Origin of the sequence: Streptomyces sp. DH24, assembly GCF_029813775.1 — a bacterium.
GTDB lineage: Bacteria > Actinomycetota > Actinomycetes > Streptomycetales > Streptomycetaceae > Streptomyces.
On record NZ_JARVKW010000018.1, the window covers coordinates 57,072 to 113,066 of the forward strand.

Sequence of the window (55,995 nt, forward strand, 5' to 3'; positions counted from 1 at the left end):
CACGCCTGAAGATCCGACTCGGTGAAGCCGAGACCCTCCTCGGTGAAGAACGCCTTGCCGTTCTGACGGAGGAACAGGTCGTAGAGGTACATGACGCCGTACATGCCGCTGTCGCCGGCCCGGCCCGTCTTGTCGCGGATCTTCCTCATCGCCGCGTCGAAGTCGTCCCACGTCCAGCCCTGTTCGGGCTTGACGCCGGCACGGGTGTAGACGGGCTTGTCGATGACCAGGGCCATCGAGTTCGAACCGACGGGAATACCAAGGAGTTTGCCGTCGATCTCACCGAACTTCTCCAGGCCCGCGCGGAAGCCGTCGAGCGAGAGATTGCCGGCCTTCACCTGCTCACTGAGATCGAGCAGCACATTCTTCGCATCGTATTTGCGGAGGAATCCGATCGCGTTCTGGAAGACGTCCGGCGGATTTCCCCCGGAGGCCTGCGTGTTGAACTTCTTCCAGAAGTCGCCGTACGGCTGGAAGTCCGTCTTGACCTTGATCTTCGGGTACTTCTTCTCGAAGAGCGCGATGGTCTTGTTGATGCGCTCCGCACGGTCCTCGGCACCCCACCAGGCGTAACGGATCGTCACCGTTCCGTCCCCGGAGCCACTCCCCCCGCCGCAGGCCGTGGCGGTCGCACCCAGTCCCGCGACGGCCAGGGAGGCCCCGGCCGCTTTGAGGACTGTCCGCCTCTCTACATTCCTGTTCTGCTGCATGTGAGCCTCCCCAGCGAGGTTGCGTCCGCCTCATGAATCGTTTCAAGTAAGCGCTTGCCGCCACAAGTTACGGAGGCCCTACGAGCACGTCAATGATTCGGACAGGAATTCATGCCTGGCAAGGGGTGTCCACGACGGCGCCAGCCCTCTTCCAGCCCACCCGCACCACCACAAACCCGCAGGTGACAGCGCTGCGGTCGACCCATCGAACACGGTCCGACCCCGCAAACCGGGCAAGCCGGAAGGTTACGGTTGGATGAAGACGGGCGGGATGCGACGGATTCGGGTCCGCCCGCACAGCAGACGACCCGGCTCACGGTCTTCCGTGAGCCGGGTCGTCGTGCGATCCGGTGGGCGATACTGGGTTCGAACCAGTGACCTCTTCGGTGTGAACGAAGCGCTCTTCCGCTGAGCTAATCGCCCGGGCGCAGGAAGAACATTACCCCATGTCAGGGGGTGCTCGTGACCGGCGCCCGGCGGTCACCGCGCCCCGCGCCGCTCACTGGTTCTCGATCTTCCAGGGCATCTCGAAGCCGAACTTCCAGACGTACACGGCGAGCAGCACGGCCACGATGACCAGGCCCGCCGTCGTCAGGATGATGTTGCGGCGCCGCACCTTGGGGTCGAGCGCGCGCTGCGCCGCCTCGGTGACCTTGCGCTTGGTCCAGCGCAGCACGAGCTGCGCCCAGACGAACTCGGTCGCCCAGATCGCCATGCCGCCGAAGATCACCACCCAGCCGGGGCCGGGCAGCGGCAGCATGATGATGCCGGTCACCACGACCGCCAGGCCGATCACGAAGACGCCGACCTGCCAGCTGATGTGGAGCACGCGGCGCGCCTTCACGAATTCCGGCGCGCGCGACCCGAGGCCCCGCTCCTCGGTCTCCGTGTCGGCGGCCGTGGCGCCCGCTCCGGCCCTGCCGCTCCCGGTCTCGTCCGTTGCCATGGCCACCTCGCCCGGCTCGTTACTCCCCGTATTCATATGGGTAAACCCTACCCGAGGGATTCCGGTCACCGTAATGGACGCCGAACCCGGACGATCTCTCCGCCGGAAGAGTTACGTAAACGCACGCAAAACACTCAGAGGGGTTTACAACGGCACCGTAGGTGGCATGTCGATTTCGCCGACGTGCGAATCCCCGAGCGCACACTGAGCGAAAGGCCCTGGCGCTTATGAACACCACGGTCAGCTGCGAGCTGCACCTGCGCCTCGTTGTGTCGAGCGAGTCCTCCCTGCCTGTCCCCGCAGGCCTGCGGTACGACACGGCCGACCCCTACGCCGTGCACGCCACCTTCCACACCGGAGCCGAGGAGACCGTCGAGTGGGTGTTCGCCCGCGACCTCCTCGCCGAAGGGCTTCACCGTCCCACCGGCACCGGCGACGTCCGTGTCTGGCCGTCTCGCAGTCACGGTCAGGGCGTCGTCTGCATCGCCCTCAGCTCCCCGGAGGGCGAGGCGCTGCTCGAGGCCCCGGCAAGGGCCCTGGAGTCCTTCCTGAAGCGGACCGACGCCGCCGTGCCCCCCGGCACGGAACACCGGCACTTCGATCTCGACCAGGAGCTCTCGCACATCCTGGCGGAAAGCTAGGTCGAGGGCGCACCAGACCGCCCGGCGCCGTCGACTCGGGGTGACGGCTCGGGCCACAACCGCATGCACACACCGGCGCCGTCGCCGCGGACTTCCGCGGTGGCGGCGCCGGTGCGCGTGACGGCCGGAGGACCACGGAGCGTAGCGGCGGGGGCGCCGGTGTGTGCCGTGCCGGGCCGGGCGGGAACGCCGGCGCGGTGGCAGGCGTTGTACTGGCAGCTCGGCCCGCCGGGCCGGTCGTCGGTGACGGCGGTCCGGGCCAAGCCCGGCGACGGGGCCGGTCCGTACGGCGCGCAAGCCACTACCATCGGCCAGCATCGGCGGGCGCCCCGCCCGACCACCAGGCCAGGGAGCGAAACGTGCTGATCACCCACGACACCCGGTGCGCGCTCGACACCGTGGTGGATCTGGTGAACACCGCACCGGAGGACGACACGGCGCCGGACGGGCTGGCGGACGTCGCCGCCCTCGCCGGCTTCGTACGGAACCACCAGATCAGCGATGCCGGGGTGCTCTCGGAGTTCGACCTCTCCGCGGTCCGCAAGGTGCGCGCCCGGTTCGCCTCGGTCTTCGCGGCACCCGACGCCCGGTCGGCGGCCGTGCTGATCAACGAGCTGGTGGCCGCGGCGGGCACCACGCCGCGTCTGACGGACCACGACGGCCACGACTGGCACGTGCACTACTTCGCGCCCGGAGCCTCCGTCGCCGACCATCTGGCCGCCGACTGCGGGATGGCGCTGGCGTTCTTCGTCGTGGCCGGGGAGCAGGAGCGGTTGCGGCGCTGCGAGGCGCCCGACTGCCGGCGGGCCTTCGTCGACCTCTCGCGGAACCGCTCGCGGCGTTACTGCGACAGCCGCACGTGCGGAAACCGGCTGCATGTGGCCGCGTACCGGGCGCGGCGCAAGGAGGCGGCGGGCTGACGTCCGCCGTGGGAGGCGCCGGACACCGTCCGCGCCGTGCTGTCGACGCGGCCCCCGGCGGGTGACGCCGGAGACCGCGGGTACGGCTCAGAGCAGCAGCAGGTCGTGCAGCGAAGCCATGAGCAGCAGACACCCGATCACCGCAAGGAAGATCATCAGCGGTGGCTGGGAAAGGGCGAAAAGGCAACCGCGTGGCTCGTCCTCGGACGGCTGGTGCGGCCCGTTCTCGGACGGCTCGTCGTGCGACGGAGCGGCCTCGCTCTGTGTCGTGTCCAGCATCTCGCGGCGATGATGACGCAGGTGAGGGGTCGCGCGCGAACAAGCCGTCCGGAAAGCACCGGAGTTCACAAGATTGCGCGAGGTCCGGTGCGGCTTGTGATCGTTTGCGGACGCTCGGGCGGTCCACTGTGTCGTTTCAGCCAGGGCCGCGGGCCGTCAAACGCCCGGCGGCGTCAGGTGCCGTCGGATCGCCGTGCCGGGTCGGGCGCTGTCAGATGCCGTGCTTCTTGAGGATGGCCTCGATGTCGCTGAAATCGTCCTCGGAGCGGGGCGCGGACGCCGGCGCGGGCTTCTTGGCCGCCGACCGTGTGCCCTGCCCTAGGGAGGGCGCGGAGGCCGTGGGCGCCACGGCGTCGCGCTGGGCCGCGGCCTCGGCCTCTGCCGCCTTGCGCTCCTTGCGGGTGCCGCCGCGGCGGCGCTCCACCGCGCGCGTGGACGCGAACAGCAGCCAGGCGACGCCGAGCACGCCGAAGCCCGCCCACGCCGTCGGGCTGGGGGCGGTGTCGGCCAGCCAGTCGACGACCCCCGTCATCACCAGGCCGAGCGGAACGAGCGCGTAGCCCGCGACACGGGCCGCCGCCAGGAAACGCCTGCGGTAGGCGGTGATGGCAGCGACGCCCAGGCCGGCCGCGGCGACGGCGGAACAGACGGTCTCGGCAATCATCCGGTCCTCCACGCAGGGCTCGGTCGGGCACTTCGTCCCTTCCATCGTGCACCGTCCGGACCCCGCCGGGCCATGCTCCTGCCGTAGATCAGGGACATCTCGGGGTCGGCTCCTCCGCAGGTGCCGGGCGGACGTACGCCGCGGGCACCGCATCACGTGCCGTCGTGCGTCCTGACCTGCGAGGGCGGATTGGGCCGCGGGCGCCGGGGCTGGAAGACTTGGGGGCATGAGCGACTCCTCCCCCGTCCGCCCCGCCCCGCCCGTCCTCGACGTCTGGTGCGAGCTGCAGTGCCCGGACTGCCGCAGCGCCCTGGCCGACCTGCACGCCCTGCGGGCCCGCTACGGCGAGCGTCTGGAGCTGCGGCTGCGGCACTTCCCGCTGGAGAAGCACAAGCACGCCTTCGCCGCCGCGCAGGCCGCCGAGGAGGCCGCCGAGCAGGGCAAGGGCTGGGAGTACGCCGAGGCCGTGCTGGAGCGGGTCGAGGACCTGGCCCGCCGGGGCGAGTCCGTCCTGGTCGACGTCGCCCGCGAACTCGGCCTGGACGCCGAGGAGTTCGACACCGCGCTGATCGACGGCCGGCACATCCTGATCGTCGACGCCGACCAGGCCGAGGGCAAGGCGATCGGCGTGACGGGCACGCCGACGTACGTCATCGGCGGCGAGCGCCTCGACGGCGGCAAGAGCCAGGAAGGGCTGCGCGAGCGCGTCGAGGAGATCGCGGACCGGCTGCTGGCCGAGCAGGAGGCCTGACCGGCGCCCCGGAACACCGCAGACCGGACCGGCCACCGGCCACCGGCCACCGGCGGGACGGTCACAGCAGCGGTTTGTACATCGCGTACCGCGTCGTCTCGTAGCCCAGGGACTCGTAGAGCCGCTCGGCCGGGGTGTTGCCCGCGAAGACGTTGAGGCCGATGGTCCGTCTGCCGCCCTCGATCGCCTGGGCCTCCGCCAGCAGCAGGAGCGAGCGTCCGTGGCCCTTGCCGCGGTGCGCGGCGTCGGCCTCGACGTCGTAGACGAAGGCGTGGTCGCTGCGCAGCGCCAGCCACAGGGTGCCCACCGCCGTCCCCTCGTGTTCGAGGACGCTGAAAAGCATGTGCTCCGTGCGGTGGCCGTCCGGCAGCAGGGCGGCGTGGTCGCGCTCGGACTTGGCCCGCGCCTCGGCCTCCGGACCGCCGCGCTTCATCCAGCTCCGGGCGTAGTCCTCCCGGCCCTTGGCCAGCCAGGGCCCGAACTCGTCCTCGGTCAGGGGCCGCGCCCGGGTGCCCGCGGGCAGGGCGGGCGGCGTGTCGCCGAGCGCCTTGCGCATGTTGCGGTTGCGGACGACGTAGCCGAGGGCGGTCGCGAGGCGGAGGGCCGCTGCCGGGTCGGCGGGGACCTCGGCCTCGATGCGGCGGCAGCCCCAGCCGCGCGCGACCTCCTCGGCGGCGAGCGCGGCCACGGTGCCCCGGCCGCGCCGCCGGTCCGGTTCCTCGATCCGCAGCTTCATGATGCGGGCCACCGCGTCGCCGAAGACGGGATGGGTCCCGAGGTGTATCGCGCCGACGGGACGGCTGTTCACGCACACCTGGTAGCGGCGTGAACGGGTCCCGTCGGCGTTGTGCTGGAGCGGCTCGGTCGGCCGCAGGGTCGTGGTCATCAGGTGAGTTCTACCCACTGCCGCGCACCGGGTCAGCCGAATTTCCCCGGCCCTCAGGGATCGAGGTCGGCCCCGGCCCGCTCGTCGAAGATGCGCATGGCCTTGGCTGTCACCGGGCCGGGCGCGCCGGGCAGTTCGCGGCCGTCGACGCGGTGCACGGCCTGGACGTCGCGCAGCGTGGAGGTGAGGAAGACCTCGTCGGCCCGCGCCAGGACGTCGAGCGGCAGGTCGGTCTCCTTCGCGCCGGTCCACTCGGCGGTCAGCGCGCGGGTGATGCCCGCGAGGCAGCCGGAGGCGACCGGCGGGGTGTGGATCTCGCCGTCGAGGACGACGAAGACGTTCGACCCGGTGCCCTCGCACAGCTGCCCGACGGTGTTGCCGAACAGCGCCTCGGAGGCGCCCTGTTCGCGGGCGCGGGCGAGGGCGACGACGTTCTCGGCGTACGAGGTCGTCTTCAGGCCGGTCAGCGCGCCGCGTTCGTTGCGCGTCCAGGGGACGGTGATCACGGCCGTGGAGTCGGGGCGCCGGGTGGTCGCGCCGAGGGCGACGACCAGGGTCGGGCCGTGCTCGCCGCGGTCGGAGCCCAGTGGGCCGTGGCCGCCGGTGTAGGTGATGCGCAGCCGGCCGAGCGGCATCGGGTTGGCGTCGAGGACGGCGGCGCAGGCGCGGCGGACCTCGTCGTGGTCCGGGTCGGGCAGGCCGAGGCCGCGCGCGGACCGGGTCAGCCGGTCCAGGTGCCGGGTGAGCGCGAACGGCTTCCCGTCGACCGCCTTCACCGTCTCGAAGATGCCGTCGCCCACGGTCAGCCCGTGGTCGAAGACGGAGACGCGGGCGGACTCGATGTCCCGCAGCCCGCCGTCGAGCCAGATCTTCACGTCAACACGTCCCTTCGCTCACCTCGTACGCTCCCGACGCTACCTTGAGCAGCCGGGACGCCTTCAGCTCGGTCTCCCGCCACTCCCCCTCGGGGTCCGAGCCCCAGGTGATCCCGGCGCCGGTGCCGAACCGCAGCACAGCCGTGTCCGGAGCGGTCCGGTCGATCCAGAAGGTGCGGATGCCGACGGCCAGCTCGGCGGTGCCCCGGTCGGCGTCGACCCAGCCGACGCCGCCGCAGTACGGGCCGCGGGGCGCCGTCTCCAGGGCGTCGATGATCCTGAGGGCACTCGACTTGGGGGCGCCGGTGACGGAGCCGGGCGGGAACGCGGCGGCCAGCAGCTCCGGCCAGCCGGCCCCGGCGCGCAGCTCGCCGCGTACCGTCGACACGAGGTGGACCAGGCCCGGGTGCTTCTCGACCGCGCACAGGTCGGGCACCGAGACGGAGCCGGTGGCGCAGACCCGCCCGATGTCGTTGCGGACCAGGTCCACGATCATCACGTTCTCGGCGTAGTCCTTGTCCAGGAGGTCGGCCTCGGTGCGCCCGGTGCCCTTGATCGGTCCCGACTCGACGATCCGGCCGTCGCGGCGCAGGAACAGCTCGGGCGAGGCGGTGGCGATCTCGACGCCGTGCCCGGGCAGGCGGATCGTTCCGGCGTAGGGGGCCGGGTTGCCGCGCGCCAGCAGCGCGGTCAGGGCGTCCACGTCGGCGTCCGCCGCGACGGGCGCGGAGAGTACCCGGCAGAGGTTCGCCTGGTAGACCTCGCCGGCCGCGATGTGCTCCCGGATCCGCCGTACGCCCGCCGTGTACGCGGCGCGGTCGAGAGAGGACGTCCAGTCACCGGCGGCCGGTCCGCGCCAGGCGCCCGGGACCGGGGCGGGCACGGGCTGTTCCCGGACGTCCCGGAAGCGGGCGCAGGTCAGGCGGCCCTCGAAGTCCGCGCAGACGGCCCAGAAGCCGGTGGAGTCCAGGGCCGCCGGATCACTGGTGACGTCGAGGAGACCGGTGGCGACGCGGTCGCCGAAGCGGGCGAGAGGAGCGAGGTCGAGCACGCGATCGAGTCTATGGCGGGTGTCCGAGGGGTGACCTCGCCGTGACCCGTCGGGGACCCCGTGCAGGTCCGTGAGCAGGAGCGGCGCAGCACGCTGCGCAAACGCGTTTTTGTACTGGCCCGGGAATCCGCTAGAGTTCAACACGTCGCCGGGGCGCGCGAGCGCACCGAAACGACAGGCGGACGTAGCTCAGTTGGTAGAGCGCAACCTTGCCAAGGTTGAGGTCGCGAGTTCGAACCTCGTCGTCCGCTCGAAGGAAGAAGGGGATTCCCGTCCCCTACACTCCTGGTGGAGTGGCCGAGAGGCGAGGCAACGGCCTGCAAAGCCGTCTACACGGGTTCAAATCCCGTCTCCACCTCCAAGGACGATTAGCTCAGCGGGAGAGCGCTTCCCTGACACGGAAGAGGTCACTGGTTCAATCCCAGTATCGTCCACTGGATCTTCGGATCCCCCGCGCGATTAGCTCAGCGGGAGAGCGCTTCCCTGACACGGAAGAGGTCACTGGTTCAATCCCAGTATCGCGCACGCGATTCCCATGATCATCCGCAGGCCGTACGCGGACGATCGTGGTCCCGAGGACGATTAGCTCAGCGGGAGAGCGCTTCCCTGACACGGAAGAGGTCACTGGTTCAATCCCAGTATCGTCCACGCACCGAAGCCCCCCGGTTCTCGCCGGGGGGCTTCTTCGTGGTCCGGTTCAGCTGGAGAACAGCATGTGCCCGAAGCTCTTGTGACGGCGCCCGTGGTGGTGGCCGTGCTGCGGGGCGCCCCACGCGGGAGCGGGCGCCGCCGGGTAGGCCTGCGGCGCCGCCGGGTAGGCCTGTGGCGCCGCCGGGTAGGCCTGTGGCGGCGCCGGGTGGGCCTGTGGCGCGGCCGGGGGCGGCGGCGCGGGCTGGGACCACTGGGACTCCAGCCGGGTCAGCGACTCCAGCTCGCCGTAGTCGAGGAAGATCCCCCGGCACCCACTGCACTGCTCGATCTGGACGCCGTTGCGGTTGTACGTGTGCATCGGGGCACGGCACTTCGGACACTGCATCGTCGGCTCAACTCCTCGCCGGTCGTTCCTGCTTCGCGTATCGCCAGGACAAGACTCCGTCCGGCGGCGGTCGGTTGCACCCTACTTCGCGAAACCTCGTGCCGATTCGGACACGTCGGGCGCCACGGGACCCATGCGCCCGCATGCCGCCAGGACCAGCTCCTCCACCTCGTCCAGGGCGCGGCCGGCCGCGGCGGACTTCACGATCGCCTGGGCGGCGGTCTGCACCGTCAGCGCCCGGGCCGGGACGTCCAGCGCGGGCCAGGGGCCGCCGGACGGAGGGACGGCGGGGCCGCCGGCCGCGCGGTACGCGGTCAGGAACCGGTCCCACTCGTCGGGCGTGAGCAGCCCGCAGGCGTACCAGGCCGCCGGGCGCGCCAGGTCCCAGGCGGGCACGCCGGTGCCCATGTCGTCGACGTCTATGAGCAGCCAGCGGCCGTCGGGGGCGGGGTGCCGGACGAGCTGGCCGAGGTGGAGGTCGCCGTGGCACAGGGTCGTGGTGTCCGGCGCGGGAGCCTCGGCGCGGGCCCAGGCGGGCAGCGTGTCCCAGGCGCGCAGCACGGCGCCGGTGGCGGGGTGCGGCTCGGCCCGGCGGAGGCGTTCGACGGCGTGGGCGGCCTTGAGGGGGCCGCGCATGGGAGGCAGGGCGGCGCCGTCCACGGGGGCGCGGTGCAGCCGGGCGAGCAGGTCACCGGCCGCCTCCCAGGGCGCCGCGTCCGGTTCGTCCGGGTCGACGGGGGTGCCGTACGGCCAGAACGTCACGAGCCTGCCGTGCAGGGCGACCGGCGCCGGCTCGGCGGGGGCGAGCAGGACGTCCGGGAGGCGGGTGGCCAAGGACAGGCGCAGGGCGAGTTCGCGCGGGTCCGCGTCGGGCGCGTGGGCCTTGGCGACGGTTTCCTCGTGCCGTACGACGGTGCCGTCGGGGCGGTCGGCGAGCGTCACGTCCGTGCCGCAGGGGCAGGCGGTGGTCCGCGCGTGGGCGGCGGTTCTGGCTCTGCCGGTCAGCTGGGACACCAGGGTGTGGGCTGTCACGGGGCGAGGGTAGCCGCGCCGGGGGGACGGAGCAGCGGGGGTGACTGTGCGGGCGTGGGCGGCCGGGGTGAGGGCCGGGGGCGGCCGGCGCCGGGGGCGGGTCGGCATCGGCGGGGGTGCCGGAGGCAGGTCGGCGCCGAGGGGACGCCGGGGGCGGGTCGGCGTCGGCGTCGGCGTCGGCGTCGGCGTCGGCGGGAGCGCACAGCAATGCCGGCGCAGCTCCCCAGCTGCGCCGGCATCTGTGCCGTCCGCCGCACCCCCGTCCCCACGGGGTTTCATGGATGGATGTCCCCGCCCGGACCGCTCTTCCGGGCCTGGGGTCGCCGCTCAGCGCCCCAGCATCACACCCACGGACGACGCCTGTGTGGCCACCGTCTCCCAGCCGTCGAAGACGAGCAGGAGCAGGACCGCCAGGGGAAGCGCCATGATCGTCGCCACCAGGGGGTGGCGGCGGCCCTGACGGCGCGTGCGGAAGGCGGCGGCGTAGGCCACTCGCTCCCGCGTGCGGAGCGCTGTCCGCGGTGCCGTGTGGGCCATGGTGTTCTCCTGACCTTTTCGGTTGGCTTCGGTTGGCCTTGTGCTGTTGGTCCTGGCAGCGGCGGGTGTCTGACCTCGGGGGACGAGTGCTGCACCCGCCGCTTGACCTCAAATCTAGGTGCCGGGGCCGTCCGGGACGTCATGCCCTCGTACCGAATGCCGGGCCTCCCGGAGGATGAGCCGCGCCGGGGCGAGTACTCCCCAGGGTGGAGACGCGGTCCCGGGTCTCCGGGTCATCCCGGAGGGGGTGGCCGGTCCGCCCGGTTTCTCCGAACCGTCCACCATGCGGCGGGAGACCCCAAGCGCGTGACTTCTCTCACTTCCGCGACACCTTCGTGTGCTCCCGCGTCAACCTCCCGGTCCGGTCCGGCCCGGCCGCCACCGCCGTTGACCTGCGCGCCGGGGCGTCCGCGCCCCCGGCGGCGGGCGTCGGGCGGTCCCGTGCGGGTCCAATCCCCGTGCCCCGGTGGCCGGTTGGGATCTTGTGCCGCACGCTGACGGCCCGGTCGCGGGCGGCCTGACCCGGCCTCAAGTCACCTGCCGGGCACCGACAATCCGTCGCGGTGAGAGGGCGCGGCCTCTGCGCGTGGGAGGCCGGGGAAACGTAAGCTGTGGCACGTCACAGGACCGGGCAGCGGGGATGAACATGGCGATGATGCGCCTGAGGCGCGAGGACCCGCGCGTCGTCGGCTCGTTCAGGCTTCACCGACGACTGGGCGCGGGCGGGATGGGAGTCGTCTACCTGGGCTCCGACAAGAAGGGGCAGCGGGTCGCGCTGAAGGTCATCCGGCCCGACCTGGCCGAGGACCAGGAGTTCCGCTCCCGCTTCGCCCGTGAGGTCTCGGCGGCACGGCGGATCCGCGGCGGGTGCACGGCACGGCTCGTGGCCGCCGACCTGGACGCGGACCGCCCGTGGTTCGCCACGCAGTACGTGCCCGGACCGTCCCTGCACGACAAGGTCGCCGACGAGGGACCGCTGTGCGCGGCCGACGTCGCCGCCGTCGGGGCCGCCCTGTCGGAGGGCCTGGTCGCCGTGCACGAGGCGGGCGTGGTGCACCGGGACCTGAAGCCGTCCAACATCCTGCTGTCCCCGAAGGGGCCGCGGATCATCGACTTCGGCATCGCCTGGGCGACGGGCGCCTCGACGCTCACCCATGTCGGCACGGCGGTCGGCTCGCCCGGCTTCCTCGCGCCCGAACAGGTGCGCGGCGCGGCCGTCACGCCCGCCACGGACGTCTTCTCGCTGGGCGCCACGCTCGCGTACGCGTCGACGGGCGACTCCCCCTTCGGGCACGGCAGTTCGGAGGTGATGCTGTACCGCGTGGTGCACGAGGAGCCGCACCTGGACGGTGTTCCGGACGCGCTGGCCCCGCTGGTGCGGGCGTGCCTCGCGAAGGACCCCGAGGAACGGCCGAGCACGCTCCAGCTGTCGCTGCGCCTGAAGGAGATCGCCGCCCGTGAGGCGCAGGGTCTGGCCGACGCACGGCCGCCCGCGCCCCGGACCGGCGACGCCGACCGGCCGACCGGGCGACTCCCTGACGGCCCCGCGGAGCGCGGTCGGCGCCGCCCGCAGGGTGGTCAGCGGGCGCACGGCACTCCCCCGCCGCGCGGTGGGACGGCGTCCCGCGGGTCCGGCCCGGTGCGCGGTGCGGCTCCGTCACGGGGCGGCAGCGCCTCACGCGGCGGACCGGCCTCGCGCGGTGGCGGTACGGCGTCCCGGTCCGGGTCCCGGCCCACGCCCACGGGCCGCGGCACGCGTTCGAACAGCGGCAGCCGGCCGGCACCGCGCAGCGGGACCGGTCGTCCCGGGCCGCGCACGACGGGAACCGGGCTGCGGCCAGCCAATCCGCGGCTGCTGCGGCAGCGGCTGTTCGTGTTCGTCGTGGTGACGCTGCTCGTGGCGCTCGGCATCGCCGCGGCCCAGGGCTGCCAGGGCCCGTCGCACGGACTCGGCGGCGACCGCGGTGACGGCCACGGCGGCAGCGCCGCGCCGACTCGGCAGGAGCGGGTCGAACCCGGGTACCGGCCGCCGACGGGACCGCTGATGGCCGACCGGCACGAGACGGTGTTCGAAGAGGGCGCCGCCGACTAGGGCCTGTCGTCAGATTCCCGTCGTCGCCCGAAGGGCGGCCTCGCGGCGTCGGGTACGTGCTCTCGGCGTGCCGGGCGCAGACCCTCGTACCGGACGTACTCGGGTCTGCGCCCGGTGCGGCGAGAGTGCGTGCAGGGCGTCGCGAGGCAGGCGGGAATGTGACGACGGGTCCTGGGGCCGCTCCCCGTCCCGTGCGGCCCCGCGCCCGGCGAGGGCCCGCGCCCGGCGAGGGCCCGCGTGCGGCTGCGGCCAGGGGTTACGCCTGCGGGCGTCCCGCCGTCACCGCGTAGAAGGCGACCGCCGCCGCCGCGCCGACGTTGAGGGAGTCGACGCCGTGCGACATGGGGATGCGGACCCACTCGTCGGCCGCCCGCAGGGCCCGGGCGGACAGGCCCTCGCCCTCGGCGCCGAGCATCAGGGCCACGCGGTCCATCCGGTGCGGGGCCGTCTCGTCGAGGGTCTTCGCCCGTTCGTCCGGGGTGAGCGCGAGCAGCGTGAAGCCGGCCTCGCGGACCGCCGCCAGATCCTTCGGCCAGACGTCCAGGCGGGCGTACGGCACGGAGAAGACCGCGCCCATCGAGACCTTCACGCTGCGCCGGTACAGGGGGTCGGCGCAGTCCGGGGAGAGCAGCACCGCGTCCATGCCGAGGGCCGCGGCCGAGCGGAAGATGGCGCCGATGTTGGTGTGGTCGTTGACCGACTCCATGATCACCACGCGCCGGGCGGTGCGCAGCAGGTCGGACGCCGTGGGCAGCGGCTTGCGCTGCATCGAGGCGAGGGCGCCGCGGTGCACGTGGTAGCCGGTGACGCGTTCGGCGAGCCCCGGGTCGACGGTGTAGACGGGGGCCGGGGTGGCGTCGATGACGTCCCGCATGGCGTCGACCCACTTGGCCGACAGCAGCATCGAGCGCATCGCGTAGCCCGCGTCCAGCGCCCGCCGGATGACCTTCTCGCCCTCGGCGATGAACAGGCCCTCGGCCGGTTCCCGGCGGCGGCGCAGGTCGACGTCGGTCAGGCCCGTGTAGTCGTGCAGACGCGGGTCGTCGGGGGTGTCGACGGTGAGGGGATCGGCCACGGGTGCTGCTGCCTCGTCGGGGTGGTGGGTGGATTGCGGGGAGAGGGCGAGGGGGTCACGCCGACGGGGCGGGGCCCACCTTCACGACCTCGCCGACGACGATGACCGCCGGGGGGCGTACGTCCTCGGCGCGGACCGTCTCCGCGACCGTCGCGAGGGTCGCGTCGACGCGGCGCTGGGCGGCCGTGGTGCCCTCCTGGACGAGGGCGACCGGGGTGTCCGGGGACTTGCCGTGCGCGACGAGGGTCTCGGCGATCCGGCCGATCTTGTCGACGCCCATGAGGATCACGAGGGTGCCCGTGAGCCTCGCCAGCGCCGGCCAGTCGACCAGGGAGCGCTCGTCGTCCGGGGCGACGTGCCCGCTGACCACGGTGAACTCGTGGGCGACGCCCCGGTGCGTGACCGGGATGCCGGCGGCGCCGGGGACCGAGATGGAGCTGGAGATGCCGGGCACGACGGTGTACGGGATTCCCGCCTCGACGAGCGCCTGCGCCTCCTCCATGCCGCGGCCGAACACGAAGGGGTCGCCGCCCTTGAGCCGGACCACCGACTTGCCCTGCTTGGCGTGCTCGATCAGCGCGTTGTTGATGGCCTCCTGGGCCATGAAACGGCCGTACGGGATCTTCGCCGCGTCGATCACCTCGACGTGCGGCGGGAGTTCGGCGAGCAGGTCGCGGGGACCGAGCCGGTCGGCGATGACGACGTCGGCCTCGGCGAGCAGGCGGCGCCCGCGCACGGTGATCAGGTCCGGGTCGCCGGGACCGCCGCCGACCAGGGCGACGCCCGCGGTGCGGGTGCGGTGGTGCGGGGCGACCAGCGTTCCGTCGCGCAGGCCCTCGACGACCGCGTCGCGGATGGCGGCGGTGTGGCGCGGGTCGCGGCCCTTGGCCTCCGTGGTGAGCACGGCGACGGTGACGCCCTCGCTGTGGCCGGTCGCCGGGGTCCAGGCCGTGGCGGCGTCGGCGTCGTCGGAGCGCACGCACCAGACGCGGTGCCGGTCGGCCTCCGCCGACGCGCGGGCGTTCGCCTCGGGGTCGCTGGTGGCGATCAGGGCGTACCAGGCGTCGGCGAGGTCGCCCTCCGCGTAGGGGCGCCGCTCCCAGGTGATCTCGCCGGTGTCCGCCATCGCCTCGACGGACGGGGTGGCGTCCGGCGAGACGAGGAGGACGTCGGCGCCGGCCGCGACCAGGGCGGGCAGGCGGCGCTGGGCGACCTGGCCGCCGCCGAGGACGACCACTCGGCGGCCGGTGAGGCGGAGGCCTACGGGGTAGGCGGGGTGTTCGGCCATGAGGGTGCGGCTCCTGTTGCGGCGGTGCGATGCCCTGACGTGCGGATTTTACGGCGCGGCGCGCCGTGGCCGCTCAGCCGGTCCAGTGGCTGGGCAGCCTCGCCGACCGCGGGTCCGGCTACTTCTCGGTGACCCCCGCCGAGTCGAACGTCGCCACCTCGTGCATCGCCCGGGCCGTGCTCTGCACCAGCGGGAGGGCCAGGAGGGCGCCCGTGCCTTCGCCGAGACGGAGGTCGAGGTCGACCAGGGGGCGCAGGCCCAGCTTGTTCAGGGCCGCGACATGGCCCGGCTCCGCGCTGCGGTGACCGGCGATGCACGCCGCCAGCACCTCCGGGGCGATCGCGCGGGCGACCAGCGCGGCGGCGCCGGCGCTGACGCCGTCCAGGATCACCGGCGTACGCAGGGACGCGCCGCCGAGGAGCAGGCCGACCAGGGCGGCGTGCTCGAAGCCGCCGATCGCGGCGAGGACGCCGATCGGGTCGGCGGGGTCGGGCCGGTGCACTTCGAGGGCGCGGCGCACGACCTCGGTCTTGCGGGCGAGGGTCTCGTCGTTGATGCCGGTGCCCCGGCCGGTGACCTCCGCCGGGTCGGCGCCCGTGAACACGGAGATCAGGGCGGCGGACGCGGTCGTGTTCGCGATGCCCATCTCACCGGTCAGCAGGGCCTTGTTGCCCGCGGCGACCAGGTCGCGGGCGGTCTCGATGCCGACCTCGATGGCCTGCTTGGCCTCTTCGCGGGACATGGCGGGACCGGCGGTCATGTCGGACGTACCGGCGCGGATCTTGCGCGGCAGCAGGCCCGGGGTGGCCGGCAGGTCGGCGACCACGCCGACGTCCACGACGCAGACCTCGGCGCCGACCTGGTTGGCGAAGGCGTTGCAGACGGCGCCGCCGCCGAGGAAGTTGGCGACCATCTGGGCCGTGACCTCCTGCGGCCACGGGGTGACGCCCTGGGCGTGCACGCCGTGGTCGCCGGCGAAGATCGCGACGGCCGCGGGCTCCGGGATCGGCGGCGGGCACTGCCGGGACAGGCCGCACAGCTGCGCGGAGATGATCTCCAGCATGCCGAGCGCGCCGGCCGGCTTCGTCATGCGCTTCTGCCGCTCCCACGCCTCGCCGAGCGCCTTGGCGTCCAGCGGGCGGATCTGCGTGACCGTCTCGGCGAGCAGGTCGTGCGGCTCCTCGCCGGGCAGCGCGCGACGGCCGTACGTCTCCTCGTGCACGACCCAGGACAGCGGGCGGCGCTTGGACCAGCCCGCCTGCATCAGCTCGGGCTCGTCCGGGAACTCGTCGACGTAGCCGACGCAGAGGTAGGCGACGACCTCCAGGTGGTCCGGCAGGCCGAGGGCGCGGACCATCTCGCGCTCGTCGAAGAAGCTGACCCAGCCGACGCCGAGACCCTCGGCGCGGGCGGCGAGCCACAGGTTCTCCACGGCGAGGGCGGAGGAGTACGGTGCCATCTGCGGCTGGGTGTGCCGGCCCAGGGTGTGGCGGCCGCCGCGGGTCGGGTCGGCGGTGACGACGATGTTCACCGGGGTGTCGAGGATGGCCTCGATCTTCAGTTCCTTGAACTGCTTGGCCCGGCCCTTGGGGAGGGACTTGGCGTACGCGTCGCGCTGGCGCATGGCCAGTTCGTGCATCGCGCGCCGGGTGTCGGCGGACCGGATGACCACGAAGTCCCAGGGCTGCGAGTGGCCGACGGACGGCGCGGTGTGGGCGGCCTCCAGCACGCGGAGCAGGACCTCGTGCGGGATGGGGTCGCTGCGGAAGCCGTTGCGGATGTCACGGCGTTCGCGCATGACCTTCAGGACGGCCTCGCGCTCGGCGTCGGCGTAGCCGGGGGCGGCCGGGCCGGTGGACTGCGGTACGTCTGCCACTGCGGCCGCGCCCTCTTCGTCCTGGTCTTCCTGGTCTTCCTGCTCGGCGGCCCGGGTGTCGAGGTCGTCGGCGTGCTGTACGAGTTCGGCGTCGTCCTGCGACGGCCCGGCCTCGCGGGGCGCGGGGACCGCGGGGGCCTCCGGCTGCTGCTCCGTGACACCGACGGCCTCGGCGACCTGGGCGACCTCTGCCGGGATGGTGATCGCCTGCGGCGGGGTCGGGGCGAGGTGCGGGGTGGTCGGCACGGTGCCCTCGACCGGGACGAACAGACCCACGGGCTGGTCCGGGCTCGGCTCCTGGGAGACGGTACCGGGGAGGGGGCCGACGGCGTCGGGCGCGTTGGCGTCGAGGGGGTTGGCTTCCGCCGGGTGGGCGGCGGCCTCGACCGGCTGTGCGCCGGTGGCCTCCGCCGGGTGGGCCGTGGCCTCGACCGGCTGTGCGCCGGCGGCCTCCGCCGGGTGGGCCGTGGCCTCGACCGGCTGTGCGCCGGTGGCCTCCGCCGGGTGGCTGACGTGGGTGAACGCGGGGGCCTGTCGGCCGGCGTGCGCGGCGTCCGCGTACGCGGGCTCGCCGCCGAGGGCGGACTGAGGGCCCTGCGGAGCCTGCGTGTCCTGCGCGGTGTCCGGGGCGTGCGGGGCGGTGGGGTCTGCCGGGTACGCCTCGGCGGGCGAGCCGGCCGTCGCGGGCAGGGGGGCCGGGTGGGGCTCGGGCTGCTGCGGGTCGTGGGCGATCCGCGGGTCCGGGGTCACCTGCACCTCCTGGGGGGACTGCCGGTCCTGCCGCACCTCGCCCTGCGGCACCGACGTGTCGGTCCCGGCGGCGGGGGTGTCCCCGCTGACGGCCACGGTGTCCCCGGCGGGCTGCGCGGCCTGCGCGGGGTCGGCCTCGGCGGCTTCGGGGAAGGGAACGGCTTCGGGACCTGCCGGTGCGGGGACGCCCGCGGCGGGGTGGGGGGTTGCCGGGGTTGCTTCGGCCGCCGGGGCGGGGGTGGCCTCGGTGGGTTCCGGGGTGCCGGGGGCTTCCAGGGTGTCCGGTCCTGCGGAGGCTTCGGGCGTGCTCGGCTGTGCGTACGGGGTGGCTTGTGAGGCCTGCGTGTCGAGGGCCTGGGCGCCGGGGGCTTGCGCCTCAGGGGTCTGCGCCTCCGGGGCCTGCGTTTCGAGTGCCGGGGCAGCCTCGGGGGCGGCAGGTTCCGGGGACGCGGCGGCCTCGGGACCGGTGACGCCCGACTCACCGGTGTGCTCGGGGGCGAGGGCCTCTGCGGCCTGCGCCTGCTCGGGAGCTTCGGTGTCGGACACCGAGGGCTGCTGTGCCACGGGTGCCTGGTCGGAGACGGTGGCCTCGGAGGCGGATGGCTGCTCGGAGGCAGGGACGGCGCCCTCGGACGCGGTGGCTGCGGAAGCGGTGGCTGCGGCTGCAACGGCGGGAGCCTGCTCGGCGGCCGCATCGGACACGGGGCTCTGCTCGGCAGCTGCCGCATCGGCAACCGGGGCCTGCTCAACCACAGGTGCTTCCGCGACCGGAGCCTGCTCAGCGACAAGTGCTTCGGCGACCGGCGCGTGCTCGGCAGGGGCCGCTTCGGTCACCGGTGCCTGCTCGGGAACGGGAACGGCAGCGTCGGGCGCGGGGGCGTCCTCGGGTGCGGTCGGCTCGGGCGCCTGTGCGTTCTCCACCGAAGCGGCCTCGGTCACCTGGGCGGCCTGGGGCGCGGTGGCCTCGGACGGCTGCGCGCCCTCCGGTGCACCGGACTCGGGGGTTGGACCGCCCTGGGGCGCGGTGGCCTCGGACGGCTGCGCGCCCTCCAGTGCACCGGACTCGGGGGCTGGACCGCCCTGGGGCGCGACCGCCTGCGGGTCCTGAGGCAGCGCAGCCTCTCCGGGAGCCTGCGTAGCGTCCGCCGCCGGGGATTCGGCAGTCCGGGCAGCCTCGGTGGCAGGCGCCTCGCCCTCGGCGGGGTCGACCTGCACGGTTTCGGCACCGGCACCGGCGGGAGCCTGAACCGCCTCGGCCTCGCCGCCCTCCACAGCCTGCCCGGCCCCAGCACCTGCTGGAACCCGGCCTGCCTCGGCCCGGCCGTCCTCCACAGCCTCCCCGGCCTCGGCCTGCACCTCTGCCGGGGCCTGCACCGCCTCACCCTGATCGTCTGCGAGGGCCTGGCCGTCTCCGGGGACCGGCCCGGCCTCGGCCTGACCGGCTGCCACGTCCGCCTCGGCCTGGCCCTGGACCTGAGCCTGGGTCTGGGCCTCAGCCTCTCCGAGAGCCTCCGCACCCTCGGACGACGCCTCACCCGCAGGCTGCGCGTTCTCATCCGCGACCGCCTCGTTCGCCGCCACGGCCTCCCCGGGAGCCTCCGTGCCCTCCGGCGAAGCGGCTCCGACAGGCTGCGCGTTCTCACCGGCGGCCGTCTCGGTCGCCGCCGCGCCCTCCGCGGGAGCCTCCGTGTCCTCGGGCGAAGCAGCTCCGGCAGCCGATGCGTTGGCGGCAACGGCCTCGTCGGTGGCCTGCCCGCTCTCGCCCGTCGCCGCTTCGGCAACCTGCGCGTGCCCGACCGGCACCGCTCCCGAAGCCTGCGCCTCGGCGTACGCGACACCCGTCGACGCCTGCGCGGGCGTCGGCGCCGTCGCCTCCGGTCGGGCACCCTGCGTCCCGTGGCCGCGCGTCGCGCGTGTCACCGCCGCCGTGGCCGCGCCCGGATCGGCCGGAACAACCGTTTCGGCAGTCCGGACCTGGGCCTGCCAGGCCGGTGCGTTTTGCGCGGGAACGTCGAGGTACTCCGGGCCCGGCTGGCGCGGCGCGTCCGCGGGGCCGCGGTCGGCGAGGGAGCGGACCGGGCTCGTGGACATGCTAGGGACGGGCGGGCCGAGGTGCAGCGGCCGGCGCGGCGGCGCCGACGCCGAGGCGACCGACGGGACCTGCTGCCCGGTGTCGGGCAGGCGGACGCCGCCGAGGTCGACGAAGCCGCTGTCGCGTCCGGCGGTCTCGTGCGGGCCGGGCTGGTGCACGGCCTCCACGACCGGCTCCGGGGCGGGCGGCGCCACCTCGTTGCCCCAGGGGCTCTGGGCACCCGGCAGCAGCAACTGGTCCTCGTCCTGGGCGGTGGTCTCGGAGAGGTAGGTGTACGAGCCGTGCGCGGGGACGCCCGGCTGCTCCACCGTGCCTGCGTTCTCCGGCAGCCCGTCGCCCGGGATCTGGCCGGTGTCGGTCATGCGTACCCCTCGCCCATCGGTTAGTGCTTCTACGACCAGCTCACCCGGAACGGCGCACTGACCGCCCCGCAGTGAAGAACGAGCGTGCGTGCCCAGCGGCACGAACGACCCGCCGGAAAAGACGACAAAGCCATTCAGTGGCAATCCATTCAGTGGCATTGTCGCGGTCGTTCCTCCGTCACGACAGCGTGATCCACGACTGCCCGTTGTGGACTGCGCCACGTTGCGCGCCCTCCCGGTACTGCCGTACCACACCCACCCCAAAACGGTCGTGTTTTCCGGACATTGGCCGACGAAGCGCCCGGCGCCCGTGTGGTGTGCAGCGATCGGCCAGCCTACCGCGCGCGGTACGACAACCGGATCACCGGGACGGTGCGGGGATCAGCCCTCGCGGACCGGGAGCACGCCGCTGAGCAGGAACGCGACGCTCCGTTCCTTCTCCGTCCAGGCGCGCGTGTCGAGTTCGACGGACTGGAGCAGGGCGCACTCGACGTCGTATCCGTGCTCGGTCAGGTCGCGGCCGACGCGTTCGGCGGTGTCCCGGGTCCCGGCGTGGGTGACGATGCGCTGCGGGCGGCGGTCGGCGACCGCGGAGACGACGGCCGCTCCCCCGCCGCCGACGCGGACGACGTCGGGTTCGGGGAGGTTCTCCAGGACGTGCGGCGCGGTGCCGTGGACGATGTGGAGCTGGACTCCGAGGCGGCGCGCGGCGGCGTCCGTGCGGGCGCAGGCCTCCGGGTCGCGGTCGACGGCGATGACGGCGGCGCCGGCGCGGGCGGCCTCGACGGCGAACGCGCCGCCGCCGCAGCCGATGTCCCACACGAGGTCGCCGGTTCGCGGCCCCAGGCGGGCGAGTTGGGCGGCGCGCAGCAGGTCGTTCTCGCCCTCGCCGAGCGCGCCGTAGGTGCCGCCGGGCAGTGTCCAGCCGCGCGGTCCGGCGGCCGGGTCGCGTCCGGCGATCCAGCCGCCGCTCTCGGGGCCGCCGACGGGGCCGCCGATGACGATGACGACGTTGGGGTCGCGCCAGGTGTGGTCGGCGGCCTTGTCGGAGGTGACGACGCTGACCTGTTCGCGGTCGGTGCCGAGTTCCTCGCAGATGACGAAGGTGCGGTGGACGCCCTCCAGCAGCAGGCCGAGTTCGGCGGGGCCGGCGCCGGGCGAGGTGAGTACGGCGACTTTGGTGTGGGCGCGGCATACGTTCACCGCGCGTCGCAGGGTGCGGGGGTGGGCGACGACCACGTGGGCGTCGTCCCAGGGCATGCCCGCGCGGGCGAAGGCGGCGGCGACGGAGGAGACGGCGGGAACGACCTCGACCTCCAGGCCGAACTCCGGCGCGCGCAGGGTCCGTACGACGCCGAAGAAGCCGGGGTCGCCGTCGGCGAGCACGACCGCGGTGCCGCGGTGGGCGGCGATGCGGCGGGCGGCGAGGGCGACGCTGCCGAGGCGGACGCGTTCCGCGCCGCGCGGTACTTCGGGGAGCGTCAGGTGGTGGGCGGCGCCTGCGACCAGCGTTGCGGCGCCCAGGGCGGCACGTGCCGCGGCGGTCAGCGGCGAACCGTCCCAGCCGATCACCGTGACCCGGTCGGCCATCGTCGTCAGTCTCCAGGGGGTTTGCGCAGGTCGGCTGGACATCCCGCGGGGGCGGGCTTGGTGAGACTACCTCGTGGCGCCGACGGCGATTCGGGCGCCCGCCGTCAGTTCCAGTCGTCGTAGGAGGTGAAGCCGCCGGTGTCGGCCAGCTGCTCGGCCACGCCGGCGAGGTCCTCGGGCAGCAGGCTCCAGACGATGACGTCGGTGCGTACGTCGGTCCAGGTTCCGTTCTCGGTCCTGGCGCGGGCTATCCAGGCGTTGCGCAGGACGCCCTCGCTGATGCAGCCGATCTTCTGGGCCACCTGCTGGGAGGCGGTGTTGTCGGCGGCGGTGCGCAGTTCGAGCCGCTCGAACTTCTGGTCCCGGAAGAGCCACTGGGCCGTGGCGAAGGCGGCTTCGGAGGCGTAGCCCTCGCCGCGGGCCCACGGGGCGATGACGTAGGCGATCTCGCTGGAGCGGACCCGCCAGTCGGTGTGCCGGAGGTGCACGATGCCGACGAGGCGCTGGGTGAGGAACTCGGTGACGGCGAAGACGATGCCGCGGCCCTCGGTCCGTTCGGCCGGGGCGAGTTCGGTGATCCAGGCGCGGGCGTCGGCCTCGGTGTAGGGGTGCGGGGCGGAGGTCCAGGCGGTCACGAGCTCGTCGTTCATCATCTCCGCGAAGGCCTCGACGTCGGGCTCCTCGAAGGGGCGAAGCACCAACCGCTCCGTGCTGATGGAGACGTTGGGGAAGGTGCTAGTCATGCGCCGCTCCGTAACCTTCGGGAACCTTCGGGGCCTGCTGAACTGCCCAGCATGCAGCATGGAAGCACCGAACCGCACCACGGGGTCCACTCCCTTTCAGGAAGCGGACCCCGTGCGTGCCGGGCCCCGGCCGGCCGTCAGAAGGAGGCGACGACGGAGCCGGCGTAGGTGTCCTCGATGAACTTCTTGACCTTGGCGGAGGTGAGGAGCTTCGCGAGCTTCTTCACGCGCGGGTCGTCCTCGTTGCCCTCCTTCACGGCGAGGAAGTTGCCGTAGGGGTTGTCCTTGGCGGACTCCAGGACGAGGGCGTCCTTGGACGGTTCGAGGTCGGACTCGATGGCGTAGTTGCCGTTGACCACGGCGGCGTCCACGTCGTCCAGGGAGCGCGGGGTCTGGGCCGCCTCCAGCTCCTTGAACTTGAGGTTCTTGGGGTTCTTGGTGATGTCGGCCGGGGTGGCCTCGTTGCCGACGCCTTCCTTGAGCGTGATCAGGCCGTTGTCGGCGAGCAGCTTGAGCGCGCGGGCCTCGTTGACCGTGTCGTTCGGGACGGCGACGGTCGCGCCGCTCTTGAGCTCGTCGGCCTTCTTGACCTTGTGGGAGTAGAGGCCGAGCGGCTCCAGGTGGACCGTGACGACGGGCACGACGTGGGTGCCGTTCTTCTTGTTGAAGTCGTCGAGGTAGGGCTGGTTCTGGAAGTAGTTGGCGCCGACCGAGCCGTCCTCCGTCGCCGTGTTCGGCGTCACGTAGTCGGTGAACTCCCTGACCTCCAGGTCGAGCCCGGCGTCCTTCGCCAGGTTGTCCTTCACGAAGGTGAGGATCTCGGCGTGCGGGACGGGACTCGCCGCGACGACGAGCGGGCCGGAGGTGTCGGTGGCGGCGTCCTGGTCCGCGCCGCAGGCGGTGAGCCCGAGGGTGAGGGCTCCGGCGGCGAGGACAGCGGTGGTGATCTTGGCGGTGTTACGCACGAAAAGTGCCTTTCCTGATGGGTGGTGCGACCCCCTTGGAGCAGGGGGTGCCGGCGTGATGCGCCGAAGTCGGGGGGTGGTGGTCTGGGGCGGTGGGCGGTACGGGGAGCCCGCGGGGGGGTTACGCGACCTTGTCGACGTCGGCCGCCGCGGGTCCCTTCGCCTTCAGCAGGCGCAGCCGCGGGCCGGGGCCGGAGCGGGCGCCGCGGTGGTGCAGGGCGCGGGCCGCGTAGTCGCCGGCGAACTGGATGAGGGAGATGACCACCGCGAGGATCGCGACGGTGACCCACATCAGGCCGGACTCGAAGCGCTGGTAGCCGTAGCGGACGGCGAGGTCGCCGAGCCCGCCGCCGCCGACGGTGCCGGCCATCGCGGAGTAGCCGATGAGGGCGATGACCGTGGTCGTGGTGCTGGCGATCAGCGAGGGCAGCGCCTCCGGGACGAGCACCTTGCGGACGACGGTCCACACGTTGCCGCCCATCGCCTGCACTGCTTCCACGAGCCCGGGGTCCACTTCGCGCACGGCCGTCTCGACGAGCCGGGCGAAGAAGGGGATGCCGCCGATGGCGAGCGGCACGATCGCGGCCGCGCTGCCGATGGTGGTGCCGGTGACCCAGCGGGTGAAGCTCATCAGGGCGACCATGAGGATGATGAACGGCATCGAGCGGGCGATGTTCACGATCTGCCCGAGGACCTTGTTCACCACGGCGTTCTGCAGCAGGCCGCCCCGGTCGGTCAGGACGAGCAGGATGCCGACGGGCAGGCCGCCGAGGACCGCGATCAAGGTCGACCAGCCGACCATGACCAGCGTCTCCAGACACGCCTGCTCCAGCAGGGGCTGCATCTCGGACCAGGTCACTTGGCACCTTCCTTCACCAGCAGCGGCTGGTCCTCGTTCACGACGTCGATCTGGAGGCCCTGTTCGCGCAGGAAGCCGATCGGGACGACGTTCTCCTCGTAGCGGCCGGGCAGTTCGATGCGCATCCGGCCGACCTGGAGGCCGCCGACGGTGTCGATGGCGGCGCCGAGGATCGATATGTCGATGTTGTAGGTGCGGGCCACCTGGGAGATGACGGGCCGGGTCGCGGCCTCGCCGTGGAAGGTGACGTCCAGGACGGTGCGGTCCGCGGCGGTGGCCTCGCCGCCGACCGGGAAGAGGGCGGCGGCCAGTTCGGAGCCGGGGGTGGCGAGCAGTTCGCTCACGGTGCCGGACTCGACGATGCGGCCGTCGGCCATGAGGGCGGCGGAGTCGCAGACCGACTTCACGACGTCCATCTCGTGGGTGATGAGCAGGACGGTCAGGCCGAGCTGCCGGTTCAGGTCGCGCAGCAGCTGGAGGATGGAGCGGGTGGTCTCCGGGTCGAGGGCGCTGGTGGCCTCGTCGGACAGCAGCACCTTGGGGTCGCCGGCCAGGGCGCGGGCGATGCCGACGCGCTGCTTCTGGCCGCCGGAGAGCTGGGCGGGGTAGGCGCCGGCCTTGTCGGCGAGGCCCACCAGGTCGAGGAGCCCGAGCGCCTTGCGGGAACGTTCCTTCCCCGACTTCCCGAGGATTTCCAGCGGCAGTTCGACGTTGTCCTGGACGGTCCGCGAGGACAGCAGGTTGAAGTGCTGGAAGACCATGCCGATACGGCTGCGCGCCTGCCGCAGTTCCCGGCCGGCGCGCGGTCCGCGGCCGGCGAGCGCGGTCAGGTCCTGTCCGGCGACGGTGACCGTGCCGGAGGTGGGGCGCTCCAGGAGGTTGACGCAGCGGATCAGGGAGGACTTGCCGGCGCCGGACTGGCCGATGACGCCGTACACCTCGCCCTCGCGGACGTGCAGGTCGACGCCGTCGAGGGCGGTGACCTCTCGGCCGCGCGAGCGGTAGACCTTGGTGAGGCCCGATGTGGTGATCACGTGGGTTTCCGTCACTGTCGAGTGCGCGGCGCGGGAGTGGGCGCCGGGCACGGGGCATTGTTCATCCGGGTTCTGCGGAACGCGGCACGGTTCTCACGAACGTGGTGGAACCGGGAGAAACCTGTGCGCGGGAGCATGGCTTCGGTCCGGTACGCGGGGCGCACACGGGAGGGGAGCGGGCACTCGCTTCGGGGCGCGAGGCTCAGGTGGTGCGAGGGCCCTCTAGAAGGCGCACATTCGGCACATGCGACACATACAACGAGCACCGGGCGTCATCGTCGCCTCGGTCGCAGGGGTGCGGTCGCTCGTCGTGGTCATGCGATCAGTAAACCAGACCCATGGTGCTGACCGGGCATCGCTGTCCGCATGCCGGACAGCGATGGACACCCGTCAGGGGCGGGCGGCGATCTCCACCGAGTCGCCGGTGACCAGCGCGGACAGGGCCGACAGGTCGGGTACCACGAGGTCGGCGTCGAGTTCGTGGGCCGGGTGGGTTGTGGCCAAGGCCACGGTCGTCATGCCGGCGGCGCGGCCCGCCCGGAGGCCGGCGGGGGCGTCCTCGAAGACGACGCAGCCGGCCGGGTCGACGCCCAGGGAGCGGGCGGCGAGCAGATAGGGCTCGGGGTCGGGCTTGCCGTGCGTGACGTCGTCGGCGGCGACGAGCGTCTTGGGCAGGATGCCGACGGCGGCGAGGCGGGCCTCGGCCAGGCGCCGGGTGGCGGAGGTGACGACGGCCCAGCGGTCGGCGGGCAGGGCGGCGAGGAAGTCCCGGGTGCCGGGCAGCAGACGCACACCCCCGCCCGGTACGTCCTCCACCTCCAGTTGCTCGATCCGCGCGACGGCCTCGGGCACGACGGCGGCGGGCAGCAGGTCGGCGGCCACCTCGGCGGCGGTCCGGCCGTGCAGTTCGACGGCCGCGAACGCCTCGGCCGTGATGCCGTACTCCCCCGCCCACCGGGTCCAGCAGCGCTCGACGGACTCCAGGGAGGAGACCAGGGTCCCGTCGTTGTCGAACAACATGGCCTGCGCACGGATCTTCATGGTCCCGACCCTACGGTGCGGGCCGGGGTCGGCCTCGTCCGGGCCCCGGGCCCGTAATAGGGTCACTGCCATGCTTGATGCCCTGACGACGGCGACCGGCGTCGCCGCGCTGCTGCTCGCCGCCTGGTGCGGCTGGGCCGCGTACCGCGACGAGCCGACGAAGGACTGGCACTTCATCGGGATGGCCGTCGTGACGCTGCTGGCCCTGGTCCAGCTGGTGGTCGGCATCGTGCGGCTGGCAGGGGGCGAGAAGCCGGACCAGGGCACGACGATCTTCGTGGCGTATCTGCTCGGCGCGTTCGCGTGCGTCCCGGCGGCGGGGTTCATGTCGCTGGCGGAGCGGACCCGCTGGGGCTCGGTGACGGTCGCCGCCGGCGGCGTGGTCCTGGCCGTGCTCGAAGTGCGGCTGTACGACATCTGGGGAGGCTGAGGTGGCCGGGAGGAGGCTCGTCAGCGGGCCCGGAATGCTGCTGGTCTGGCTGTACGGCGTGATGGTCGTCGGGGCGGTGTCGCGGTCGGTGTTCCAGATCGCGACGGAGTTCGACCGGGCGCCGCTGGCCTACTCACTGTCGGCGGTGGCGGGGCTGGTGTACGGGTTCATCACGTACTCGCTGGTGCGGGGCGGGGAGCGGGCCCGCCGCGCGGCGCTGGTGTGCTGCGCGGCCGAACTGCTCGGTGTGCTGGTCGTGGGAACGTGGACGGTGTGGGAACCGTCCGCGTTCCCCGACGCGACCGTGTGGTCGGACTACGGGATGGGGTACCTGTTCATCCCGGTACTGCTGCCGCTGTCGGCGATCTACTGGCTGCGCTCGTCCCGCGCGGTCGAGCCGCACGCCGCCACCTGAGCGCCCCGCCGTCCGCGCGTCCGGCGCCGCGGCGTTCAGGCCGTCAGGCCGTCTGTGCGTAGGCCCCGGCCCGCTTCTCCAGGACGATCATCGGCACGCCGTCCGTGCCCTCGGCCGTGCCCACCGTCTCGTAGCCGACCTTGCGGTAGAGGCTGAGGTTGCCCTCGCTGCGGTGGCCGGTGTGCAGGCGGAACGTCGTCGCGCCGCGCTCGTCCGCGAGGGCCGCCTCGGCCGCCCTGAGGAGGCGGGCGCCGATGCCGTGGCCCTGGAGGCGGGGGTGGACGCACAGCCTGCCGATGGCGGCGGCGCCGTCCTCGGTGACCCGGCCGCGCACCGAGCCGACGACCTCGTCGCCGAGGCGGGCCACGAAAACGCAGTCCGCGGCGACCTCCTCGCGGACCGAGTCGAGGGTCTGGACGAGCGGGTCGATGCGGTAGTTGCCGTACAGCGCGGCCTCGCTCTGGAAGCAGAGGTACTGCAGCCTGAAGATCTGCTCCGCGTCCTGCTCGGCCGCCGCAGAGATGGTCACGCTCATGCCCATGTGCGCACGCCTCCCGCTCACCTGATCACCTGTTGTCCCTCACTCCTATCCCCGGACTCAGCGGGCCGCAACCTCCGGTGTGAGCAATCGCCGCAGACATCCCAGGCATCTGGAACGTTCCGGGCCGAGACTGCCCTGTGAGATACCCAACTCCCCCGCGATCTCCCGGTATGTCAGGTCCCGCGGGGAGAGCAGGGCCTCCAGCACGCGGGGGCAGCGGCCCGGCAGGCGGCGCACCGCCTGCCGCACGGCACGGCGACGGGCGGCGGCGAGCGCGAGCGGCTCGGGGTCGTGACCGCCGTCGTCGGCGGGCTCCACGGCGTACGGCCGTTCGAGGCGGTGGACGCGGCGGGCGCGGCGGGCCTCGGCGCGGACGGCCCCGCGCAGCCAGCCGGGCGGGTCGGACGGCGGGTCCTGGGCCGCGAGGCGTTCGAGCAGGCGCAGCCAGACGGCCTGCTCCAGGTCGCCCGGCTCCGCTCCGCAGGCCTCCGCCTCGGCCGAGGCCTCGGCGGTGAGCAGCGGGCGCAGGGCGAGGAGCAGGTCGGGAGTCATGCGTGGAGCGACGCGGCCGCCCGGGCGGCGGGTTGCCCGGGCGGCCGAAGGTCACCCCAACCGGGGCCGGTGGCTCAGCCGTTGACGAAGTCCTCGCGGGCCAGCAGGCCGGTGTCCGGCTGGTCCGTGAAGACGCCGTCGATGCCGGTGGCGAAGTAGGCGCGGTAGGCGCCGAACACGTCGCCGTAGGCGTCCGCGTCGGTGCCCCTGCGGAAGTCCGCCGGCAGGAACGGGTTCTCGTTGCGCAGGGTGTACGGGTGCAGGATCAGGCCGGCCGCGTGCGCGTCCCGGACGAGGGTGGTCGGCTCGGTCAGCCTGCCGCTCGCGTCCTTCGGGATGACGAGGTCGAGGGTCGGGCCGATGCCCTGGGCGTAGGAGGCGATCTCCCGCAGGCCCTCGGGCGTGATGAGGTCGGCGACGGTGCGCGGATCGCCGGTCTCCTGGAAGTCCCAGGGGCGGGTGCCGGCGCCGGAGAGCAGGACCACCAGCGGGTTGCCGACGAGCTTGTTCAGGCGCTCGATGCTGGTCGGCTCGAAGGACTGCAGGATGACCGGCGAGTTCTTCCGGTCCTTGCCGTGCCTGCGCAGCACCTTGGCGACCCGCTCCTCCAGGCCGAGGCCGAGCTTGCGGAAGTAGGTGGGGTGCTTGAGCTCGGGGTAGATCCACACCTGCTTGCCGGTCTCGCGGGTCTGCTCGTCCTGCCAGCGGAGCACCTCCTCGAAGGTGGGGATCTCCCAGCGGCCGTTGTAGAGGGTGTTGTGCGGGCGGTTGGCGGGGATGCGCTCCTTGGCCCGCAGGGTCTTCAGCTCGGCGAGCGTGAAGTCCTCGGTGAACCAGCCCGTGGTGGAGACGCCGTCGAGGAGCTTGGTCTTCTTCCGGCCGGCGAACTCGGGGTGGTCCGCGACGTCGGTGGTGCCGCCGATCTCCGGCTCGTGACGGCAGACGAGGTGACCGTCCCTGGTGGGCACCAGGTCGCCGGCCTCGACGATGTCGGCGCCCATGTCGAGGGCGAGCTGGTAGGCGCCGAGGGTGTGCTCGGGGCGGTAGCCGCTGGCGCCGCGGTGCCCGATGATCGTCGGGACGGGCAGGCCCCGCACTCCGCCGCTGCCGCGCGGGGCGCCGGCGGCTCTCGCGGTGCCGGACAGGCCGAGGACCGCTCCGCCCGCCCCCAGCACCGCCGCGCCGAGAAGCGCCCGCCGCCCGGTACCGCCCGTCTGCTCGTCCGACCCTTGCGTTCCCATGGCGCCTCCTGTTGTGCCGTCTGTCGTCGGTGCGGGCCGATCGTAGGGGCGCGCACATGACGTGCGGGAGGCCTCCGGCGGAACACCCGGGTGATCCCGGATGTCCTGCGAGCGAGGAGATGTGACGGGGTGTCCGGTCGGTGCCGTGCCGGAGCCCGGGGTCCGGACACGGGCGGACATGCACGGACACGGGATTCGGTGCGGTACGGCGGGGGACCCGGCGGGCGTGTCCCGGGCGACGTCCGTCACACATGGCGGCCGCGTTACGTACCGCCGTCGGCACGCGACCGCAGGTGAACGTGCGTCACCGGCGAGTAAGACCTCGGTGAATCCGATGTGGCCGATGTGCGCGAGCCCCGGGGCCGCGAGTAATGTCCTCACCTGCACAGACTCATACAGCGTCCGTTGACCCCGGAGGGCCCGTTGTCCCGCTTCGCGCTCATCAAGGCAGTGCTCGGCCCGATCATGCGGCTGATGTTCCGCCCCCAGGTGGAGGGCATGGAGCACATTCCCGGCGACGGGCCCGTCATTCTTGCCGGCAACCACCTGACGTTCATCGACTCGATGGTCCTGCCGCTGGTCTGCGACCGGCAGGTGTTCTTCATCGGCAAGGACGAGTACGTCACCGGCAAGGGCCTCAAGGGACGGCTGATGGCCTGGTTCTTCACCGGCGTCGGCATGATCCCCGTCGACCGCGACGGCGGCCGGGGCGGTGTCGCGGCGCTGATGACCGGCCGCCGGGTACTGGAGGAGGGCAAGGTCTTCGGCATCTACCCGGAGGGCACCCGCTCCCCCGACGGCCGCCTCTACCGCGGCCGTACGGGCATCGCGCGGCTCACGCTGATGACCGGCGCGCCCGTCGTGCCGTTCGCGATGATCGGCACCGACAAGCTCCAGCCCGGCGGCGCGGGTCTGCCCCGGCCGGGCAAGGTCACGGTGCGGTTCGGCGAGGCGATGGAGTTCTCCCGCTACGAGGGCATGGACCGTGACCGTTACGTGCTGCGCGCCGTCACCGACTCCGTGATGACGGAGGTCATGCGGCTGTCGGGGCAGGAGTACGTGGACATGTACGCGAGCAAGGCGAAGGCCGCGTAGGTTCTCCCGCCGGGGGTCCGGGGGGCGGTCGCTGTTCGTGCCGGGGGCGGCTGTGTCGTGGTGGATCGCGCCGTTCCCCGCGCCCCTTCGGGGGCGTCGGGGTGAGGATCAGTGGCCGTTGTCCAGGCGTTGGTCCCGGAGCAGGAACCAGGCCGCCACCGAGGCCGCCAGGAGGACCGTCGCGCCGGCGCCGGCCGCCAGGGTGAGTCCGTCGACGAACGCCTCCCGGGCCGACGTCAGCAGTGCCCCCGCCGTGTCCGCCGGGAGACCGCGCGCCGCCTCCACCGCGCCGCCCAGTGACTCGTGTGCCGCGGCCGGGGTGCCCGCCGGGCCGGTGAAGCCCCGGTAGACGCCCGTCACGATCGAGCCGAGCACGGCGATGCCCAGGGCGGCGCCCAGTTCGTACGCCGTCTCGGAGACCGCGGACGCCGCGCCCGCCTGTTCCTTGGGAACGGACGACAGGATGACGTCGGCCGTGACCGTGAACGAGAAGCCGGCGCCGACGCCGACGAACAGCAGCACGGTCCCGACCAGCGGATAGCCGGTGGACTGGTCGACCGCGGTGAGCGCGGCCAGGGACAGGCCGACCGCCGCGAGTCCGCCGGAGACGACGGCCCGCACGGAGAAGCGCCGGGCCGCGCGGCCCGCGACCAGACCGGCCGCGACCGCGCCGATCGCGGCGGGCAGTTCGGCGAGTCCCGCCTCGAACGGGCGCCGGCCCTGGACGAGTTGCAGGTACTGGGAGAGGAAGAACACCAGGCCGGACAGGCCGAGGATGGTCAGCAGGTCGGCCAGCACCGCGCCGCTGAAACCGCGGTGAGCGAACAGCCGCATGTCCAGCAGCGGCTTCGGCAGGGTGAGCTGGCGCCGCACGAAGGCGCCGAGGGCCCCGGCGCCGAGCAGACCGGCGGCGAGCGCCTCCGGGGCGAAGCCGTGCGCGGCGGTCTCCTTCACCGCGTACACGGTGCCGACCATGCCGACCAGCGACAAGGCGACGCTGCGCAGGTCCCAGGGGCCGGGGTGCGGATTGCGCGACTCGGGCAGCGTCTTGGCGCCCACGACGACGAGCACCGCCATCACGGGCAGGTTGATCAGGAAGACCGAGCCCCACCAGAAGTGCTCCAGCAGGAAACCGCCGACGATGGGCCCGACGGCCGTGCCGGCGGAGGCGGTGGCGCCCCAGATGCCGACGGCGAGGCTGCGTTCGCGCGGGTCGTGGAAGATGTTCCGGATGAGCGCGAGGGTGGCCGGCATCAGGGTGGCGCCCGCGACGCCGAGCAGGGCCCGGGCGAGGATCATCAACTCGGGTGTCGACGCGTAGGCGTTGAGGACGGAGACCGCGCCGAAGGCGGTGGCGCCGATGAGCAGGATCCGCTTGCGGCCGATGCGGTCGCCCAACCCGCCCATGGAGACGAGCAGTCCGGCGATGACGAACGAGTAGACGTCGCCCATCCACAGCAGCTGTGTGCCGGTGGGCGCGAGGTCCTCGCTGATGAAGGGGGTCGCGAGACCGAGCACGGTCGCGTCGACGGCCACCAGCAGCACGGCGAGCACGAGGACGGACAGCGCGAGCCAGCGGCCCGGACGCCGCACCGCCTCCGTCGCGCCGGCCGGCCGCAGGGTGCTGGTCATGATTCCTCTCTCCGTATCGCGCCGCCGAGCAGCAGCTCGGTGATCATGTGGGTGAAGTCCTTGCCGGCCACGCGGCCCTCGGACACGGCCCAGGCGGCGGAGGCCAGCAGGCCGTACAGCGCCTCGGTGAGCCAGGCCGGGGTCAGGTCGATGCGGAACTCGCCGCTCAGCTGGCCGCGCCGGAACAGCGCCTCGATGCGGTCGTCCAGCCGGGTCCAGCCGGCGTTGCGCTCCTCGCCCTCGAAAAGCTGGTTCTCGGAGTAGAGGAAGGCGAGCAGTCCGGCGGCCGGTTCGACGGCGCGCACCAGGCGTCGTACGGCGTCGCTCGCGGGCCCCTCGTCCGGGCGGGCCGCGTCCAGTGCCGCCTCGCACTCGGCGATGCCGAGGGCCTCCAGCGCGCGGACGAGCGCGTCCCGCCCGGCGAAGCGCCGGTGCAGGGTGGCCCGGCTGATGCCGGCGGCCTTGGCGACCTCGTCCATGGTCGCGGTGGACTTGCGGCTCAGCAGGGCCGCGGCGGTGCGCAGCACGTGGTCACGATCGACAGCCATGAGACGACCATAGCGCATGTGAGACACAGATGTCTCACCGTGGGCATGTGCGTCTCATCCGGTCGGCTCGTGGTGATGTTCTGGGGCTTTCCGGGGCTCAGTGCCAGGGCAGCTGTCCGCGCCGCTCCCAGTACGCGGCCGGGTCCTCGGTGAGCGTGGCGAGCCGGGAGAGCCGGTCCTCGTCCAGGTCGACGACGGCGGCGTGCAGGTTCGACGCCAGTTGGCCCACGGTCGCGGCGCCGGACAGGACGACCCCGGCCCACGGCCGGCTCAGGACGAACGCGAGCGCGACCGCGTCACAGCCCTGCCCGGTCTCCGCCGCGACCGCTCGCAGGGCCTCGGGGGCGTGCGGCTCGGCGAGCCTCCCGTTGGCCATGGCCTCCTTCACGATCACGGTCAGCCCCGCCGCGTGGGCCTCGGCGAGGGCGGGCTCCGCCGAGGTGTCCAGGAGGTTGTACGTGGACTGGACCGTCCGGAACAGCGGGGTGCCGTCGACGGTCACGGCGAGCGCGGCGCGGATCGCCTCGGCCTGGGCGGGGCCGCTGGTGGAGAAGCCGACGCTGACCCCCTGCGCGGCGGACTCGGCGAGGCGGGCGTGCAGGTCCTTGTCGGTGAGGGCGGGGCTGTCCGGCGTCACCGAGTGGATCTGGTAGAGGTCGAGCCGGTCGCCGAGCAGGGCCTCGGTCTCGGCGCGCTGCCGCTCGTACGTGGCGAGGGAGTGGTCCTTGACCTCGTGCCGCTCGGCGTCCGTGGACCAGTCGGCGGTGTAGGTGTAGCCCCATTTGCTGCCCACGACCACGTCGTCCGCCTCGGGGCGGGTAGCCAGCCAGGCCGCGAGGAACTCCTCGGAGCGGCCGTAGGAGCGGGCGGCGTCGAAGTAGCGCACGCCCTGCGCGTAGGCGGCGTCGAGGAGTTCGTGGGTGCGCCTGCTCATCGCCTCGACGCTGCGGTCCTCCCCGAGGTCGCGGTCCCGGCCGAGGTTGATGTAGCCGGGGCGGCCCACGGCGGCGAGGCCCAGGCCGACGTGGCAGGTGGGCGTCGTGGCGGTCGCGAGACGGGCGAAGGGCATCGCGGGCTCCGTTCGGTCGCTGCTGTGCGGCTGCGACCAACGTAACCCGCGGCGGCCTTCGGCCCGCGTTGCGGAACGCTGTCCGTGCGGCGGTTCGGCGGGGGCGCGTCGCGCGGGGCGGGCCGGGCGGTTCGCCGTCCACCCGGGCCGCGTTCCGCGCCGTGGCGCCTGCCGGGCGTCGCTCGGCAGGCGCCACGTGCGGACACGGACTAGCGGGCGCTCCGCTTGGCCTTCGCCCAGGCGTGCTGCTGCGCCACGTCCGCCTTGACCTCGGCGAGCTGGACGGCGACCGCGCTCGGCGCCGTGCCGCCCCGGCCGTTGCGGGAGGCCAGGGCGCCCGGGACGTCGAGGACCGAGCGGACCTCCGGGGTGAGGTGGGAGGAGATCTTCGCGAACTGCTCGTCGGTGAGCTGGTCGAGTTCCTTGCCCTCGGCCTCGGCGACCTTCACGCACTCGCCTGCGACCTCGTGCGCGACACGGAACGGCACGCCCTGGCGGACCAGCCACTCGGCGATGTCGGTGGCGAGGGAGAACCCGGCCGGGGCCAGCTCCTCCATGCGCTCGCGGTGCACCGTGAGGGTGGCCATCATGCCGGTGAAGGCCGGGAGCAGGACCTCCAGCTGGTCGATGGAGTCGAAGACCGGCTCCTTGTCCTCCTGGAGGTCGCGGTTGTAGGCGAGCGGCAGGGCCTTGAGGGTCGCCAGCAGGCCGGTGAGGTTGCCGATCAGGCGGCCGGACTTGCCGCGCGCCAGCTCGGCGATGTCCGGGTTCTTCTTCTGCGGCATGATCGAGGAGCCGGTGGAGAAGGCGTCGTGCAGGGTCACGAAGGAGAACTCCTTCGTGTTCCAGATGATGACCTCCTCCGCGATCCGGGACAGGTTCACGCCGATCATCGCGGTGATGAAGGCGAACTCGGCGACGAAGTCGCGGGAGGCCGTGCCGTCGATGGAGTTGCCGGAGCTGCCGTGCTCGAAGCCGAGGTCCTCGGCGACCGCCTCCGGGTCCAGGCCGAGGGAGGAACCGGCCAGGGCGCCCGAGCCGTACGGCGACACGGCCGTCCGCTCGTCCCACTGGCGCAGCCGCTCGGCGTCCCGGGACAGGGACTGCACATGCGCGAGGACGTGGTGGGCGAACAGCACCGGCTGGGCGTGCTGGAGGTGGGTGCGGCCCGGCATGGCGACGTCGGGGTGGGCCTCGGCGAGGCCGATCAGGGCGTCCTGGAGGTCGGCGATCAGACCGCCGATGGCGCGGGCGTGGTCGCGCAGGTACATCCGGAACAGCGTCGCGACCTGGTCGTTGCGGGACCGGCCTGCGCGCAGCTTGCCGCCGAGGTCCGGGCCGAGGCGCTCCAGCAGGCCGCGCTCCAGGGCGGTGTGCACGTCCTCGTCGGCGATGGTGCCCACGAAGGCGCCGGAGGCCACGTCGGCCTCCAGCCGGTCCAGGCCCTCGATCATGCGGGTCAGCTCGTCCTCGGTGAGCAGCCCGGCCTTGTGCAGCACGCGCGCGTGGGCGCGCGAACCGGCGATGTCGTAGGGCGCGAGCCGCCAGTCGAAGTGGACGGACGCGGACAGCTTCGCCAGGGCCTCGGCGGGACCGTCGGCGAAACGGCCGCCCCAGAGCCGTACGTCACCGCTGTTGCTGCTCACTTGCGTTGCTCCTCGGAAGATGGCGATGTGCGACCGCCTCCCCACTCTCGGCAAGCGGGGAGGCGGCTGTCAGGCTAGTGCGTGCGAGGTGACCCGGCGGTGTTACGCGAGGTCCCGCTTGGCGGCGATCTTCGACGACAGGCTGTAGATGTCGATGAAGCCCTTGGCCGCCGCCTGGTCGAAGGTGTCGCCGGTGTCGTAGGTGGCCAGGTTGAAGTCGTACAGGGACGACTCGGAGCGCCGGCCGGTGACGACCGCGCGGCCGCCGTGCAGGGTCATCCGGATGTCGCCGGTGACGTGCTGGTTGGCCTCGTTGACGAAGCCGTCCAGGGCGCGCTTGAGCGGGGAGAACCACAGGCCGTCGTAGACCAGCTCGCTCCAGCGCTGCTCGACCTGCCGCTTGTAGCGGGCGAGTTCGCGCTCGACGGTGACGTTCTCCAGCTCCTGGTGGGCGGTGATCAGGGCGATCGCGCCGGGAGCCTCGTAGACCTCGCGGGACTTGATGCCGACGAGGCGGTCCTCGACCATGTCGATCCGGCCGATGCCCTGGGCGCCGGCGCGCTCGTTGAGCTGCTGGACGGCCTGCAGGACGGTGACGGGCTTGCCGTCGATCGCGACCGGGACGCCCTCCTTGAAGGAGATGACGACCTCGTCGGCCTCGCGGGCGACGGCCGGGTTCTGCGTGTACTCGTAGATGTCCTCGATCGGGGCGTTCCAGATGTCCTCGAGGAAGCCGGTCTCGATGGCGCGGCCGAAGACGTTCTGGTCGATGGAGTACGGCGACTTCTTGGTGGTCGCGATCGGCAGGCCCTTGTCCTCGCAGAAGGCGATGGCCTTGTCGCGGGTCATGGCGTAGTCACGGACCGGCGCGATGCACTTGAGGTCGGGGGCGAGGGCGACGATGCCGGCCTCGAACCGCACCTGGTCGTTGCCCTTGCCGGTGCAGCCGTGCGCGACCGTGGTGGCGCCGTGCTTCTGCGCGGCGGCGACGAGGTGCTTGACGATCGTCGGCCGGGACAGGGCGGAGACCAGCGGGTAGCGGTCCATGTAGAGGGCGTTGGCCTTGATCGCCGGGAGGCAGTACTCCTCGGCGAACTCGTCCTTGGCGTCCGCGACCTCGGCCTCGACGGCACCGCAGGCGAGCGCGCGCTTGCGGATGACGTCCAGGTCCTCGCCGCCCTGGCCGACGTCGACCGCAACGGCGATGACCTCGGCGCCCGTCTCCTCGGCGATCCAGCCGATGGCGACGGAGGTGTCCAGACCGCCTGAGTAGGCGAGTACGACGCGCTCGGTCACGGGTTTCTCCTCACAGTGCATTCGCTGACATGCATGAGTATGCAGAAGTCCGCATGATTCGTCAATCCGGCCGTTTCGTTAGACAGCCAAAAGATCTGCGACCATAATCGTTAGACATGGGAAAGACCTATGAGCGCATAGACGGCCGGCTCCGCACCTTCATCGAGTCGCAGCCCGTGTTCTTCACCGCCACCGCCCCGCTGTCCGCCGACGGCACGGTCAACCTCTCCCCCAAGGGTCTCAAGGGCTCCTTCGCCGTGCTGGACGAGCACACCGTGGCCTACCTCGACTTCGCCGGCTCCACCGCCGAGACCGTCGCGCACCTGCGCGAGAACGGCCGGATCACCCTGATGTGGTGCGCCTTCCAGGGCCCGCCGAACATCGTCCGGGTGCACGGCCGCGGCGAGCCGGTCTTCCGCGACGACCCGCGCTTCGGGGAACTCCTCGCCCACTTCCCCGACATCGACCCGTCCCGGCACGGCCTGCGCGCGATCGTCGTCGTGACCGCCGAACTCGTCCGCGACTCCTGCGGCTACGCGGTGCCGTACATGACGTACGACGAGGACCGCGACCTGCATGGCAGGCGGTTCGCGCGCGAGGACGACACCTCACTGAGCGAGTACTTCGCCAGGAAGGAGCACATCGCCACTAGCCTGGACGGCCTTCCCGGGCTGCCGCTGCCGTTGCCGCCCTCTACCGTCTGAGCCATGCGCCCCGGTGTCGTCGTCGCCCTCGCCTCCGCCACCCTGCTCCTGCTCGGCGCCGCGCCGCCCGGCGGGGGCCCGCCGCCGCTGCCGGCCCGGATGGCGGACACCGGCGGCGGCACCCAGCTGATCACCGCGCAGGCACCCGGCACCGGCTCCACCTCGGGCACGGTCACCTGGTGGGACCTGCGGGACGGGCGCTGGACGAAGGCCGGTTCGGCCCCGGCCCGCTTCGGCACCAACGGCCTCACCGAGGGCGCCACCCGTGAACAGGGCACCAACACCACCCCGACCGGCCTGTACGACCTGCCCTACGCCTTCGGCATCAAGGCCGCCCCGCCCGGGACGACGTACCCGTACCGCCGGGTCGGCGACGACTCCTGGTGGTGCCAGGACAACGACTCCCGCTCCTACAACCGCTGGACGGAGCCCCGCGCCGCAGACTGCCGGGCCGCCGAGTCCGAGCACCTCATCACGTACGGCACGCAGTACGCGCACGCCCTGGTCGTCGGCTTCAACTACGAACGCCCGGTGCGCGGGCGGGGCGCCGGCATCTTCCTCCACGTCAACGGGCGCGGGGCGACGGCCGGTTGCGTGTCGGTGCCCGAGGAGGCGATGCGGCGGATCCTCGACTGGGCGGACCCGGGGGCGCGTCCGCACATCGCGATCGGCACGGAGGGCGGCCGGACGGCGATCACGCGGTACTGACGCGGTCCCGCCGCTGCCTGCCGTGAGGCGGTGTCATCATGTTCTCCTGCTGGTGGGGAGGGAACGGGGAACATGGACCAGGCGCGCAAGGCCCTGCTCGTCGGAATCGGACAGGTGCCGGCGGCCGCCGGAATGCTGGAGCCGCTCGACGAAGCGGTCGCGGCGGACCTCCGGTTGATGAGCTCGGCGCTGGACGCCTCGGGGTACGAGGTGGAAACGCTGCACAACGCGGGGCTGAGCCAGATCCGTTCGAAGATCTACGAAGTGGGCCGGGACACTCCTGAAGGCGGAGTGCTCCTGATCTACTTCACCGGCCACGGTCTGCGCAACGGTCGCACCGACTATCTCGTTCCGGCCGACGCCGTTGCGCCGGCGGACGGGAACTGGCAGGAGCCGTACCTGGACTCGCTCCTTCCGGCCAACATCAGCCCTCTGCTGAAGAACTGCGCGGCGGACACGGTGCTGTGGCTGATCGACGCCTGCCGCACGGAGACCCCGAGCGACGAGGAGGCGTTCGGCAACAGCATCGAGAACGGCCCGCCCCACGGCGGTTTCGCCGTGCTCACGGGCTGCTCGGCGGGCGAACGCGGTGGATACACGGCGGAAGGGAGCTTCTTCACCCGCGGGCTGGCTCACGCCCTCGGGCCGATGACACCCGCCCGTTCCGTCCAGGACGTGTTCGCGGCAACCCGAGCCAGGACGAGGGAGGCGGCGCTGCGGCACGGGCTGTCCCAGACTCCCCGGGAGCGATACGGCACTCACCGCGAGGCCGAGACCAAGGAACTGGAGATTTGCGGCGGCCGGCCCCTGCTGGAGGCCTGGCTGGAAGCGGTCGCCGACACCCCCTTGTGGGGACAGGTCGCACCCGAGGACGCGGCGCAGGTGTCCGTCTTCAAGGACGCGCTGCGGGAGTTCGTGGAGCAATCCGCCCGCACCGTTCATCTCGCCCACCAGCGCCTGCCGCATCCCGACCCGTGGGCCGACGACGCCTTCCCGGTTCGCCTGCTGTGCGACCGGCTTCCGCTCCTGCTGTCCAAGGATGCGTGCCTGTCGGCCGTCGAGGTCGCCACCCTCGTGGCGGCTCCCCTGCTGCGCGAGGTCGCTTGGGCCGAGCGGCTGAGCCAGGCCGCGGAGATCGATCCGTACTGCCCGGAGCGGCGCACGCGCCCGAGCGCGCACCGCCGCCACTACGAACAGATCGCCGAGCAGCACCGCCGTATCGCACGCAAGGTGTCGGACTGCCGGAGCCTCGGCCGTGAGGAGGACGCGGCCGCGGTCACCATGTGGCTCGTCCATCGCTGGATCGCCGACCGCTTCGAGACGGACGACGAGGCCGTGTCGACCGCTCCGAGCGAGGCGCTGGCCACGCGGCTGGGCGCAACGGACGGCAGAGTGCACGAGCTCTCGGAGCTGCTGCGGGCTGCCGCGTCGGGAATCGACCTTGCGGAGCCGGCCGAGGAGACCTGGACCCGGCCCCGTAAGGTGCTGCTGCCCGGAGGGCACCAACCGTTGCGGATCCGCCCGTTGGCGACGCTGCTCCGGCTCGCCGCGGTGCTGGCCCTCGACGTCCGCACCCTCCCGGAGGTGGTGGCCGAACACCTGGCCGTCACGGACCCCGTGCTGCCCCAGCAGATCGTCGCACTCGCGCGCGGACTGAGTTGGCATCGGGACGGCGACACCCTGCACCTCGACGCCCCGTGTCCGCACCAGGCCATCCACGCGGCCCTCGCGGACCTCACCGACGAGGCGGACGAACTCGCCGCCCGGACCCTGGAGCTGGCCGACGAACTGAGGGAGTCGGAAGCCGATCTGCTGGCAGCGGTTCCGCACCGGGTCACGGACCGGGACCTTCGCCCCCAGCGCGTCGCCAACCATGTCGCGTACGAGGTACCACTCCTCCGTTTCCACCTCGCGCAGACCGAGGTGCGCGACCTCCTGATGGGGGAACAGCTCTACGGCGGGGAGCCCGAGCTGGCGCTGCGCGAGCTGTATCAGAACGCCATGGACGCGTGCCGGTACCGGGCGATGCGCTGGTCCTACCTGAACAGCAGCGGCACCCGGCCCGCCGACTGGTCCGGCCGGATCGTGTTCACCCAGGGCCGAGACGAGCGCGGGCCGTACGTAGAGTGCCGGGACAACGGCGTCGGCATGAGCGCGGAGCAGCTCAAGCAGACCTTCACCCGCGCGGGCAGCCGCTTCGAGCGCTCGAAGTCGTTCCGCAAGGAGCAGTCGCGGTGGCTGCGCCACGATCCGGCGTTGCGCCTGTACCCCAACAGCCGTTTCGGCATCGGGGTCTTCAGCTACTTCATGCTCGCCGACGAGATGACCGTCGTGACCCGCCAGGTCAGTGCGGAGGGCATTCCGGCGGAGCACGCTCTGCGCGTCGAGATACCCAGCAGCGGGAGCCTCTTCCGTATCCAGCGTCACGACGGTTCCGACGACAGTCTCTCCGAGGGCGGCACCCGAGTACGGCTCTACCTGCGCGAAGGCCCGAACGCCCGTCCCCTGTCCTGCGTCTCCGTGCTGCGGAGCCTGGTCCGGGTGAGCGAGTTCGCTCTGGAGGCCGTGGAGGAGGACGCGGGGCACGGACACACGTGGGATGCCGGGATGCTCCAGCCCTTGCCGGGAGTCGACGAGGAAGAGCCGCTGGAAGCGGTGGAGGGAACGCTGTGGTGGGTCACCGGGAAAGGTGGGATCCTCTGCGACGGCGTGGTCACGGACCAGACCCCCTTCGGCTACGTGGTGAACCTGACCGGTCCCCACGCCGGAACACTGAGCGTCAGCCGCAAGGAGCTCCAGACCTTCGACACGGAGTGGGTCGCGGACGTGTGGCGTCGGGGAGCCGAGAAGCTGAGCTCCTGGCCGCACTTGTCACTCGCGTGGCTGAACCGGCTGGACGACCGGAGCCACCGCGCCGCCCGAGTGCTCGGTGAGGAGTGGCGCGGCAGGGGGATCACCGCACTCGGGTGGGACGACGAACCCGTGTCGCTGGACACGGTGGGCTGGTTCCACCTCGACAGCGCCCTGCTGAAAGTACGGAATCTCACGAACGAACAGGAGAGGTACGCCCCCTGGCGCACCAAGGTCCTGGATCTGTATCTCAAGGGCTGTCCGCCCGGCCCGCAGAGCCTCGCCGGGCACCCGGTACCGATGCCCGGTGACGCGTCTCTCGTGACCGTGAACCCGCGGTCCTGGACCCGGGTCGTCTCCTACGCGGCCGAACACGCCATGACACCGGCGGCAGTCCTGCGCCGGCAACGGCAGTTGCGCATCGCGCATCACGGCCTGGCGCCTCTCCCCACCCGGGACAGGGTCCCGGACCTGGTACCGGACCCTCGTGACAGAGACCTGGCCAACTGCCTGGACGCCGACTCGGACCACGTGGTGAACGGCGACGGAACCCTCCACTGGGGCGGCCTGATCTGGGCGTCCGCCAAGCTCTCCGTACCCCTGGGCACCCTGGTGGAGCGCCTGGCCCGCTACGCCCCGCTGCTCCCGTCCGCTCCGCCGAGCGTTCCGGCACGGCACGAGGACCACGTCTGCACGGACGAGGACATGGAGGGTCTCTTCCTCCGTACCAGCTACGGCAATTCCGTCCGCTGGAACCTCGCCTGCGGGCCCACGCACATCCTCGTGGTTCACGACCGCACCGGCCGACCGATGCCGGAACTCCTCCAGCGCCTGGCCGACTTCTCCTGGCTCGGATGGACCGCGCCATCGCCCGACGAGGTCGCCGCCTGGACGGACCTCTCCGAGGAACTCGACGAGGTCGTGTCCCTGTTCACGTCGGGGGATCCCGACGGCGGCCGGATGCTCCGCTGGGCAGCGACCGTGGACTACGCGGACACCCTCGAGGTGGACTTGACGACGGCCGAGCGACACCTCGGCCAGGTCGCCGACCGACTGGGCCTGAAGTTCACCCGCCGCTACCCGGACGACTCGTCGGCCGGTCAACTCGTCCCCTCGGTCGACGCGGCCCAACTGGTGCGGGAGCTGGTGGCACAGAACCAGCATCTCGAAACCGGTTTGAATCTAGAAGACCTGTCGCTGGCGCACGCGAGCCTCTCGGACGATTGCGACTTCCCGGCAGCGGTCGAAGACCTGCGGAAGGCCGGCGTCGCGCTCCCCGACGACATCTCGCTCGTCGAGGAATGGCACGAGTTGCCGCTACGCGACCGCTACATCCTGTCCGGCAAGGAGGCGTCCATGGACGAGGAGGACTTCCCGGCAGGGAACGTCACCTCCGCCATGCTCCTCGGTTCCGCGGAACGTCTGAACGAAACGCTGCGTGACGTGTGGTCGGTGGCGACGAAGCACGCCGAGCAGTACCGACTCGTCGTGCCGTCCCTTCCGAAGGAGCTTGAGGACTACCTGCCCTCCACACACGTGTGCTCGACGCTCCTGAGCTACCCCGCCGGTGCATACGACGGACTCGACGCCGCCCGGTGGCGGCCGCTGACGCCCGCCGGTCTGGCCGGATACGCCCGCATGCTGGCGATCGACGCGGCGACCGCCTACCGGAGGCTGTCCAAGTTGCGGCCTCTCGGTGCTTGCGTCCCGGAGCTGTCCGACCGGACGCTGGAGGTGCTCGAGCAGTGCACGCCCGACCCGTACGACCTCGTCGCGCTGGGGAACGACCACCGGCTCACGGCTCCGGACGCGCCCTACGAAGCCCTGGACCTGGTCAGCATCGCGGGTCGGCTGGGAGAGCCCCTGCCCCGCACTGTGCGGCGCATCACCCCCTACCTGCCCCTGTGCGCCGTGCCCAGCGTTCTGCCTTCCGTGCCGGATGTCGTCCCCCTGTGGCAGGACCTGGTCCTGCTCAGTCGCCATCTCGACGGCAGGCTGCCCGCCGTGGCGGACCGGATGCCGTCGCGGCACGTAGAACTCGCCGCGGAGGCCACGGGCGAGAGCGAGACCTGGGTCATGGACCGACTGAGGTTGTACGCAACGATGTTCGACCTTGGCGTCGACGGAGGCGAGGACGCCGACCATGAGTGAATCACCATGCCCGAGCCACGACTTCAACACGGCGTACACGGAAACGGACCTGGGCGTGGCGACCGGCGTGTTCACCCGACGGCATGCCGCCGACGGGCAGAGCGTGCTGGTCGAGGGGGTCTGCCCCCGCTGTCACGGCAATACGGCGTCGGAGTACCGGCACGGGCTCCCGGGTACCGGCACCAAGGGCCTGGACCTGCTGAGGCGCAACCGCCGGCCGGCTCCGCAGGACGACGACACGGCGCTCCTTCGTGAAGTCCACTTCTGCGAGTGCGGGCATCCTCACCCCGGCCTGCCCGCCGACGCTCCGTGGGTGGGCTGCGGGGCCGGCTGGCGTGTGGCGGCGCTGACCCCGGCGGACGAGGCATGAGCGCGCAGTCGGACAGGCGCTGGGCTCAACTGGCCCGGGAGCTGGAGTTCTCCCAGCTGCCCGAGCGCCGTCGGCAGGCCGAGGGGTGGCGCACCGGGCTCACCGGTCTTGCCACCCTCCTCGCGGTCCTCGTCACGCTCAAGGGGCGGGACGACCTGAGCCGGCTCCCGCCCACCGCACGGAACGTCGCGACCGTGCTGATCGCCCTCGCGTTCCTGCTCCTCGTCGCGGGGTCGATCCTGGCCGTGCGCGCCGCACACGGCAGTCCCGGCGAGCGTGTCCTGCTCGCCGGGCAGGCCCTGCGCGACTGGACTCGCCAGGAGATCAGGCGGGTCGACAAGGCGTTGCGCCGCGCTGCGGTGTGCTGCGTGACGGGGGTGGCCATGGCCGCCACCGCGATCGCCGTCGCCTGGGCGACCACGGAAACGGAGCCGGACCATCTGGTCAGGATCACCACGACGACCGGTGAGCGGTGCGGCGAGTTCATGGGATCCGGCCCGAACGGCGTGACGCTGAAGGCAGAAGGCGGCCGGTCCGTCGTCCTTCCGGCGCACACGGTGACGTCCGTCGCCCCGGTCTCCGCCTGCGGCTGAACGCGGCAGCGGCACCGCACGTATCTCTGGGCCGAGGGACCACGCCACTCCCCTTGCTCCCGCCCCCGGAGGAACCGTGACCACCACGCTCGCAGGCGGACGTGCCGCCCGCCGCAAGACGATGCGCCGGATCCGGCCGCGTCGCTCCCCGGCCGTGCCGCTCCTGATCGCCATGTGGGCCGGCGCGGCGGGCGTGCTGTGGCTGTGGTGGCACAACACGGCGTCCGTCGCGGACCACGCGGGCAGGGTCCTCGGCGCGGGGCGGATCACGGGGCTGCTCGCCGGGTACCTGATGGCACTCCTGGTGCTCCAGATGGCCCGGGTGCCGGCCCTGGAGCGGCGGGTCGGGTCGGACCGGGTCGCGCGCTGGCACGCGATGACCGGCCGCTACACGCTGTGCCTGGTCGCCGCCCACGTCGTCCTCGTCATGTGGGGCTACGCCCTCCAGGCGGGCAACGGGTTCGGCGACGTGGTCGGGCAGTTCGCGGACTCCCTGAACCAGCTGCCGGACATGGGCAAGGCCGCGATCGGCGCCGCCCTGCTGCTCGTCATCGGCCTGCTGTCGATCGGCCCGGTGCGCCGCAGGCTGCCGTACGACGCCTGGTACCACGTGCACCTGCTGACGTACGCGGCGGTGTTCCTGACGTTCTGGCACCAGATCAGCGCGGGCAACGAGTTCGCCGTCGAGCCGGCCGCGAAGACCTTCTGGTACGGGCTGTACGGGGCGGTGACCGCGCTGGTGCTGTGGTACCGGGTCCTCACGCCGGTGCGGCTCAACCTGCGGCACCGACTGCGGGTCGCGGCGGTGATCGAGGAGACGCCGGGCATCGTGTCGGTGCTGGTCTCCGGGCGGAAGCTGCACCGGATCGGCGCGGAGGCCGGGCAGTTCTTCCGGTGGCGGTTCCTCGCGCCGGGCATGCGGTTCAGCTCCCACCCGTACTCGCTGTCGGCGGCGCCCCGCCCGGAGATGCTCCGCATCACCGTCAAGGCGATCGGCGACCACAGCTCCGGGCTGCGGGAACTGACGCCCGGCACGCGCGTGTGGGCCGAGGGGCCGTACGGCGCGCTCACCGCCCAGCGGCGCAGCCGGGGCAAGGTGCTGCTGGTCGCGGGCGGCGTCGGGATCACCCCGATGCGGGCCCTGTTCGAGACGCTGCCGGGCGCGTCCGGCGACATCACCCTCCTGTACCGGGCCAGCAGCACACAGGACCTCGCGCTGTGGGACGAGCTCGCGAGGATCGCCGACGAGCGGGGCGCGCGGCTGATGTACGCGGTCAACAGCCCGGACGGGGAACGCCCGGACATCTCCGCGGAGAGCCTGCGCCGGAAGATCCCGGACGTCGAACGCCACGACGTCTTCCTGTGCGGGCCGCCCGGCTTCGCGCAGTCGGTGTACGAGGCGCTGCGCGGCGCGGGTGTGCCCGCCCGCCGTATCCATCACGAGTCGTTCGCGATGTGAGCGACGGGTCGTCAACGGCACTTCAGGAGCTGTGGGAACGATGAAGAAGAGTCATCCGGTCCGGCGTGTCGTGCTCACCACCGCCGCCACCGTGTCCGGGATCGTGCTGCTGCTGACGCTGAAGCCGGCGTCCGACCCGGCGGGCGCGTCGGCCGCGGGCGGCGCCGTCCCGCCCGCCGCGGCGCGGTCACCGCAGGGCGTCGCCCAGCCCGCCGGGTCTGGCACGGTCACGGGCGGCGCGGCGCAGACGCAGTACGGGCCGGTGCAGGTCCGGCTCACGGTGAGCGACGGGAAGATCACCAAGGCGGAGGCGGTGCGGGCGCCGGAGGGCGGGCGCAGCAGCCAGATCACCGAGCGCGCCGTCCCTCAGCTCAACCGGCGGGCGGTCGCCGCGCAGAGCGCCGGCATCGACGCGGTGTCCGGGGCGACGTACACGAGCGCGGGGTACCGGAAGTCGTTGCAGTCGGCGCTGGACCAGGTCGCCGCCGAGGCGGGGGGTGGGGCGGCGCGGGAGTCGGGGGCGCCCGACCCGCCCAGGACGCCGGAGGAGACGCCGGAAGAGTCGGGGGCACCGGAGGGCGGCGGGTCCGGTGGTGGCGGCACGGCGGGCGGTGGCGGGGCGAGTGACGGCGGGTCCGGTGATGGCGGCGGGGCGAGTTCCGGCGCCGACGCTCAGGCCCGGACCATCACCGGTGAGGCCGTACGGACGCGGTACGGGCCCGTGCAGGTCCGCATCACGCTCAGCGGCGGGAAGATCACCAGGGCCGTCGCCGTCCAGGCACCGCAGGGCGGGCGCAGCGACCGGATCACCAACAACGCCGTACCGAGGCTCAACATGGCGGCCGTGGCGGCCGGAAGCGCGGACATCGACGCGGTGTCCGGGGCGACGTACACGAGCGCCGGGTACAAGGAGTCGCTGCAGTCGGCGCTGGACCGGGCCGGTGGCTGACGCGGTGGCCGAGTCCGGGCAGGCTCCCGCCGCGGTGCGTCACGTGGAGGAGGCGATGGGGACCGTCTTCTCCTTCGACGTCCGCGGCGGGGATCCGGACGCCGTGCGGGCCGCGCTGGACGAGGCGGTCGCCGGGCTGCACCGGGCCGACGAGGTGTTCAGCACGTACCGCGAGGACAGTCAGGTGATGCGGCTGGCGCGCGGCGAGCTGGCTGTCGGGGACTGCGACGCCGAGGTGGCCGAGGTGCTGGAGCTGGCGGCGGATGCGGAGCGGGTCAGCGAGGGCTGGTTCAGCACGTCGTACGAGGGCCGGCTCGACCCGACCGGGATCGTGAAGGGCTGGGCCTTGGAGCGGGCGGCGCGGCGGATCGCGGCGGCGGGCGCGGCGGGCGTGAGCGTCAACGGGGGCGGTGACGTGCAGTTGCTCGGGGTGCCGGGGGCGGAGCGGCCGTGGCGCGTGGGGGTGTCGGATCCGCTGCGGCCCGGAGGGCTCGCGGCGGTGGTCTCGGCGGCGGGGGCTGCCGAGCTGGCGGTGGCGACGTCCGGGACGGCGGAGCGGGGCGCGCACATCGTCGACCCGCGCACGGGGCGGCCGGCGGTGACGGACCTGCTGGCGGTGACCGTGATCGGGCCGTCGCTGACGTGGGTGGACTGCTGGGCGACGGCGGCGTTCGCGATGGGGGCGCGGGCGGGCCTGGCGTGGCTGGAGTCGCTGCCGGACGTGGAGGCACTGCTGATCACGGCGGGCGACGAGGTGCGGTGCACGGGCGGCCTGGCGTCCCGGCTGGGTTGAGACCCGCGCCCCCGACGGCCGCGCGGCCGGGCCCCGGCTCACGGCGCGGGCGCGGGCGCGGGCGCACGCGAGGCGGCCACGCGGTGAGCCGCAGCCCCGGTGGACGCGCGCCCGGGCCGTTCCGCGGCTCCCCCGCCCGAGCACGGGCGCAGGACCGGATCGTCACCGCCGACGTCGTGCAGGCTCCGCCGCGCTGACACATGCGAACGCGACGTTCGCCCGTACGGCACACGAAGTCCGTAAGCCCTCTCGCCCTGCGCCGCGCGGGCACACGCGAGGCCACGCGGCGAACCGCAGACCCGATAGGCGCGCGGCCGGGCCGGTACGCGGCTGCGCCCGGGCGCGAGCGGGTGAAAACGGGCCGCACTCCCCCGCGCACGGCACACGAAGTCCGTAAGCCCTCTCGCCCTGGGCCGCGCGGGCACACGCGAGGCCGCACCCCGGGCCCTGGGTGGGCGCCCCCGGGCCGGTCCGCGGCTCCGCCGCCCGGGCGGAGCCGCGCAGCGGGAACGGGCCGCAACTCCCCCGCGCCGGGCGACGTCGCTCGAAAGGGCCTCGGGCTAGTGCCCGTTCTGGGCCAACCGCAGCAGGTGGTCGGCGAGGGCCTGGCCGCCCGTCGCCTCGCGAGAGATGAGCAGCAGCGTGTCGTCGCCCGCGATCGTGCCCAGGATGTCGTGAAGTTCCGCCTGGTCGATCGCCGAGGCGAGGAACTGGGCGGCGCCCGGCGGGGTGCGCAGGACCACGAGGTTCGCCGACGCCTCCGCGGAGATCAGCAGCTCCTGCGACAGCCGCCGCATCCGCTCCTCCTTCGCGGACTCCCCGAGCGGGGCGCGCGGCGTGCGGAAGCCGCCCTCGCTCGGGACCGCGTAGATGAGGTCGCCGTCGGTGTTGCGGATCTTCACCGCGTTCAGCTCGTCGAGGTCGCGGCTGAGCGTCGCCTGCGTGACGGTCAGCCCGTCGTCGGCGAGCAGCTTCGCCAACTGGCTCTGCGAACGCACCGGTTGCCGGTTGAGGATGTCCACGATCCTGCGGTGGCGTGCGGTGCGGGTCTGCGGCACGGCAGGCCCGCCGCCCGGCTCGTGATCCTGCGCCTGGCTCATCGTCGTCTCATTCTCCGGATCGTCCTTCCCCGTCGGCCCCGTCCAGGGCCTGGTCAAGGATGCCGGGCAGCGCCCCGAGGAAGGCGTCCACCTCGTCGTCGCGCAGGTTCAGCGGCGGCATGAGCCGTACGACATCGGGGGCGGGCGCGTTCACCAGGAGACCGGCGTCCTGAGCCGCCTGCTGCACCTGGGGCGCGAGCGACTCGGTGAGCACGATACCCAGGAGCAGGCCCGCGCCCCGGACGTGGTCGATCAGCGAGTGCCCGAGGCCCTCGGTCCCGTCGCGCAGCTTCTCGCTCTGCCGCTTGACGTTCCCCAGCAGTCCCTCGTCGTCGATGGTGTCGAGTACGGCGAGTCCGGCGGCGCAGGCGACCGGGTTGCCGCCGAAGGTCGTGCCGTGGTGGCCCGGCCCGAGCAGGTCGGCGGCCCGGCCGAAGGCGACGGTGGCGCCGAGCGGCAGCCCGCCGCCGAGCTGCTTGGCGAGGGTGACGACGTCCGGCAGGACGCCCTCGTGGGCCTGGTACGCGAACCAGTGGCCGGTGCGGCCGATGCCGGTCTGCACCTCGTCCAGGACCAGCAGCGCCCCGGTCGCCGCGGTGATCGCGCGGGCGGCCTTGAGGTAGCCGGAGGGCGGGACGACGACGCCGTTCTCGCCCTGGACCGGCTCGATGACCACCAGCGCGGTCTCGTCGGTGACCGCGGCGGCCAGGGCCTGCGCGTCGCCGTACGGCACGTGCGTGACGTCGCCGGGCAGCGGCAGGAACGGGTCCCGCTTGCCGGGCTGGCCGGTGAGGGCGAGGGCGCCCATGGTCCGGCCGTGGAAGCCGCCGTCGGTGGCGACGACGTGGGTGCGGCCGGTCAGCCGGCCCATCTTGAACGCGGCCTCGTTGGCCTCCGCGCCGGAGTTGCAGAAGAAGACCCTGCCGTCCCGGCCGAACAGCCGCAGCAGCCGCTCGGCGAGGGCGACGGTCGGCTCGGCCATGAAGAAGTTGGAGATGTGTCCGAGGGAGCCGATCTGCCGGGTGACGGCCTCGACGACGGCCGGGTGGGCGTGGCCGAGCGCGTTGGTGGCGATCCCGCCGACGAAGTCGAGGTACTCGGTGCCCTCGGCGTCCCACACCCTGGTGCCGGCGCCGCGCACCAGGGGCAGCCGCGGGGTGCCGTAGTTGTTCATGAGCGCGCCCTGCCACCGCGCGGTCAGTTCCTGGTTGCTCATGACGACTCCCCCTCTTGCTCGTCGGGCACGACCATCGTTCCGATGCCCTCGTCGGTGAAGATCTCCAGCAGGATCGAGTGCGGGACCCGCCCGTCGAGGACCCGGGCGGTGTTCACGCCGCCCCGCACGGCGTGCAGACAGCCCTCCATCTTGGGCACCATCCCGGAGGACAACTCCGGCAGCAGCTTCTCCAGTTGGGTGGCGGTGAGGCGGCTGATCACCTCGTCGCTGTGCGGCCAGTCCTCGTAGAGCCCTTCGACGTCCGTGAGGACCATGAGGGTTTCGGCACCGAGCGCCGCAGCGAGTGCCGCAGCCGCCGTATCAGCATTGACGTTGTAGACATGCCCCGAGTCACCTTCGTCCTGGGAGCGGGCGATGGAGGAGACGACCGGGATACGGCCGTCGGCGAGCAGCGCCTCGATGGCGCCCGTGTCGATCTCGGTGATCTCGCCGACCCGGCCGATGTCGATCGGCTCGCCGTCGACCTTCGGCCGGTGGCGGGTGGCGGTGATGGTGTGCGCGTCCTCGCCGGTGAGGCCCACGGCGAACGGGCCGTGCTGGTTGAGCAGCCCGACCAGCTCGCGCTGCACCTGTCCGGCGAGCACCATCCGTACGACGTCCATGGCGTCCTCGGTGGTGACGCGCAGGCCGGCCTTGAACTCGCTGACGATGCCGTGCCGGTCGAGGGCGGCGCTGATCTGCGGGCCGCCGCCGTGCACGACGACGGGGCGGAGTCCGGCGTGCCGCAGGAAGACGACGTCCTGCGCGAAGGCGGCCTTGAGCGCCTCGTCGACCATGGCGTTGCCGCCGAACTTGATGACGACGATCTTGCCGTGGTGCCGGGTCAGCCAGGGCAGCGCCTCGATGAGGATCCGGGCCTTGGGCAGGGCGGTGTGTTTCCGCGTGGGTCCGTTGCTCATGAGGAGTAGGCGCTGTTCTCGTGGACGTAGTCGGCGGTGAGGTCGTTGGTCCAGATCGTGGCGGTCTCGGCGCCCGCAGCGAGGTCGGCGACGATGTGCACCTCGCGGTAGCGCATGTCGACCTTCTCGCGGTCCTCGCCGACGGAGCCGTTCTTGCAGACCCAGACGCCGTTGATGGCGACGTTCAGCCGGTCCGGCTCGAAGGCGGCACTCGTGGTGCCGATGGCGGACAGCACGCGGCCCCAGTTGGGGTCCTCGCCGTGGATCGCGCACTTGAGGAGGTTGTTGCGGGCGATGGAGCGGCCCACCTCGACGGCGTCGGCCTCGGTCGCGGCGTTGATCACCTCGACCTTGATGTCCTTGCTGGCGCCCTCCGCGTCGCGGATGAGCTGCTGGCCCAGGTCGTCGCAGACGCCGCGCACGGCCTCGGCGAACTCGGCGTACTCCGGGGTGACGCCGGACGCGCCGGAGGCGAGCAGCAGCACGGTGTCGTTGGTGGACATGCAGCCGTCGGAGTCGACGCGGTCGAAGGTCGTGCGCGTCGCCGCCCGGAGGGCCTTGTCGAGCACCTCGGCCCCGAGGTCGGCGTCGGTGGTGAGGACGACGAGCATGGTGGCGAGGCCGGGGGCGAGCATGCCGGCGCCCTTCGCCATGCCGCCGACGGTCCAGCCGTCCTTCGTGACGACGGACGTCTTGTGGACGGTGTCGGTGGTCTTGATGGCGATGGCGGCCTTCTCGCCGCCGTGTTCGGAGAGCTGACCGGCGGCGGTCTCGATGCCCGGGAGCAGCTTGTCCATCGGGAGCAGGACGCCGATGAGGCCGGTGGAGCAGACCGCGACCTCGCCGGCGCCCACGCCCAGCACGTCGGCGGCCTTCTCGGCGGTGGCGTGGGTGTCCTGGAAGCCCTTCGGTCCCGTGCAGGCGTTGGCGCCACCGGAGTTGAGGACGACGGCGGTCAGCTGCCCGCTCTTGAGGACCTGCTCGGACCACAGGACGGGGGCGGCCTTGACGCGGTTGGAGGTGAAGACGCCCGCGGCGGCCCGGCGGGGCCCGGTGTTGACCACGAGGGCCAGGTCCGGGTTGCCGTTCTCCTTGATCCCGGCGGCGATGCCCGCCGCCGTGAATCCCTTCGCTGCCGTCACGCTCACGGCGCAACTCCGATCGTCGTCAGTCCGGTGGTCTCGTCGAGACCGAGGGCGATGTTCGTGCTCTGCAGGGCACCGCCCGCGGTGCCCTTGGTCAGGTTGTCGATGGCGCTGATCGCGATGATCCGCCCCGCCGCCTCGTCGTACGCGACCTGCACGTGAACGGCGTTGGAACCGTGGACGGACGCCGTGGCGGGCCACTGCCCCTCGGGCAGCAGGTGGACGAACGGCTCGTCGGCGTACGCCTTCTCGTAGGCGGTGCGCAGCGACTCGGCCGTGACGCCCGGCGCGGCCTTGGCGGTGCACGTGGCGAGGATGCCGCGGGGCATGGGCGCGAGGGTCGGTGTGAAGGACACCGAGACGCGCTCGCCGGCGACCGCGCTGAGGTTCTGGATCATCTCGGGGGTGTGCCGGTGGCCGCCGCCGACGCCGTACGGCGACATGGACCCCATGACCTCGCTGCCCAGCAGGTGCGGCTTGGGCGCCTTGCCCGCGCCGGAGGTGCCGGAGGCGGCGACGATCACGGCCTCGGTCCCGGCGAGGTGGGCGGCGTAGGCCGGGAACAGCGCCAGGGACACGGCGGTCGGGTAGCAGCCGGGCACCGCGATGCGCCTGGCCCCCTCCAGCGCGGCGCGGGCGCCCGGCAGTTCGGGCAGGCCGTAGGGCCAGGTGCCGGCGTGCGGGGAGCCGTAGAACTTCTCCCAGTCGGCGGCGTCCGCCAGCCGGAAGTCGGCTCCCATGTCCACGACCAGCACGTCGGGTCCGAGCTGCTCGGCGACGGCGGCGGACTGGCCGTGCGGCAGCGCGAGGAAGACGACGTCGTGACCGGCGAGGACGTCGGCGGTGGTCTCCTGGAGCACCCGGTCGGCGAGCGGCAGCAGATGCGGCTGCAGCGTGCCGAGCCGCTGTCCGGCGTTGGAATTGCCGGTCAGGGCGCCGATCTCGATCCCGGGGTGGGCAAGGAGCAGACGCAGGAGCTCCCCGCCCGCGTACCCACTCGCTCCGGCCACTGCCGCACGTACCGTCATGGACATCCTCCACCGACTCTCTCGATGGCATGACTATACGTTTCGCTGCACGTTTATGCAATGCGGTCTGCGACGGCTTCCGCGCTTTCGCCGGTCAGAGGCCGGTCAGCGGGCGGTCAGAGACGGGCCTGCTCACCGGCCGCGATGCCCGGCTCGCCGGCCAGGGCGCTCGGCCCGGCAGGTGGGGGCCGGGCGATCTCCGCAGGGACTAGATCGGGTCCACGTCGCTGTGCAGCACGTGGTGGTCCGAGTAGGCGCTGGGACGCACACGGTGTGCGAGCGGGGCGATGCCTCGCAGGAAGACGTAGTCGAACTTGAGGTGCCAGTCGGTGGTCGGCTCGCAGGCGCCGACGGGCGAGGGACGGCACCCGGGGGCCGTGTCCGCGGCCAGCTCCCACATCACGTCGAGTTCGGGGGCGTCCGGCACGGCGTTGAAGTCGCCGAGGACGATCGCGCGGTCGTGTTCGGCGACCTCCGCGGCGAGGACGCGGACCTGCTCGGCCCGGACCGCTTCCTGACGCCGCTGGGCGAGGTGGGTGTTGAAGACGCGGACGGACCGGCCGCCCACCGTGGTGGTGACCGCCATGTACCCGCGGTCCTCGGACCCGCCGTCCGGATACTCCACGTTCACGCGGTCGGTCATCGGCGCCGCCGAGAGGATCGCCTGGCCGTAGCCGCCCGGCCGCCACGGCAGTCCCCCGCAGCGGCCCCAGTTCCGCAGAACCGTCCCGTACTCGACGCGGTACTCCAGCCCGTAGACGTGCTTCAGATGGTTGCGGATCTCCTCGACGTCACGCACGCACGCCTCTTGAAGGCCGACGACCTGGGGCGCGTACGTGGCGATCTCCGTCGCCCGGCCCAGGTTGTGCCCGCTGCGGCCGCAGGGGTTGCAGATGTTCCACGTCATGACCCGGTTCGGTACGACGTCCTGGGCGGCGTCGGCCGGCAGTGGCCGGGCGGCGGGGGCACCGCCGGGCGCGCTGGGGCCGATGAGCACCATGCAGAGCGCGGTCATCGCGCCCGCGAGCAACCACGTGCCCCTTCCGATCACCAGCGCCTCCTCGGACGGATGCACGGGGCATCACCTGTTGTCTCCGTGCACGAGAGTAGGGGACGGGTCGCACAGGGCATGCTGCGGTCTCCGCGTGATCCGGTGCTCGCTCACCGCGTGATCCCCGCGCTCCCTCAGCCCACGTCCAGGACCCGGAAGCGGCGAGGTCCGCCGGATGCCGGCCGACGACCTGGATCGGCGCCCGGGTCCGCCGCCGGACCGCTACGCCGGCAGCGCGGCGGGCGGCAGCTTCCGCAGCCCGCGTACGGGAGAGCAGAAGACCGGCAGGAACGCACCGGCCATGCAGACCGCGCCCGCCCAGACCGCGGCCCGGACGCCCGCCACCTCACCGACGAGACCGCCGAGGACGGAGCCGACGGCGAGGGCGCCGGTGAGCAGGAACCGGAAGGTGGCGTTCATACGGCCGAGCAGGTCGTCCGGCGTCATGTGCTGGCGCAGGGTGACGCCGAGGACGTTGTCGATGCCCGTCTTGGTCATGGCCGCGAGCCATCCGGCACCTGCCACCCACAGCCACGGCCCGTCCCCGACCAGCGCGACGGCGAGCGCCGCGGGCGCGAACCACAGCCCGGCCAGTCCCAGGGCGCGGCCGTGGCCGAGGCGGGCGGCGAGGCGCCGGGCGACGGCGGCGCCGAGCAGGATGCCGACGCCGCCCGCCGCCCAGTACGCGCCGAGCGCGCCGGCGGACAGGCCCAGTTCGCGGGTGAACAGCACGGGCAGGATCGCGTTGATCATCTGTGCGCCGAGGTTGCCGAGGGTCGCGGTGAGGGCCAGCGCGCGCAGTTCGCGGCTGCCAAGGACGTGGCGCAGTCCCGCCGCTGTCTCGGCCCGCAGGCCCTGCCGACGGGCGGGTGCCGTGGCGGGGGCCGTTCGCCGGCCGATGCGTGTGAGGCCGAGGGCGGAGGCCAGGTAGGCGGCGCCTCCGAGGAGGATCGCCGGAGGGGCCGTGCAGAGCTGGACGAGCAGACCGCCCGCCCCGCGGCCGGCGATGTTGGCGCCGGCCATCAGGCTCACCAGGGCGGCGTTCGCCGGTACCAGCCGGTCGCGGCCGACCAGGTCGGGCAGGGCGCTCTGGGAGCCGATGTCGAAGAACACCGTGGCGCAGCCGTTCAGCAGGACCACCGCGTACAGCTGCGGCAGCGACAGCACGTCCAGCCACCATGCGACGGGGACTGAGAAGAACAGCGCGGCACGGGCGGCGTCGGCGGCCACCAGCACGCGGCGGGTGGGCAGCCGGTCCACCCAGACGCCCGCGGGCAGGCCGACGAGGAGGAAGGCCGCGGTGGACAGGGCGGCCAGCGCGCCCGCCTGGCCGGGGCCCGCGCCGAGGGCGGTGACGGCGAGCAGCGGGATCGCCACGTAGCCGACGTTGCTCGCGAGGTGGCTGAGGGAGCCCGCGGCGAAGAGGACGCGGAAGTCGCGCAGGCGCCACGGGGAACGGGGTGTGTCGGTCATGCGCGGTACCGTGCGCGCCCGCGGGCCTCTTGCCCCACTGATTTAGTGTGGGCTGAATGATCGAGATCGAGCTGGGTCTGACGGACGTGGCGCGCACCCGTTTCGCGATCTCCCCGCTGTGGGAGGTGGTGGCGAGCGTCCGGGTGCTCAAGGGCGCCGACGAGCACGGCCTGCACCGCACCTGGACCGCGCGGGCGCGCTCGCGGCTGGCGGCGGCGGACCTCGATGTGAGCCCGCTGTTCGATCTCGTCCCGGTGCCGACGCGTTCGCCGTGGGCCGGGCGCGTGCCGGGGTTCCTCTGCCCGCCGCCCACGACGCCGCTGCCGACCCTGGACATGGAGCTGGCCACGGTCCGGGCGACGCCGCCGGAGCTGCTGCACACGACGGCCGAGGTGCCGCCCGCGAGGCTGGCGGCGCTGCACGCCGATCCGGTGGCCGGGCTCGCGCGGCTGGCCGGCGTGATCGAGGCGTACTGGGAGCTGGCCCTCGCGCCGTACTGGTCGCGGATCCTCACCCTGCTGGAGGGCGACATCCGCTACCGCGCCGGGCGCCTGGTGGAGGGCGGGGCGCAGCATCTGTTCGCCGACCTCGATCCGCAGGTCACCTGGGCCGGGAACACCCTCCGGCTGGCCCACCGCACCGCGCGCGGGGCGCGCCGGCTGACGGGCCGGGGGCTGCTGCTGGTGCCGTCGGCGTTCGTGTGGCCGCGCGTGTTCTCCGTGCTGAACGAGCCGTGGCAGCCGTCGCTGCGCTATCCGCCGCGCGCCGTCGGCACCCTGTGGCAGACGCGGCCCGCGACCGTGTCGGACGCCCTGGCCGGGGTGCTGGGCCGCTCCCGCGCGACCCTGCTCACCGAGCTGGCCGCCCCCGCCTCGACGACCGAACTGGCCCGCCGCACGGGGCTGACTCCGGGCGGCGTCTCCCA

50 protein-coding genes and 6 tRNA genes (2 of these 56 running past the window's edge) are annotated in these 55,995 nt (G+C 72.9%); 21 read left to right on the top strand and 35 right to left on the bottom strand.

The window, feature by feature from the left end; translation table 11 throughout:
- From QC282_RS16705 to QC282_RS16715, 3 genes are all read right to left on the bottom strand, one after another.
- On the bottom strand, positions 1–710 hold the 5' portion of the coding sequence (locus QC282_RS16705) for an ABC transporter substrate-binding protein (RefSeq protein ID WP_279550220.1). It extends 580 nt beyond the left edge of the window; 710 of the gene's 1,290 nt are visible here — the first part of the coding sequence; the start codon lies at positions 708–710; its stop codon lies beyond the left edge, outside the window.
- 351 nt (positions 711–1,061) lie between these two features.
- Positions 1,062–1,133 (bottom strand) — tRNA-Val (locus tag QC282_RS16710).
- A 76-nt stretch (positions 1,134–1,209) separates the two neighbouring features.
- On the bottom strand, positions 1,210–1,692 hold the full coding sequence (locus QC282_RS16715; protein WP_279550221.1) for a TIGR02611 family protein: 483 nt from the start codon (positions 1,690–1,692) through the stop codon (positions 1,210–1,212).
- Between the two features lie 191 nt (positions 1,693–1,883).
- Here QC282_RS16715 and QC282_RS16720 point away from each other — a divergent pair, with 191 nt between their 5' ends.
- Entirely contained in the window at positions 1,884–2,297 is a 414-nt protein-coding gene (locus QC282_RS16720) for an SsgA family sporulation/cell division regulator (RefSeq protein ID WP_004002642.1), read from the top strand.
- Positions 2,298–2,656: 359 nt separating this feature from the next.
- Entirely contained in the window at positions 2,657–3,217 is a 561-nt protein-coding gene (locus tag QC282_RS16725; protein ID WP_279550222.1) for a CGNR zinc finger domain-containing protein, read from the top strand.
- 87 nt (positions 3,218–3,304) lie between these two features.
- Here the strand turns inward: QC282_RS16725 and QC282_RS16730 are convergent, their stop codons facing one another.
- Entirely contained in the window at positions 3,305–3,496 is a 192-nt protein-coding gene (locus tag QC282_RS16730) for a hypothetical protein (RefSeq protein WP_279550223.1), read from the bottom strand.
- A gap of 211 nt (positions 3,497–3,707) precedes the next feature.
- Positions 3,708–4,160, bottom strand: coding sequence for a hypothetical protein (locus QC282_RS16735; RefSeq protein WP_279550224.1), 453 nt, complete (start codon positions 4,158–4,160; stop codon positions 3,708–3,710).
- Positions 4,161–4,386: 226 nt separating this feature from the next.
- On the opposite strand from QC282_RS16735, the gene QC282_RS16740 reads away from it, so the two are divergent.
- Positions 4,387–4,911: a DsbA family protein gene (locus QC282_RS16740; RefSeq protein WP_279550225.1), complete on the top strand. Its 525-nt coding sequence runs from the start codon at positions 4,387–4,389 to the stop codon at positions 4,909–4,911.
- A 61-nt stretch (positions 4,912–4,972) separates the two neighbouring features.
- Here QC282_RS16740 and QC282_RS16745 read toward each other — a convergent pair whose 3' ends face one another.
- The 3 genes from QC282_RS16745 to QC282_RS16755 are packed head-to-tail and all read right to left on the bottom strand — an operon-like array spanning position 4,973 to position 7,723.
- On the bottom strand, positions 4,973–5,797 hold the full coding sequence (locus QC282_RS16745) for a GNAT family N-acetyltransferase (RefSeq protein WP_279550226.1): 825 nt from the start codon (positions 5,795–5,797) through the stop codon (positions 4,973–4,975).
- 53 nt (positions 5,798–5,850) lie between these two features.
- Positions 5,851–6,672: an aminodeoxychorismate lyase gene (locus tag QC282_RS16750; RefSeq protein WP_279550227.1), complete on the bottom strand. Its 822-nt coding sequence runs from the start codon at positions 6,670–6,672 to the stop codon at positions 5,851–5,853.
- A gap of 1 nt (position 6,673) precedes the next feature.
- Positions 6,674–7,723 carry a chorismate-binding protein gene (locus tag QC282_RS16755; protein ID WP_279550228.1) on the bottom strand — a complete coding sequence of 350 codons (1,050 nt, stop codon included), beginning with the start codon at positions 7,721–7,723 and terminating at the stop codon, positions 6,674–6,676.
- A gap of 178 nt (positions 7,724–7,901) precedes the next feature.
- Between QC282_RS16755 and QC282_RS16760 the strand changes: the two genes are divergently transcribed.
- From QC282_RS16760 to QC282_RS16780, 5 genes are all read left to right on the top strand, one after another.
- Positions 7,902–7,974: transfer RNA gene (locus QC282_RS16760), tRNA-Gly, on the top strand.
- A 36-nt stretch (positions 7,975–8,010) separates the two neighbouring features.
- Positions 8,011–8,084 (top strand) — tRNA-Cys (locus QC282_RS16765).
- 1 nt (position 8,085) lies between these two features.
- A tRNA-Val gene (locus QC282_RS16770) sits at positions 8,086–8,157 on the top strand.
- A gap of 19 nt (positions 8,158–8,176) precedes the next feature.
- Positions 8,177–8,248, top strand: a tRNA-Val gene (locus tag QC282_RS16775).
- Between the two features lie 51 nt (positions 8,249–8,299).
- Positions 8,300–8,371 (top strand) — tRNA-Val (locus tag QC282_RS16780).
- A 49-nt stretch (positions 8,372–8,420) separates the two neighbouring features.
- Here QC282_RS16780 and QC282_RS16785 read toward each other — a convergent pair.
- From QC282_RS16785 to QC282_RS16795, 3 genes are all read right to left on the bottom strand, one after another.
- A complete protein-coding gene (locus QC282_RS16785) occupies positions 8,421–8,759 on the bottom strand; it encodes a zf-TFIIB domain-containing protein (protein WP_279550229.1) in 339 nt (112 codons plus the stop codon).
- Between the two features lie 81 nt (positions 8,760–8,840).
- The gene (locus QC282_RS16790) at positions 8,841–9,791 is read right to left on the bottom strand and encodes an aminoglycoside phosphotransferase family protein (protein WP_279550230.1); all 951 of its coding nucleotides are present in this window, start codon (positions 9,789–9,791) and stop codon (positions 8,841–8,843) included.
- 327 nt (positions 9,792–10,118) lie between these two features.
- Positions 10,119–10,328 (bottom strand): hypothetical protein, encoded by a 210-nt coding sequence (locus tag QC282_RS16795; RefSeq protein ID WP_279550231.1) that lies wholly within the window; start codon positions 10,326–10,328, stop codon positions 10,119–10,121.
- A 640-nt stretch (positions 10,329–10,968) separates the two neighbouring features.
- Here QC282_RS16795 and QC282_RS16800 point away from each other — a divergent pair.
- Positions 10,969–12,420, top strand: a complete 1,452-nt coding sequence (locus QC282_RS16800) for a protein kinase (protein ID WP_279550233.1) — start codon at positions 10,969–10,971, stop codon at positions 12,418–12,420.
- A 256-nt stretch (positions 12,421–12,676) separates the two neighbouring features.
- On the opposite strand, the gene QC282_RS16805 is transcribed toward QC282_RS16800, so the two are convergent.
- From QC282_RS16805 to QC282_RS16845, 9 genes are all read right to left on the bottom strand, one after another.
- A complete protein-coding gene (locus QC282_RS16805) occupies positions 12,677–13,495 on the bottom strand; it encodes an RNA methyltransferase (RefSeq protein WP_279550234.1) in 819 nt (272 codons plus the stop codon).
- Between the two features lie 55 nt (positions 13,496–13,550).
- Entirely contained in the window at positions 13,551–14,783 is a 1,233-nt protein-coding gene (cobA, locus tag QC282_RS16810; RefSeq protein ID WP_279550236.1) for a uroporphyrinogen-III C-methyltransferase, read from the bottom strand.
- Positions 14,784–14,901: 118 nt separating this feature from the next.
- Positions 14,902–18,858 carry a nicotinate-nucleotide--dimethylbenzimidazole phosphoribosyltransferase gene (gene cobT, locus QC282_RS16815; RefSeq protein ID WP_279550288.1) on the bottom strand — a complete coding sequence of 1,319 codons (3,957 nt, stop codon included), beginning with the start codon at positions 18,856–18,858 and terminating at the stop codon, positions 14,902–14,904.
- A 1,386-nt stretch (positions 18,859–20,244) separates the two neighbouring features.
- A complete protein-coding gene (gene cbiE, locus QC282_RS16820) occupies positions 20,245–21,453 on the bottom strand; it encodes a precorrin-6y C5,15-methyltransferase (decarboxylating) subunit CbiE (protein ID WP_279550237.1) in 1,209 nt (402 codons plus the stop codon).
- Positions 21,454–21,557: 104 nt separating this feature from the next.
- Complete coding sequence (locus tag QC282_RS16825; protein WP_279550238.1) at positions 21,558–22,196, bottom strand: GNAT family N-acetyltransferase; 639 nt, start codon at positions 22,194–22,196, stop codon at positions 21,558–21,560.
- Between the two features lie 137 nt (positions 22,197–22,333).
- On the bottom strand, positions 22,334–23,161 hold the full coding sequence (locus QC282_RS16830) for a MetQ/NlpA family ABC transporter substrate-binding protein (RefSeq protein WP_279550239.1): 828 nt from the start codon (positions 23,159–23,161) through the stop codon (positions 22,334–22,336).
- 121 nt (positions 23,162–23,282) lie between these two features.
- Entirely contained in the window at positions 23,283–24,020 is a 738-nt protein-coding gene (locus QC282_RS16835) for an ABC transporter permease (RefSeq protein WP_279550240.1), read from the bottom strand.
- The gene (locus QC282_RS16840) at positions 24,017–25,054 is read right to left on the bottom strand and encodes a methionine ABC transporter ATP-binding protein (RefSeq protein ID WP_279550241.1); all 1,038 of its coding nucleotides are present in this window, start codon (positions 25,052–25,054) and stop codon (positions 24,017–24,019) included. Before QC282_RS16840 ends, QC282_RS16835 begins: the two co-directional genes overlap by 4 nt.
- 390 nt (positions 25,055–25,444) lie before the next feature.
- Positions 25,445–26,095 (bottom strand): HAD family hydrolase, encoded by a 651-nt coding sequence (locus QC282_RS16845; protein ID WP_279550243.1) that lies wholly within the window; start codon positions 26,093–26,095, stop codon positions 25,445–25,447.
- Positions 26,096–26,165: 70 nt separating this feature from the next.
- Between QC282_RS16845 and QC282_RS16850 the strand changes: the two genes are divergently transcribed.
- The gene (locus tag QC282_RS16850) at positions 26,166–26,525 is read left to right on the top strand and encodes a hypothetical protein (protein ID WP_279550244.1); all 360 of its coding nucleotides are present in this window, start codon (positions 26,166–26,168) and stop codon (positions 26,523–26,525) included.
- A gap of 34 nt (positions 26,526–26,559) precedes the next feature.
- Positions 26,560–26,940, top strand: coding sequence for a hypothetical protein (locus tag QC282_RS16855; protein ID WP_279550289.1), 381 nt, complete (start codon positions 26,560–26,562; stop codon positions 26,938–26,940).
- A 43-nt stretch (positions 26,941–26,983) separates the two neighbouring features.
- Here the strand turns inward: QC282_RS16855 and QC282_RS16860 are convergent, their stop codons facing one another.
- The 3 genes from QC282_RS16860 to QC282_RS16870 all read right to left on the bottom strand — a co-directional run bounded on the left by QC282_RS16860 (position 26,984) and on the right by QC282_RS16870 (position 29,274).
- Positions 26,984–27,481 carry a GNAT family N-acetyltransferase gene (locus QC282_RS16860; RefSeq protein WP_279550290.1) on the bottom strand — a complete coding sequence of 166 codons (498 nt, stop codon included), beginning with the start codon at positions 27,479–27,481 and terminating at the stop codon, positions 26,984–26,986.
- 57 nt (positions 27,482–27,538) lie between these two features.
- Positions 27,539–28,033 carry a sigma-70 family RNA polymerase sigma factor gene (locus QC282_RS16865; RefSeq protein ID WP_279550245.1) on the bottom strand — a complete coding sequence of 165 codons (495 nt, stop codon included), beginning with the start codon at positions 28,031–28,033 and terminating at the stop codon, positions 27,539–27,541.
- 74 nt (positions 28,034–28,107) lie between these two features.
- Positions 28,108–29,274 (bottom strand): glycerophosphodiester phosphodiesterase, encoded by a 1,167-nt coding sequence (locus QC282_RS16870; protein ID WP_279550246.1) that lies wholly within the window; start codon positions 29,272–29,274, stop codon positions 28,108–28,110.
- 423 nt (positions 29,275–29,697) lie between these two features.
- Here QC282_RS16870 and QC282_RS16875 point away from each other — a divergent pair, with 423 nt between their 5' ends.
- Positions 29,698–30,369, top strand: coding sequence for a lysophospholipid acyltransferase family protein (locus tag QC282_RS16875; protein WP_279550247.1), 672 nt, complete (start codon positions 29,698–29,700; stop codon positions 30,367–30,369).
- 108 nt (positions 30,370–30,477) lie between these two features.
- Here the strand turns inward: QC282_RS16875 and QC282_RS16880 are convergent, their stop codons facing one another.
- From QC282_RS16880 to QC282_RS16900, 5 genes are all read right to left on the bottom strand, one after another.
- Positions 30,478–32,001: an MFS transporter gene (locus tag QC282_RS16880; RefSeq protein WP_279550248.1), complete on the bottom strand. Its 1,524-nt coding sequence runs from the start codon at positions 31,999–32,001 to the stop codon at positions 30,478–30,480.
- Positions 31,998–32,549 carry a helix-turn-helix domain containing protein gene (locus QC282_RS16885; RefSeq protein WP_279550249.1) on the bottom strand — a complete coding sequence of 184 codons (552 nt, stop codon included), beginning with the start codon at positions 32,547–32,549 and terminating at the stop codon, positions 31,998–32,000. The genes QC282_RS16880 and QC282_RS16885 overlap by 4 nt, the downstream gene beginning before the upstream one ends.
- Positions 32,550–32,646: 97 nt before the next feature.
- Entirely contained in the window at positions 32,647–33,618 is a 972-nt protein-coding gene (locus QC282_RS16890; RefSeq protein ID WP_279550250.1) for an aldo/keto reductase, read from the bottom strand.
- Positions 33,619–33,827: 209 nt separating this feature from the next.
- Entirely contained in the window at positions 33,828–35,264 is a 1,437-nt protein-coding gene (gene argH, locus QC282_RS16895; RefSeq protein WP_279550251.1) for an argininosuccinate lyase, read from the bottom strand.
- Between the two features lie 102 nt (positions 35,265–35,366).
- The gene (locus tag QC282_RS16900) at positions 35,367–36,560 is read right to left on the bottom strand and encodes an argininosuccinate synthase (RefSeq protein ID WP_279550252.1); all 1,194 of its coding nucleotides are present in this window, start codon (positions 36,558–36,560) and stop codon (positions 35,367–35,369) included.
- A 116-nt stretch (positions 36,561–36,676) separates the two neighbouring features.
- Here QC282_RS16900 and QC282_RS16905 point away from each other — a divergent pair, with 116 nt between their 5' ends.
- From QC282_RS16905 to QC282_RS16940, 8 genes are all read left to right on the top strand, one after another.
- Positions 36,677–37,264, top strand: coding sequence for a pyridoxamine 5'-phosphate oxidase family protein (locus QC282_RS16905; RefSeq protein WP_279550253.1), 588 nt, complete (start codon positions 36,677–36,679; stop codon positions 37,262–37,264).
- A gap of 3 nt (positions 37,265–37,267) precedes the next feature.
- Positions 37,268–37,972, top strand: coding sequence for a L,D-transpeptidase (locus tag QC282_RS16910; protein WP_279550254.1), 705 nt, complete (start codon positions 37,268–37,270; stop codon positions 37,970–37,972).
- Between the two features lie 72 nt (positions 37,973–38,044).
- A complete protein-coding gene (locus tag QC282_RS16915) occupies positions 38,045–42,973 on the top strand; it encodes a caspase family protein (protein WP_279550255.1) in 4,929 nt (1,642 codons plus the stop codon).
- Complete coding sequence (locus QC282_RS16920) at positions 42,966–43,343, top strand: hypothetical protein (protein WP_279550256.1); 378 nt, start codon at positions 42,966–42,968, stop codon at positions 43,341–43,343. The genes QC282_RS16915 and QC282_RS16920 overlap by 8 nt, the downstream gene beginning before the upstream one ends.
- Positions 43,340–43,936 (top strand): hypothetical protein, encoded by a 597-nt coding sequence (locus QC282_RS16925; RefSeq protein ID WP_279550257.1) that lies wholly within the window; start codon positions 43,340–43,342, stop codon positions 43,934–43,936. The genes QC282_RS16920 and QC282_RS16925 overlap by 4 nt, the downstream gene beginning before the upstream one ends.
- Before the next feature lie 76 nt (positions 43,937–44,012).
- Positions 44,013–45,395: a ferredoxin reductase family protein gene (locus QC282_RS16930; protein ID WP_279550258.1), complete on the top strand. Its 1,383-nt coding sequence runs from the start codon at positions 44,013–44,015 to the stop codon at positions 45,393–45,395.
- 40 nt (positions 45,396–45,435) lie between these two features.
- The gene (locus QC282_RS16935; protein WP_279550259.1) at positions 45,436–46,344 is read left to right on the top strand and encodes an FMN-binding protein; all 909 of its coding nucleotides are present in this window, start codon (positions 45,436–45,438) and stop codon (positions 46,342–46,344) included.
- Between the two features lie 55 nt (positions 46,345–46,399).
- Positions 46,400–47,137, top strand: coding sequence for an FAD:protein FMN transferase (locus QC282_RS16940; protein WP_279550291.1), 738 nt, complete (start codon positions 46,400–46,402; stop codon positions 47,135–47,137).
- A 560-nt stretch (positions 47,138–47,697) separates the two neighbouring features.
- Here QC282_RS16940 and QC282_RS16945 read toward each other — a convergent pair.
- From QC282_RS16945 to QC282_RS16975, 7 genes are all read right to left on the bottom strand, one after another.
- Positions 47,698–48,237 carry an arginine repressor gene (locus QC282_RS16945; RefSeq protein WP_279550260.1) on the bottom strand — a complete coding sequence of 180 codons (540 nt, stop codon included), beginning with the start codon at positions 48,235–48,237 and terminating at the stop codon, positions 47,698–47,700.
- Positions 48,238–48,244: 7 nt separating this feature from the next.
- The gene (locus tag QC282_RS16950; RefSeq protein WP_279550261.1) at positions 48,245–49,453 is read right to left on the bottom strand and encodes an acetylornithine transaminase; all 1,209 of its coding nucleotides are present in this window, start codon (positions 49,451–49,453) and stop codon (positions 48,245–48,247) included.
- Positions 49,450–50,373, bottom strand: a complete 924-nt coding sequence (gene argB / locus QC282_RS16955) for an acetylglutamate kinase (protein ID WP_279550262.1) — start codon at positions 50,371–50,373, stop codon at positions 49,450–49,452. Before argB ends, QC282_RS16950 begins: the two co-directional genes overlap by 4 nt.
- Positions 50,370–51,521 carry a bifunctional glutamate N-acetyltransferase/amino-acid acetyltransferase ArgJ gene (gene argJ / locus QC282_RS16960; RefSeq protein ID WP_279550263.1) on the bottom strand — a complete coding sequence of 384 codons (1,152 nt, stop codon included), beginning with the start codon at positions 51,519–51,521 and terminating at the stop codon, positions 50,370–50,372. The genes argB and argJ overlap by 4 nt, the downstream gene beginning before the upstream one ends.
- Positions 51,518–52,546, bottom strand: coding sequence for an N-acetyl-gamma-glutamyl-phosphate reductase (gene argC / locus QC282_RS16965; RefSeq protein WP_279550264.1), 1,029 nt, complete (start codon positions 52,544–52,546; stop codon positions 51,518–51,520). Before argC ends, argJ begins: the two co-directional genes overlap by 4 nt.
- A 208-nt stretch (positions 52,547–52,754) precedes the next feature.
- Entirely contained in the window at positions 52,755–53,561 is an 807-nt protein-coding gene (locus tag QC282_RS16970; protein WP_279550292.1) for an endonuclease/exonuclease/phosphatase family protein, read from the bottom strand.
- 258 nt (positions 53,562–53,819) lie between these two features.
- Positions 53,820–55,070, bottom strand: a complete 1,251-nt coding sequence (locus tag QC282_RS16975) for an MFS transporter (RefSeq protein ID WP_279550265.1) — start codon at positions 55,068–55,070, stop codon at positions 53,820–53,822.
- 56 nt (positions 55,071–55,126) lie between these two features.
- Between QC282_RS16975 and QC282_RS16980 the strand changes: the two genes are divergently transcribed.
- Positions 55,127–55,995, top strand: partial view of a DUF5937 family protein gene (locus QC282_RS16980; RefSeq protein ID WP_279550266.1) — the 5' portion only. The gene runs 151 nt beyond the window's last position; the window shows 869 of its 1,020 coding nt (coding positions 1–869); its start codon is at positions 55,127–55,129; its stop codon lies beyond the right edge, outside the window.

What these genes read in the sequence shown, in the direction of transcription:
- QC282_RS16975 (WP_279550265.1), bottom strand. Translation starts at nt 55,070, where the DNA reads ATGACCGACACACCCCGTTCCCCGTGGCGCCTGCGCGACTTCCGCGTC.
- QC282_RS16850 (WP_279550244.1), top strand. Translation starts at nt 26,166, where the DNA reads ATGCTTGATGCCCTGACGACGGCGACCGGCGTCGCCGCGCTGCTGCTC.
- QC282_RS16795 (WP_279550231.1), bottom strand. Translation starts at nt 10,328, where the DNA reads ATGGCCCACACGGCACCGCGGACAGCGCTCCGCACGCGGGAGCGAGTG.
- QC282_RS16950 (WP_279550261.1), bottom strand. Translation starts at nt 49,453, where the DNA reads ATGAGCAACCAGGAACTGACCGCGCGGTGGCAGGGCGCGCTCATGAAC.
- QC282_RS16865 (WP_279550245.1), bottom strand. Translation starts at nt 28,033, where the DNA reads ATGACTCCCGACCTGCTCCTCGCCCTGCGCCCGCTGCTCACCGCCGAG.
- QC282_RS16880 (WP_279550248.1), bottom strand. Translation starts at nt 32,001, where the DNA reads ATGACCAGCACCCTGCGGCCGGCCGGCGCGACGGAGGCGGTGCGGCGT.
- QC282_RS16845 (WP_279550243.1), bottom strand. Translation starts at nt 26,095, where the DNA reads ATGAAGATCCGTGCGCAGGCCATGTTGTTCGACAACGACGGGACCCTG.
- QC282_RS16720 (WP_004002642.1), top strand. Translation starts at nt 1,884, where the DNA reads ATGAACACCACGGTCAGCTGCGAGCTGCACCTGCGCCTCGTTGTGTCG.
- QC282_RS16735 (WP_279550224.1), bottom strand. Translation starts at nt 4,160, where the DNA reads ATGATTGCCGAGACCGTCTGTTCCGCCGTCGCCGCGGCCGGCCTGGGC.
- QC282_RS16945 (WP_279550260.1), bottom strand. Translation starts at nt 48,237, where the DNA reads ATGAGCCAGGCGCAGGATCACGAGCCGGGCGGCGGGCCTGCCGTGCCG.
- argB (WP_279550262.1), bottom strand. Translation starts at nt 50,373, where the DNA reads ATGAGCAACGGACCCACGCGGAAACACACCGCCCTGCCCAAGGCCCGG.
- argC (WP_279550264.1), bottom strand. Translation starts at nt 52,546, where the DNA reads ATGACGGTACGTGCGGCAGTGGCCGGAGCGAGTGGGTACGCGGGCGGG.
- QC282_RS16920 (WP_279550256.1), top strand. Translation starts at nt 42,966, where the DNA reads ATGAGTGAATCACCATGCCCGAGCCACGACTTCAACACGGCGTACACG.
- QC282_RS16890 (WP_279550250.1), bottom strand. Translation starts at nt 33,618, where the DNA reads ATGCCCTTCGCCCGTCTCGCGACCGCCACGACGCCCACCTGCCACGTC.
- QC282_RS16740 (WP_279550225.1), top strand. Translation starts at nt 4,387, where the DNA reads ATGAGCGACTCCTCCCCCGTCCGCCCCGCCCCGCCCGTCCTCGACGTC.
- QC282_RS16855 (WP_279550289.1), top strand. Translation starts at nt 26,560, where the DNA reads ATGCTGCTGGTCTGGCTGTACGGCGTGATGGTCGTCGGGGCGGTGTCG.
- QC282_RS16915 (WP_279550255.1), top strand. Translation starts at nt 38,045, where the DNA reads ATGGACCAGGCGCGCAAGGCCCTGCTCGTCGGAATCGGACAGGTGCCG.
- QC282_RS16885 (WP_279550249.1), bottom strand. Translation starts at nt 32,549, where the DNA reads ATGGCTGTCGATCGTGACCACGTGCTGCGCACCGCCGCGGCCCTGCTG.
- QC282_RS16715 (WP_279550221.1), bottom strand. Translation starts at nt 1,692, where the DNA reads ATGAATACGGGGAGTAACGAGCCGGGCGAGGTGGCCATGGCAACGGAC.
- QC282_RS16870 (WP_279550246.1), bottom strand. Translation starts at nt 29,274, where the DNA reads ATGGGAACGCAAGGGTCGGACGAGCAGACGGGCGGTACCGGGCGGCGG.
- QC282_RS16910 (WP_279550254.1), top strand. Translation starts at nt 37,268, where the DNA reads ATGCGCCCCGGTGTCGTCGTCGCCCTCGCCTCCGCCACCCTGCTCCTG.
- QC282_RS16940 (WP_279550291.1), top strand. Translation starts at nt 46,400, where the DNA reads ATGGGGACCGTCTTCTCCTTCGACGTCCGCGGCGGGGATCCGGACGCC.
- QC282_RS16800 (WP_279550233.1), top strand. Translation starts at nt 10,969, where the DNA reads ATGAACATGGCGATGATGCGCCTGAGGCGCGAGGACCCGCGCGTCGTC.
- QC282_RS16925 (WP_279550257.1), top strand. Translation starts at nt 43,340, where the DNA reads ATGAGCGCGCAGTCGGACAGGCGCTGGGCTCAACTGGCCCGGGAGCTG.
- QC282_RS16970 (WP_279550292.1), bottom strand. Translation starts at nt 53,561, where the DNA reads ATGACCGCGCTCTGCATGGTGCTCATCGGCCCCAGCGCGCCCGGCGGT.
- QC282_RS16825 (WP_279550238.1), bottom strand. Translation starts at nt 22,196, where the DNA reads ATGACTAGCACCTTCCCCAACGTCTCCATCAGCACGGAGCGGTTGGTG.
- QC282_RS16935 (WP_279550259.1), top strand. Translation starts at nt 45,436, where the DNA reads ATGAAGAAGAGTCATCCGGTCCGGCGTGTCGTGCTCACCACCGCCGCC.
- QC282_RS16785 (WP_279550229.1), bottom strand. Translation starts at nt 8,759, where the DNA reads ATGCAGTGTCCGAAGTGCCGTGCCCCGATGCACACGTACAACCGCAAC.
- cobA (WP_279550236.1), bottom strand. Translation starts at nt 14,783, where the DNA reads ATGGCCGAACACCCCGCCTACCCCGTAGGCCTCCGCCTCACCGGCCGC.
- QC282_RS16860 (WP_279550290.1), bottom strand. Translation starts at nt 27,481, where the DNA reads ATGGGCATGAGCGTGACCATCTCTGCGGCGGCCGAGCAGGACGCGGAG.
- QC282_RS16905 (WP_279550253.1), top strand. Translation starts at nt 36,677, where the DNA reads ATGGGAAAGACCTATGAGCGCATAGACGGCCGGCTCCGCACCTTCATC.
- cbiE (WP_279550237.1), bottom strand. Translation starts at nt 21,453, where the DNA reads ATGGCCGACCGGGTCACGGTGATCGGCTGGGACGGTTCGCCGCTGACC.
- QC282_RS16745 (WP_279550226.1), bottom strand. Translation starts at nt 5,797, where the DNA reads ATGACCACGACCCTGCGGCCGACCGAGCCGCTCCAGCACAACGCCGAC.
- QC282_RS16730 (WP_279550223.1), bottom strand. Translation starts at nt 3,496, where the DNA reads ATGCTGGACACGACACAGAGCGAGGCCGCTCCGTCGCACGACGAGCCG.